Source organism: Pseudomonas putida NBRC 14164, from assembly GCF_000412675.1.
GTDB classification, from domain to species: domain Bacteria; phylum Pseudomonadota; class Gammaproteobacteria; order Pseudomonadales; family Pseudomonadaceae; genus Aquipseudomonas; species Aquipseudomonas putida.
The window spans coordinates 228,002-284,716 of sequence record NC_021505.1 but is presented as its reverse complement, the minus strand read 5'-3'; the positions used below and the strand labels follow the sequence as shown (position 1 = coordinate 284,716).

The 56,715-nt window shown below is 63.5% G+C and carries 49 protein-coding genes and 1 tRNA gene (2 of these 50 only partly in view); 26 read left to right on the top strand and 24 right to left on the bottom strand.

Annotated features, from left to right (window positions below; all coding sequences use genetic code 11):
• The 3 genes in view from PP4_RS01230 to PP4_RS01220 are tightly spaced (at most 1 nt apart) and all read left to right on the top strand, a layout consistent with a single transcriptional unit that may run on beyond the window.
• Positions 1–540, top strand: the 3' portion of a protein-coding gene (locus tag PP4_RS01230; protein WP_016497532.1) for a MetQ/NlpA family ABC transporter substrate-binding protein. Its footprint begins 261 nt before the window's first position; only the last 540 of its 801 coding nucleotides appear in the window; the start codon falls outside the window, past its left edge; it ends in the stop codon at positions 538–540.
• A gap of 1 nt (position 541) precedes the next feature.
• Complete coding sequence (locus tag PP4_RS01225) at positions 542–1,651, top strand: methionine ABC transporter ATP-binding protein (protein WP_016497531.1); 1,110 nt, start codon at positions 542–544, stop codon at positions 1,649–1,651.
• A complete protein-coding gene (locus PP4_RS01220) occupies positions 1,641–2,285 on the top strand; it encodes a methionine ABC transporter permease (protein WP_008096606.1) in 645 nt (214 codons plus the stop codon). The genes PP4_RS01225 and PP4_RS01220 overlap by 11 nt, the downstream gene beginning before the upstream one ends.
• A gap of 27 nt (positions 2,286–2,312) precedes the next feature.
• Here PP4_RS01220 and dibA read toward each other — a convergent pair whose 3' ends face one another.
• Complete coding sequence (gene dibA / locus PP4_RS01215; RefSeq protein ID WP_016497530.1) at positions 2,313–4,208, bottom strand: phosphodiesterase DibA; 1,896 nt, start codon at positions 4,206–4,208, stop codon at positions 2,313–2,315.
• Between dibA and PP4_RS29245 the strand changes: the two genes are divergently transcribed.
• The 3 genes from PP4_RS29245 to PP4_RS01200 all read left to right on the top strand — a co-directional run bounded on the left by PP4_RS29245 (position 4,207) and on the right by PP4_RS01200 (position 6,761).
• Positions 4,207–4,410, top strand: a complete 204-nt coding sequence (locus PP4_RS29245; protein ID WP_016497529.1) for a hypothetical protein — start codon at positions 4,207–4,209, stop codon at positions 4,408–4,410. The two genes, dibA and PP4_RS29245, sit on opposite strands and share 2 nt — an antisense overlap.
• A gap of 38 nt (positions 4,411–4,448) precedes the next feature.
• Complete coding sequence (gene desA / locus PP4_RS01205; protein WP_016497528.1) at positions 4,449–5,633, top strand: delta-9 fatty acid desaturase DesA; 1,185 nt, start codon at positions 4,449–4,451, stop codon at positions 5,631–5,633.
• A gap of 99 nt (positions 5,634–5,732) precedes the next feature.
• Positions 5,733–6,761: a GGDEF domain-containing protein gene (locus tag PP4_RS01200; protein WP_016497527.1), complete on the top strand. Its 1,029-nt coding sequence runs from the start codon at positions 5,733–5,735 to the stop codon at positions 6,759–6,761.
• Between the two features lie 142 nt (positions 6,762–6,903).
• On the opposite strand, the gene PP4_RS01195 is transcribed toward PP4_RS01200, so the two are convergent.
• The 5 genes from PP4_RS01195 to PP4_RS01175 form a co-directional block, all read right to left on the bottom strand.
• Positions 6,904–8,163: a response regulator gene (locus PP4_RS01195; protein WP_016497526.1), complete on the bottom strand. Its 1,260-nt coding sequence runs from the start codon at positions 8,161–8,163 to the stop codon at positions 6,904–6,906.
• 138 nt (positions 8,164–8,301) lie between these two features.
• Entirely contained in the window at positions 8,302–9,579 is a 1,278-nt protein-coding gene (gene gabT / locus PP4_RS01190; protein ID WP_016497525.1) for a 4-aminobutyrate--2-oxoglutarate transaminase, read from the bottom strand.
• Between the two features lie 182 nt (positions 9,580–9,761).
• Complete coding sequence (gabD, locus tag PP4_RS01185) at positions 9,762–11,204, bottom strand: NADP-dependent succinate-semialdehyde dehydrogenase (protein WP_016484375.1); 1,443 nt, start codon at positions 11,202–11,204, stop codon at positions 9,762–9,764.
• Between the two features lie 338 nt (positions 11,205–11,542).
• Positions 11,543–13,219 carry an aryl-sulfate sulfotransferase gene (locus PP4_RS01180; RefSeq protein ID WP_016497524.1) on the bottom strand — a complete coding sequence of 559 codons (1,677 nt, stop codon included), beginning with the start codon at positions 13,217–13,219 and terminating at the stop codon, positions 11,543–11,545.
• 17 nt (positions 13,220–13,236) lie between these two features.
• Positions 13,237–15,573 (bottom strand): TonB-dependent receptor, encoded by a 2,337-nt coding sequence (locus PP4_RS01175; protein WP_016497523.1) that lies wholly within the window; start codon positions 15,571–15,573, stop codon positions 13,237–13,239.
• Positions 15,574–15,765: 192 nt separating this feature from the next.
• Here PP4_RS01175 and PP4_RS01170 point away from each other — a divergent pair, with 192 nt between their 5' ends.
• Positions 15,766–16,680, top strand: a complete 915-nt coding sequence (locus PP4_RS01170) for a LysR family transcriptional regulator (RefSeq protein WP_016497522.1) — start codon at positions 15,766–15,768, stop codon at positions 16,678–16,680.
• Positions 16,681–16,820: 140 nt separating this feature from the next.
• On the opposite strand, the gene PP4_RS01165 is transcribed toward PP4_RS01170, so the two are convergent.
• Positions 16,821–17,726 (bottom strand): TauD/TfdA dioxygenase family protein, encoded by a 906-nt coding sequence (locus PP4_RS01165; protein ID WP_016497521.1) that lies wholly within the window; start codon positions 17,724–17,726, stop codon positions 16,821–16,823.
• Positions 17,727–17,765: 39 nt separating this feature from the next.
• Positions 17,766–18,803: an ABC transporter substrate-binding protein gene (locus tag PP4_RS01160; RefSeq protein ID WP_016497520.1), complete on the bottom strand. Its 1,038-nt coding sequence runs from the start codon at positions 18,801–18,803 to the stop codon at positions 17,766–17,768.
• A 297-nt stretch (positions 18,804–19,100) separates the two neighbouring features.
• Here PP4_RS01160 and PP4_RS01155 point away from each other — a divergent pair, with 297 nt between their 5' ends.
• Positions 19,101–20,705, top strand: coding sequence for an ABC transporter permease (locus tag PP4_RS01155; protein WP_256352756.1), 1,605 nt, complete (start codon positions 19,101–19,103; stop codon positions 20,703–20,705).
• The gene (locus PP4_RS01150; RefSeq protein WP_016497518.1) at positions 20,702–21,565 is read left to right on the top strand and encodes an ABC transporter ATP-binding protein; all 864 of its coding nucleotides are present in this window, start codon (positions 20,702–20,704) and stop codon (positions 21,563–21,565) included. The genes PP4_RS01155 and PP4_RS01150 overlap by 4 nt, the downstream gene beginning before the upstream one ends.
• Here the strand turns inward: PP4_RS01150 and PP4_RS01145 are convergent.
• From PP4_RS01145 to PP4_RS01110, 8 genes are all read right to left on the bottom strand, one after another.
• Positions 21,539–21,862 carry a DUF971 domain-containing protein gene (locus PP4_RS01145; RefSeq protein WP_016497517.1) on the bottom strand — a complete coding sequence of 108 codons (324 nt, stop codon included), beginning with the start codon at positions 21,860–21,862 and terminating at the stop codon, positions 21,539–21,541. The two genes, PP4_RS01150 and PP4_RS01145, sit on opposite strands and share 27 nt — an antisense overlap.
• The gene (locus tag PP4_RS01140) at positions 21,859–22,827 is read right to left on the bottom strand and encodes a HEAT repeat domain-containing protein (protein ID WP_016497516.1); all 969 of its coding nucleotides are present in this window, start codon (positions 22,825–22,827) and stop codon (positions 21,859–21,861) included. The genes PP4_RS01145 and PP4_RS01140 overlap by 4 nt, the downstream gene beginning before the upstream one ends.
• Positions 22,824–23,675 (bottom strand): ABC transporter ATP-binding protein, encoded by an 852-nt coding sequence (locus PP4_RS01135; protein ID WP_016497515.1) that lies wholly within the window; start codon positions 23,673–23,675, stop codon positions 22,824–22,826. Before PP4_RS01135 ends, PP4_RS01140 begins: the two co-directional genes overlap by 4 nt.
• The gene (locus PP4_RS01130) at positions 23,675–24,457 is read right to left on the bottom strand and encodes an ABC transporter permease (protein ID WP_016497514.1); all 783 of its coding nucleotides are present in this window, start codon (positions 24,455–24,457) and stop codon (positions 23,675–23,677) included. The genes PP4_RS01135 and PP4_RS01130 overlap by 1 nt, the downstream gene beginning before the upstream one ends.
• Before the next feature lie 15 nt (positions 24,458–24,472).
• Complete coding sequence (locus tag PP4_RS01125) at positions 24,473–25,879, bottom strand: ABC transporter substrate-binding protein (protein ID WP_016497513.1); 1,407 nt, start codon at positions 25,877–25,879, stop codon at positions 24,473–24,475.
• 119 nt (positions 25,880–25,998) lie between these two features.
• Positions 25,999–26,244 (bottom strand): 4Fe-4S dicluster domain-containing protein, encoded by a 246-nt coding sequence (locus tag PP4_RS01120; RefSeq protein WP_008096634.1) that lies wholly within the window; start codon positions 26,242–26,244, stop codon positions 25,999–26,001.
• A 162-nt stretch (positions 26,245–26,406) separates the two neighbouring features.
• The gene (locus tag PP4_RS01115; protein ID WP_016497512.1) at positions 26,407–28,131 is read right to left on the bottom strand and encodes a fumarate reductase/succinate dehydrogenase flavoprotein subunit; all 1,725 of its coding nucleotides are present in this window, start codon (positions 28,129–28,131) and stop codon (positions 26,407–26,409) included.
• Positions 28,128–28,877 carry a GntR family transcriptional regulator gene (locus tag PP4_RS01110; RefSeq protein WP_016497511.1) on the bottom strand — a complete coding sequence of 250 codons (750 nt, stop codon included), beginning with the start codon at positions 28,875–28,877 and terminating at the stop codon, positions 28,128–28,130. Before PP4_RS01110 ends, PP4_RS01115 begins: the two co-directional genes overlap by 4 nt.
• Positions 28,878–29,091: 214 nt before the next feature.
• Between PP4_RS01110 and PP4_RS01105 the strand changes: the two genes are divergently transcribed.
• A tRNA-Arg gene (locus PP4_RS01105) sits at positions 29,092–29,168 on the top strand.
• 40 nt (positions 29,169–29,208) lie between these two features.
• On the opposite strand, the gene PP4_RS01100 is transcribed toward PP4_RS01105, so the two are convergent.
• On the bottom strand, positions 29,209–30,114 hold the full coding sequence (locus PP4_RS01100) for a hypothetical protein (RefSeq protein WP_016497510.1): 906 nt from the start codon (positions 30,112–30,114) through the stop codon (positions 29,209–29,211).
• 210 nt (positions 30,115–30,324) lie between these two features.
• On the opposite strand from PP4_RS01100, the gene PP4_RS01095 reads away from it, so the two are divergent.
• The 13 genes from PP4_RS01095 to PP4_RS01035 all read left to right on the top strand — a co-directional run bounded on the left by PP4_RS01095 (position 30,325) and on the right by PP4_RS01035 (position 48,519).
• Entirely contained in the window at positions 30,325–31,845 is a 1,521-nt protein-coding gene (locus tag PP4_RS01095; protein WP_041167481.1) for an SrfA family protein, read from the top strand.
• Positions 31,846–31,865: 20 nt separating this feature from the next.
• Positions 31,866–34,943 carry a virulence factor SrfB gene (locus tag PP4_RS01090; RefSeq protein ID WP_016497508.1) on the top strand — a complete coding sequence of 1,026 codons (3,078 nt, stop codon included), beginning with the start codon at positions 31,866–31,868 and terminating at the stop codon, positions 34,941–34,943.
• Entirely contained in the window at positions 34,940–37,651 is a 2,712-nt protein-coding gene (locus tag PP4_RS01085) for a virulence factor SrfC family protein (protein WP_016497507.1), read from the top strand. The genes PP4_RS01090 and PP4_RS01085 overlap by 4 nt, the downstream gene beginning before the upstream one ends.
• Before the next feature lie 5 nt (positions 37,652–37,656).
• A complete protein-coding gene (locus PP4_RS01080) occupies positions 37,657–38,697 on the top strand; it encodes a hypothetical protein (protein WP_016497506.1) in 1,041 nt (346 codons plus the stop codon).
• A complete protein-coding gene (locus tag PP4_RS01075) occupies positions 38,694–40,646 on the top strand; it encodes a vWA domain-containing protein (protein WP_016497505.1) in 1,953 nt (650 codons plus the stop codon). The genes PP4_RS01080 and PP4_RS01075 overlap by 4 nt, the downstream gene beginning before the upstream one ends.
• A gap of 6 nt (positions 40,647–40,652) precedes the next feature.
• Positions 40,653–41,351 (top strand): ABC transporter ATP-binding protein, encoded by a 699-nt coding sequence (locus PP4_RS01070; protein WP_016497504.1) that lies wholly within the window; start codon positions 40,653–40,655, stop codon positions 41,349–41,351.
• Positions 41,335–42,558, top strand: coding sequence for an ABC transporter permease (locus PP4_RS01065; protein WP_016497503.1), 1,224 nt, complete (start codon positions 41,335–41,337; stop codon positions 42,556–42,558). The genes PP4_RS01070 and PP4_RS01065 overlap by 17 nt, the downstream gene beginning before the upstream one ends.
• On the top strand, positions 42,548–44,098 hold the full coding sequence (locus PP4_RS01060) for a formylglycine-generating enzyme family protein (RefSeq protein WP_016497502.1): 1,551 nt from the start codon (positions 42,548–42,550) through the stop codon (positions 44,096–44,098). Before PP4_RS01065 ends, PP4_RS01060 begins: the two co-directional genes overlap by 11 nt.
• Positions 44,099–44,121: 23 nt before the next feature.
• Positions 44,122–44,856: a hypothetical protein gene (locus PP4_RS01055; protein WP_016497501.1), complete on the top strand. Its 735-nt coding sequence runs from the start codon at positions 44,122–44,124 to the stop codon at positions 44,854–44,856.
• A 13-nt stretch (positions 44,857–44,869) separates the two neighbouring features.
• Complete coding sequence (locus PP4_RS01050) at positions 44,870–45,373, top strand: hypothetical protein (RefSeq protein WP_016497500.1); 504 nt, start codon at positions 44,870–44,872, stop codon at positions 45,371–45,373.
• A gap of 46 nt (positions 45,374–45,419) precedes the next feature.
• Entirely contained in the window at positions 45,420–46,655 is a 1,236-nt protein-coding gene (locus tag PP4_RS01045) for a vWA domain-containing protein (protein ID WP_016497499.1), read from the top strand.
• Between the two features lie 8 nt (positions 46,656–46,663).
• The gene (locus PP4_RS01040) at positions 46,664–47,956 is read left to right on the top strand and encodes a vWA domain-containing protein (RefSeq protein WP_016497498.1); all 1,293 of its coding nucleotides are present in this window, start codon (positions 46,664–46,666) and stop codon (positions 47,954–47,956) included.
• 125 nt (positions 47,957–48,081) lie between these two features.
• A complete protein-coding gene (locus PP4_RS01035; RefSeq protein WP_016497497.1) occupies positions 48,082–48,519 on the top strand; it encodes a CBS domain-containing protein in 438 nt (145 codons plus the stop codon).
• 6 nt (positions 48,520–48,525) lie between these two features.
• Here PP4_RS01035 and PP4_RS01030 read toward each other — a convergent pair whose 3' ends face one another.
• The 3 genes from PP4_RS01030 to PP4_RS01020 form a co-directional block, all read right to left on the bottom strand.
• Positions 48,526–49,164 carry a hypothetical protein gene (locus tag PP4_RS01030; protein WP_016497496.1) on the bottom strand — a complete coding sequence of 213 codons (639 nt, stop codon included), beginning with the start codon at positions 49,162–49,164 and terminating at the stop codon, positions 48,526–48,528.
• Positions 49,165–49,233: 69 nt separating this feature from the next.
• Positions 49,234–49,476, bottom strand: coding sequence for a DUF2789 domain-containing protein (locus PP4_RS01025; RefSeq protein WP_016497495.1), 243 nt, complete (start codon positions 49,474–49,476; stop codon positions 49,234–49,236).
• Positions 49,477–49,537: 61 nt separating this feature from the next.
• Complete coding sequence (locus PP4_RS01020) at positions 49,538–49,996, bottom strand: aminoacyl-tRNA deacylase (RefSeq protein ID WP_016484356.1); 459 nt, start codon at positions 49,994–49,996, stop codon at positions 49,538–49,540.
• 98 nt (positions 49,997–50,094) lie between these two features.
• Here PP4_RS01020 and PP4_RS01015 point away from each other — a divergent pair, with 98 nt between their 5' ends.
• Together PP4_RS01015 and PP4_RS01010 are read left to right on the top strand one after the other, a co-directional pair.
• A complete protein-coding gene (locus tag PP4_RS01015; RefSeq protein WP_016497494.1) occupies positions 50,095–51,441 on the top strand; it encodes an NfeD family protein in 1,347 nt (448 codons plus the stop codon).
• A gap of 2 nt (positions 51,442–51,443) precedes the next feature.
• Positions 51,444–52,196, top strand: coding sequence for a slipin family protein (locus PP4_RS01010; protein WP_016497493.1), 753 nt, complete (start codon positions 51,444–51,446; stop codon positions 52,194–52,196).
• 31 nt (positions 52,197–52,227) lie between these two features.
• Here PP4_RS01010 and PP4_RS01005 read toward each other — a convergent pair whose 3' ends face one another.
• The 3 genes from PP4_RS01005 to PP4_RS00995 all read right to left on the bottom strand — a co-directional run bounded on the left by PP4_RS01005 (position 52,228) and on the right by PP4_RS00995 (position 55,558).
• On the bottom strand, positions 52,228–52,860 hold the full coding sequence (locus tag PP4_RS01005; RefSeq protein ID WP_016497492.1) for a LysE family transporter: 633 nt from the start codon (positions 52,858–52,860) through the stop codon (positions 52,228–52,230).
• A gap of 200 nt (positions 52,861–53,060) precedes the next feature.
• Positions 53,061–53,648, bottom strand: coding sequence for a mechanosensitive ion channel family protein (locus tag PP4_RS01000; protein ID WP_016497491.1), 588 nt, complete (start codon positions 53,646–53,648; stop codon positions 53,061–53,063).
• Positions 53,648–55,558 carry an ATP-binding cassette domain-containing protein gene (locus PP4_RS00995; protein WP_016497490.1) on the bottom strand — a complete coding sequence of 637 codons (1,911 nt, stop codon included), beginning with the start codon at positions 55,556–55,558 and terminating at the stop codon, positions 53,648–53,650. Before PP4_RS00995 ends, PP4_RS01000 begins: the two co-directional genes overlap by 1 nt.
• 50 nt (positions 55,559–55,608) lie before the next feature.
• On the opposite strand from PP4_RS00995, the gene PP4_RS00990 reads away from it, so the two are divergent.
• Positions 55,609–56,091 (top strand): TIGR02444 family protein, encoded by a 483-nt coding sequence (locus PP4_RS00990; protein ID WP_016497489.1) that lies wholly within the window; start codon positions 55,609–55,611, stop codon positions 56,089–56,091.
• On the opposite strand, the gene PP4_RS00985 is transcribed toward PP4_RS00990, so the two are convergent.
• Positions 56,067–56,715: the 3' portion of an AlgP family protein gene (locus PP4_RS00985; RefSeq protein WP_016497488.1), read on the bottom strand. It continues 536 nt past the right edge of the window; 649 of the gene's 1,185 nt are visible here — the last part of the coding sequence; its start codon lies beyond the right edge, outside the window; it ends in the stop codon at positions 56,067–56,069. The two genes, PP4_RS00990 and PP4_RS00985, sit on opposite strands and share 25 nt — an antisense overlap.

Genomic DNA, 56,715 nt, shown 5'->3' with positions numbered 1-56,715 from the left:
GCCAAGGCTGCTGCGGGCTTCAACCTGGTGCCTTACGCCTCGGGCATCATCAACAACGTTGGCCTGTACTCGAAAAAGTACAAAAGCTTCGCCGAGCTGCCTGAGGGCGCCAGCGTCGCCATCGCCAACGACCCGATCAACAGCGGCCGTGGCCTGCAACTGCTGGCCAAGGCCGGGCTGATCACCCTGAAGCCAGGCGTTGGCTACAAGGCCACCGAAGACGACATCGTCGCCAACCCGAAAAAGCTGAGAATCCTTCAGGTCGAGGCGGTTCAGCTGGTACGCGCCTACGACGACGCCGACCTGGTGCAGGGCTACCCGGCCTACATCCGCCTGGCCAACACCTTCGATGCCACCTCGGCATTGCTGTTCGACGGCCTGGAAAACAAGGAATACGTGATCCAGTTCGTCATCCGCCCGCAAAGCAAGGACGACCCACGGCTGGCCAGGTTCGTCGATATCTACCAGCACTCGCCGGTGGTGCGTGCAGCATTGGACAAAGCCCACGGCAAGCTCTACCAAGCCGGCTGGGAAGGCTGACATGAGCCAGGCCAGCGCGCTCAGGGCGCCTACACCACAACCATTGCCGCCAACGGTCAAGGAACAGGCCCTGCGCCCGGAAGTCAATGAAGCCCATGTGCGCTTCATCGGCCTGGGCAAGACCTACCCTGGCCAGACGCAACCGGCCTTGCAAGGCATCGACCTGAACATCCGCCATGGCGAGATCTTCGGCATCATCGGCCGCAGCGGTGCCGGCAAGTCTTCCCTGCTGCGCACCATCAACCGCCTGGAGCAACCCAGCCAGGGCCGGGTACTGATCGACCAGGTGGACATCGCGCCCTTCGACGAGGACCACCTGGTCGCGCTGCGCCGGCGCATCGGCATGATCTTCCAGCACTTCAACCTGATGTCGGCCAAGACTGTGTGGCAGAACGTCGAGCTGCCGTTGAAAGTGGCCGGCGTGGCCAAGGCCGAGCGCCAACGCAAGGTGCGCGAGCTCCTGGAGCTGGTCGGCTTGCAGGAGAAACACCACGTGTACCCGGCGCAACTGTCCGGCGGGCAGAAACAGCGCGTGGGCATTGCCCGGGCGCTGGTGCACGACCCCGAGATTCTGCTGTGCGACGAGGCCACCTCGGCGCTGGACCCGGAAACCACCGCTTCGATCCTTGAGTTGCTGCGCGACATCAACCAGCGCCTGGGCCTGACCATCGTGCTGATCACCCACGAAATGGCGGTGATCCGCGATATCTGCCACCGGGTGGTCGTGCTGGAGCGCGGCGAAGTGGTCGAGCAGGGCGAAGTCTGGCGGGTGTTCGGCGCACCACGCCATGAGGTCACCCGCACCCTGCTTGCACCGTTGCAGGCCAGGTTGCCTGCCGCGCTGCAAGCCAGCTTGCGGGCGAGCCCGGTTAGCCGCGACGGCGCTTTGGTACTGAAACTGACCTTGCTCGGCGAACCCGAGCTGTCTGCCCTGTTCAACGACCTGGGCGGCCGCGTGCGCCTTCTGCAGGGCGGCGTGGAAACCATTGGCGAGCATGCCTTGGGGCAACTGATCCTGTCGGTGCAACACTCGCCGCACGATACCCATCAACTGCTGGAACGTGCCCGCCGCTGGGCCGAGGACGTGGAGGTACTGGGCCATGTGGTTTGATCGCCTGCTGGAAGGCTTGCTCGATACCTTGCTGATGGTCGGCGTGTCGTCGCTGATCGCCCTGCTGGTGGGGGTGCCGATGGCGGTGCTGCTGGTCACCAGCGACAAGGGCGGAATCTTCGAGGCACCGCTGCTGAACCGGGTGCTGGGCGCCTTCGTCAACCTGTTCCGTTCGATCCCGTTCCTGATCCTGATGGTCGCGCTGATCCCCTTCACCCGCCTGGTGGTAGGCACCACCTACGGCGTGTGGGCGGCGGTGGTGCCGCTGACCATTGCCGCCACGCCGTTTTTTGCGCGGATTGCCGAGGTCAGCCTGCGCGAAGTCGACCATGGTTTGGTGGAAGCCGCACAGGCCATGGGCTGCCGGCGCTGGCACATCGTCTGGCACGTGCTGTTGCCCGAGGCGCTGCCGGGCATCGTCGGGGGTTTCACCATTACCCTGGTGACCCTGATCAACTCCTCGGCCATGGCCGGGGCAATCGGTGCCGGCGGCTTGGGGGATATCGCCTACCGGTATGGCTACCAGCGCTTTGACAGCCAGATCATGCTGACCGTGATTGCCATGCTGGTGGCGTTGGTGGCGTTGATCCAGCTGGGTGGGGACCGCCTGGCGAAGGGCCTGAACAAGCGATAGACGGGGCCGCAAAGCGGCCCCAGGGTCTCAATCCCAGCGAAGATCTTCAGCCGGCACCGGCCGCCCGAACCAGTACCCCTGCCCCAGCTGACACTGCTCCAGCAGCAGGAAGCTGGCCTGCTCCGCCTGCTCGATGCCCTCGGCATGCACCTGCATGCCCATGCTGCGTGCCAGGGCAATGATTACCCGCACGATCGCGATGTCATCCTCATCCAGAGGCAACCCGGCCACGAAGCCCTGATCGATCTTCAGCTTCTGCACCGGCAAACGCTTGAGCCGCAGCAACGACGAACACCCGGTGCCAAAGTCGTCGATGGCCAGGGTCACCCCCAGCTCGCGTAGACGATGCAGTTGCTCCAGCGCCACTTCCGGGTCTTCCATCACCGCGCTTTCGGTCACTTCCAATTCCAGCAGGGCCGGAGCCAGGCCAGTCTCGTGCAGCACCTCGGCCACCTGCCGGTACAGTTCATGCTGGCCAAACAGGCGGCTGGAAATGTTCACTGCCACAAACGCCAGCTGCCGGCCTTCGGCCTGCCACTGCACCATTTGCCGACAGGCCTGGCGCAGCACCCAGGTGTCAATTTCGGCAATCAGCCCGGTGCGCTCGGCAATCGGGATGAACTCCCCCGGCGGCACCAGGCCCCGCTGGGGGTGCTGCCAGCGTACCAGTGTCTCGACCCCTACCTGTCGGCCTGTCGCCAGGTCATGTACCGGCTGGAAGTAGGCCCGCAGCTCATTCTGCTCCAGTGCCCGGCGCAGCTCACCGGCGGTCTCGACCCGGTGCTGGGCGTGAGCGGTCAGCTCTTCGGTGTACAGCGCATAGCAGGCACGCCCGTTGCTTTTGGCCTTGTACAACGCCGCATCGGCATTACGCAGCAACTGCTCGGCGCTCAAGGCGTCGCTGGGGAACAGGCTGATACCGACGCTGGCACTGATGAACAGGCGATTATCCTCGAACACGAACGGCTCGCGCATGCGTTCGATAATGCACTGCGCCAGCTTGCCCGCCTGGCCGACCTGCTGGCAGTTCTCGGCCAGCACACCGAACTCGTCGCCACCCAGGCGTGCCAGGGTTACGCCATTGCCCAGCACCTCGCCCAGGCGCTCGCCCACCAGCTTCAGCAACTGGTCACCGATGGTGTGGCCCAGGCCGTCGTTGATACTCTGGAAATGGTCCAGGTCCAACAGCAGCAGGGCACAACCGCGCTTGTTGGCCTGGGCGGCCGCCAGGGCCTGCTCGACCCGGTCGGTGAACAGCAGGCGGTTGGGCAGGCCGGTCAGCGGATCGTGGTGCGCCAGGTAGGCCAGCTCCTGTTCCGAATGCTTGATCGCACTGATGTCACTGAACACCGCTACGTAATGGCTCAGCTCACCGTCGTCATCGCGGATGGCGCAGATGGTCTGCCATTGCGGGTAGATTTCGCCGCTTTTGCGCCGGTTCCAGATTTCGCCGCTCCATTCGCCCTGCTCGGCCAGGGTGGCAAAGATCTGCTGGTAGAACGCCTGGCCGTGGCGGCCCGATTTGAACTTGCTCGGGCGATGGCCGATCACCTCGTCCTGCTGGTAGCCGGTGATGCGCATGAAGGCACGGTTTACGTGCACGATCAGGCCTTGGCGGTCGGTAACCAGTACGCCTTCGAGGGTACTGTCGAACACCGCAGCGGCCATTCGCAGCCGCTCGCGGTCCTCGCAGCGCAAGCGCGCACCGACACCGATGAAGTTCAGCAGCCGCACGCGCGACACATAGATCAGCACGGCACTGAACAACACCCACAGCACCACGTTGATCTGCCGCCCCACGGTCAGTGCCAGGGGGTCGTCAGTCATGCCGTGCAGCATCACCTCGGCGAGCGCCAGCCAGAGGATCGAGAGCACCACATACAGCGCAGCCATGCGCAAGGCGTCGCGAACGGAAACAGACATGTCGGGTGGGATTGCCCATCAGAAAAGAATGGCGATTATAAAGGTTCTGCTGCTCTGTGGGAGCGGGCATGCCCGCGAAGACGGCAACTCGGCGCATGGCACCGGCGTTGCCGGTGTTCGCGGGCACGCCCGCTCCCACATGGATGGCCTGAAATATCGCGTCGTCAGCTTTGACTGGTTTTATTTCCCTGCCAAGGGATAATCACCCCCTCCTCCTGCATTCCGAGGGTTTTTACACCTATGTGGTACTACGGCCTGCTCGACTTGTCGGCCTGGCAACTGGTCGGCATCACCTTGTTGATGACCCACGTGACCATCGTCAGCGTCACGGTCTACCTGCATCGCTACTCCGCGCACCGGGCCCTGGAGCTCAATGGCGCGCTCAAGCACTTCTTCCGCTTCTGGCTGTGGCTGACCACGGCGCAGAACACCCGCGAATGGACCGCCATCCACCGCAAGCACCACGCCAAGTGCGAAACCCCCGACGACCCGCACAGCCCGGTGCACAAGGGCCTGGGAACGGTGCTGCGCAAGGGCGCCGAACTCTACCGCGAAGAGGCACGCAACCCCGAAACCCTGCGCATCTACGGCAAGAACTGCCCGGATGACTGGATCGAGCGCAACCTCTACTCGCGCTACAAGCTGGGTGGCATCGCCTTGATGGCCGTGATCGACCTGCTGCTGTTTGGTACCATCGGCATCACCATCTGGGCGGTGCAGATGATGTGGATCCCGTTCTGGGCTGCCGGCGTGGTCAATGGCCTGGGCCACGCGCTCGGCTATCGCAACTTCGAATGCCGCGACGCTGCCACCAACCTGGTGCCGTGGGGCATCGTCATCGGCGGCGAAGAGCTGCACAACAACCACCACACCTACCCCAACTCGGCCAAGCTTTCAGTCAAGCGCTGGGAGTTCGACATGGGCTGGGCCTGGATACGCCTGTTCTGCCTGTTGCGCCTGGCCAAGGTGCAGCGCGTGGCGCCGATTGCCCACCGTGTGGCGGGCAAGGCCAGCCTGGACATGGACACTGCCATGGCCATCCTCAACAACCGCTTCCAGATCATGGCCCAGTACCGCAAGCTGGTGATCGGCCCGCTGGTGAAACAGGAACTGGCCCGCGTCGATGCGTCGGTGCGTCACCACTTCCGCCGTGCCAAACGCCTGCTCTCGCGCGAAACCAGCTTGCTGGAAGACCGCCACCATGTGCGTATCGAGTCAATGCTTGCCCATAGCCAGGCGCTGAAGACCATTTACGAAAAGCGCCTGGCCCTGCAGCAGATCTGGGCGCGCACCAGCGCCAACGGCCACGACATGCTGTCTGCCATGAAGGACTGGATACACGAGGCCGAAACCAGCGGCATCCACGCCCTGCGCGACTTCGCGGCGCAGCTCAAGACCTACTCCCTGCGCCCCACCGGCGCCTGACCGCCGTTGATCGGCACGCCCCATTGCGGTGCGTGCCGTTCGGAACTTAGCCACCTCGACGCCACTCAAATCTGGCACATCGCCCGCGTGGCGGGCCGGATGCTGGCCGCACGCTTTTACGTCGAGACCCGCTTCGTGCACATGGCCAAGAACATTCCAACAATATTGCCCGGCACCTCACCTCCCGAAGCCGCCCAGACTTTACTGGCGCTACTCCACGCCCAAGGCGAGGTTGCCCGCCTGAGTGAGCGCGACCAGCTGTTCAGCTCATTGCTCGACAGCGTCAATGCGGTGCTCTGGGCCTTCGATTGGGAAACCCGCCAGGTGCTGTACGTCAGCCCCGCCTACGAGCGCATCTTCGGCCGCCCGGTGAGCCTGGTGCTGGCCGACTACAACGAATGGCGCGACAGCATCTACCCCGACGACCTGGAGTTCGCCGAGCGCAGCCTGGCCCAGGTGCTGATCAAGGGCGCGGTGGAAGACCGCGAATACCGTATTCTCAATGCCGACGGCCAAGTGCGCTGGCTGAGCGACAAGTGCTACATCAACCAGCAGCGCGAGGACGACCGGGTGATCATCGTCGGCATTGCCGAAGACATCACCGAGAAAAAGCAGCTTGAAAGCGAGTTGCAACGCCTGGCCACCACCGACGTGCTGACCCAGAGCAGCAACCGCCGGCACTTCTTCGAATGCGCCCAGCAGGCCTTCGACACTGCCCGCGAAGACGGTACGCCGCTGGCCTTCCTGTTGCTGGATATCGATGATTTCAAGGTCATCAACGACAGCTATGGCCACCAGGAAGGTGACCAGGTGCTGCAACGCATCGCCGACAGCGGCAAGGCCGTGCTACGCCGTGGCGACCTGTTCGGGCGCATTGGCGGTGAGGAGTTTGCCGCGATATTCCCGGGTTGCGATGCGCAGATGGCGGAACAGGTTGCCGATCGCCTGCAGCGGGAAATCCAGCGCTTAAGCTTCAACCACGGCGAACAGACATACGGGGTGACAGTGAGCCAAGGGCTGACCGGGCTGACCGAGGAAGATGTGGCACTGGACAGCCTGTATGCCCGGGCCGATGCGGCGATGTACCAGGCCAAGCGGCAGGGCAAGAACCAGATCGTCCGCGGCTGACCCCTCCCCCGCAGATAAGGGTATGGCTGGGGCTGCTTTGCAGCCCTTCGCGGGCTTGCCCGCTCCCACAGGTCCGGCTGGAATACGCTGCGCCTGTGGGAGCGGGCAAGCCCGCGAAGGGCCGCAGAGCGGCCCCAACATCTCAGCTGGGCACTTCAGCCTCCGCCGCAGGCGGCTCTTCCCGGGGCTTCACCTCAGGGTTATCCACCTTGCGCAGCCGTTTCAGCTCCGGCAGGCCCAGCTTCAGCAAGCGCGCGGTCTTGCCACTGGCCACTTTCTCCAGCCCCTGCTCGGCCGGCAGCCGCGATAGCTGCCCGGCCAGGTTCATCGCCAGGATCTCCCGCGAATACACGCCACCGCCCAGCTGGTAGATCGCCGCGATCAACTCGCGCAATGCCAGCGGCAAGCGCCAGCGCGTGCGTAGCGCCGAACCGAACGCCGCACCAAACTCATCCAGCGATTGCTGCACGTTGCGTTCGTCCAGCTCGCCCCCGGCCAACCGCCACTCTTGCAGGCAGCGCAACACCGCCAGGTCGCCCAGGCAATGCAGCAACCCCGCGCAATAGCAGCGCCCTTCGTCCAGCTCGAGCATGCGCGCCAAGGTACGGCCATATTCGGCCGTATGCAGGGAAAGGTCCCAGTAGCCGGCTGCGTGCTGCGCCAGCAACGGGTCGCTGAGCCGTGCACTGCGCTTGAGGGTCATGCCCAGAATCAGGTTCATGCTCTGGGTACTGCCAAGCTTGTTCAGGGCCTGCAGCAACGTTTGCACCGGTGCTTCACGGTGCAGCGCGGCGCTGTTGGCAGCCGCGATCAACACGGCGGTAACCTGAGGGTCGCTACGCACTTCCTCTTCGAGCACCTTCAGGTTCAGGCCCTGAGGGTTGAGCGCCCGCTTTATCGCCACCTGCACATCGGCCAACAGCGGCCCGCCATCGGCGGTAGCACGGCGCTGCTCCAGGTATGCGGGTAGGCTGGCACCTGCCTGCAAGGCCGGCACCGGGCAGGCGATTTCTTCGCCAACGGCCACCAACAACTCTTCCAGGCGCTTGCGCAGGTTGTCCAGGTTCAGTGGTTTGCTCAGGTAGGCGGTGGGGTGCAGGGGCAACACCTCGTGCACACTGGCGCTGTCGCTGCGGTTGCTCATGAGGATGAACGGCAACCCCGGCCCTTTGGCGCGCACCTTGCGCAACAGGTCCAGGCCATCGACACCGGCCAGCTCGCGGGCGGCGATAATCAGGTCTGGCTTGCTGGACAGTGCGCTGAGTGCCTGCGCACCATCGGCGCATACCTGCAGGCGGGCATCGCAGCGCACGCTGAGCAGCATCTCGCTGAGCATGTCACGCACCCAAGGGTCGCCTTCGACAATCAGTACGCTGGGTGGGGTGGGGTCTACAGCGCTCATCGCCAACTACTCCTGAATAGCCTGACACACATTCCGTCGCAGCTTCCAAAGCAAATCCTCCGCTAACCATAGCGCCCCATGGCTTTTCTGGGCACAAAAAAAACCCGCCGAAGCGGGTTTTTTCAGAAGCACATCACATCAAGCGAGTTCAGCGAAGCACTCTTCGATGATGGCCAGGCCTTTGTCCAGCAGTGCGTCTTCGGCAGTCAGCGGTACCAGGATACGCAGAACGTTGCCGTAGGTGCCGCAGGACAGCAGGATCAGACCCTTGTCGCGTGCCTTGGCGACAACCTGGCCAACAGCAGCAGCGTTCGGGGTGTGAGTGCCTTTCTCGAAGACTTCAACAGCAATCATCGAGCCCAGACCACGGACGTCGCCGATGATCGGGTACTTCTTCTGGATTTCGCGCAGGCCAGTGGTCAGGCGCTCACCTACAGCCTTGCTGCGGTCCAGCAGTTTTTCTTCCTCGAACACTTCGATCACAGCCAGGGCCGCAGCGCACGCGATCGGCGAACCGGCGTAGGTGCCGCCCAGGCCGCCCGGCGCGATGGCGTCCATGTACTCGGCCTTGCCGCACACACCGGCCAGCGGGAAGCCGCCAGCGATGGATTTGGCGAAGGTGGTCAGGTCAGGCGCAACGCCCATCTGTTCCATGGCGAAGAAGGTACCGGTACGGCCAGCGCCAGTCTGTACTTCGTCGGCGATCAGCAGGATGCCGTGCTGGTCGCACAGGGCGCGCAGGCGCTTCATCAGCTCTTTCGGCGCTGGCAGGAAGCCGCCTTCGCCTTGTACTGGCTCGAGGATGATCGCAGCGATGTCTTTAGGCTCGGCGTCGTTCTTGAAGATACGCTCGACCGAAGCGATTGCTTCGTCAACGCTCACACCGTGCAGCTCGTTCGGGAACAGCGCACGGAACACGCCGCCTGGCATCAGGCCCATGCCAGCGGAGTACGGAACGACCTTGCCGGTCAGGCCCAGGGTCATCATGGTACGGCCGTGGTAAGCGCCGGTGAAGGCGATGACGCCAGCACGGCCAGTGGCGGCACGGGCGATCTTGACGGCGTTTTCAACGGCTTCGGAGCCGGTGGTGACCAGCAGGGTCTTCTTGTCGAAGTCACCTGGTACCAGCTTGTTGATCTTTTCGCACAGCTCTACGTAGGGTTCGTAGGCCAGCACCTGGAAGCAGGTGTGGCTGACTTTGGTCAGCTGCTCTTGCACGGCTGCAACCACTTTCGGGTGCAGGTGGCCGGTGTTCAGTACTGCGATGCCGCCGGCGAAGTCGATCAGTTCGCGGCCTTCAACGTCGATCACGGTCGAGTTCTTCGCGGTGTCGACGAAGATCGGGTGGATCTGGCCAACGCCACGTGGGACGGCAGCTACACGACGTTGCATCAAGGATTCGTTGGTCTTGCTCATAATGCCCTCATTGCGCCGACAGGAATGGCGCTTTTATTCGGGGGTGGCTGGGAGTGCTCGCGCACAGTATTCGTTGATCGACTGCCGTAAACGCCCTGGCCACCAGGTACTGCGATGTAAAAAAGGCCAGCGAGACGTCGCTCTCGCGCCCCGCTGGCAGAGGTAAAGCCTTTACCGTGCTATCAGACGCTGATGCACAGGTATTTGATTTCGAGGTAGTCCTCGATACCGTATTTGGAACCTTCGCGGCCCAGGCCCGAAGCCTTGATGCCACCGAACGGTGCCACTTCGTTGGAAATCAGGCCGGTGTTGATACCCACCATGCCGTATTCCAGGGCTTCGGCAACACGGAACACACGGCTCATGTCGCGGGCGTAGAAGTACGAAGCCAGGCCGAACTCGGTGTCGTTGGACATGGCGATGACTTCGGCTTCGTCTTTGAAGCGGAACAGCGGCGCCAGTGGGCCGAAGGTTTCTTCCTTGGCGACAGCAGCAGTCTTCGGTACGTCAACCAGGATGGTCGGCTCGAAGAAGTTGCCTTCGATCAGCTTGCCACCGGACAGCACCTTGGCGCCTTTGGAGACGGCGTCTTCGATGTGTTCCTGAACCTTGGCGACAGCTTTACCGTCGATCAGCGGGCCAGTGGTGGTGCCGTCTTCCAGGCCGTTACCGATCTTCAGCTTGGCAACTGCAGCGGCCAGCTTCTGGGCGAACGCGTCGTAGACACCGTCCTGCACGTAGATACGGTTGGCACAGACGCAGGTCTGGCCATTGTTACGGTACTTGGAGATGATCGCGCCCTCGACCGCCTTGTCCAGGTCGGCGTCGTCGAACACGATGAACGGGGCGTTGCCACCCAGCTCCAGGGAAACCTTCTTGATGTCCTTGGCGCATTCCTGCATCAGCTGGCGACCGATTTCAGTCGAACCGGTGAAGGACAGCTTGCGTACCAGGGAGTTGCCGGTCAGTTCGCCGCCAACTTCGCCAGCGCTGCCGGTAACGACGCTCAGCACGCCAGCCGGGATACCGGCACGGTGTGCCAGCTCGACCAGGGCCAGGGCGGAGTAAGGGGTTTGCGATGCAGGCTTGAGCACCATGGTGCAGCCAGCGGCCAGGGCCGGGCCGGCTTTACGGGTGATCATGGCAGCCGGGAAGTTCCACGGGGTAATGGCCGCGGTAACGCCGATTGGCTGCTTGATGACGATCAGGCGCTTGTCTGGCTGGTGGCCCGGGATGGTGTCACCGTAGACACGCTTGGCTTCTTCGGCGAACCACTCGATGAACGAGGCGGCGTAGGCGATTTCGCCCTTGGCTTCGGCCAGTGGCTTGCCTTGTTCGGTGGTCATCAGGCGAGCCAGGTCGTCCTGGTTCTCGATCATCAGTTCGAACCAGCGACGCAGCTTGGCCGAACGCTCTTTGGCGGTCAGTGCACGCCAGGCCGGCAGGGCCTTGTCGGCGGCTTCGATGGCGCGGCGAGTTTCCGCGGTGCCCATCTTCGGCACGGTACCGATGACTTCACCGGTGGCCGGGTTGGTCACCTTGATGGTCTGGCCGTTGTCCGCATCCAGCCACTCACCATTGATATAGGCTTGCTGGCGGAACAACTGAGCGTCTTTGAGCTGCATGTCGGCTTCCCGAATTGTTGATTGTTGAAAAGCGCCCAAGGCAGGGCATCGAGCGTTTGAAATCTCAAACGAATGCTAAGCGGCTGCTGGGGTGTTGGACAATAGGCTGTTCGAAAAAAAGAACGAATGGTTGAACAGCCGGGCGGAAAATTCATCTTTTGGGTAGTGGCAACCGGCCTCTTCGCGGGCACGCCCGCTGCCACAGGTACTGCACCGAATTCGAGACCGATGGGGTACCTGTGGGAGCGGGCGCGCCCGCGAAAGGGCCAGTACAGGTTAGACGAATGAACTGAAAGAAATGTGAAGGGAGGACCGACGGCCCTCCCAAAGGGGATGGATCAGAATGCCTTGGCCAGGTCGATCACCAGTGCCCGGTAGCCGACACTGCCCGGCTGCCGACTGTGCACCTTCAGCTCCACCAGCACCTCCTGGGTCCCGCGTCGCACCTCGTTGAGCACGGTGGTGGTCAGTTTCTCGGGGGTGAGGAAGTTCACCGAAGCCGAGTAAATGAACTGGGTGTCGGTCTCTGGCCGGTAGGCCACCACCGAGGTCACCGGGCTGTACCACTCGTCGCCGCGCTCCTTGCCATACTCCCATACCTGCTCGACCGTGCCCTTGGCTTCGTCGATGCGGTACTCCACCGCCCGGCTGTAGTTGCCGGCAAGCTTGGTCGGCGCAAAGTCGCGCCCCCAGCCGTTGTCGAACACGGTCAGCGTGCCTTTGCCAGTCAGCCAGGCGGTGTGCTGGGTCCACGACCAGTCGAAGTTTTCGCTCGCAACCGGCGTCAGCACTTTGTCGCGCAGGCGCTCAGGCCAGCCTTGGGGCGAGGCAAGAATCCACTTCACCTGCTTGTCACGACCAATCTTCACCACGCCCTGATGCCGTGCTGAAACGATGATGCTGTCGTCATCTGCGTCGTAATCGATGGCATTGACGTGTGCCCAGTTGCGCCCGGTACCCACCCCTGGGGTGTCACCAAAGGGCAGGTTACCCTCGGCCAGCTCGTTAGCCAGGCGGTCGTCCTGCTTCTGCACCCCTTCGGGCAACTGGATCGCTGCCTTGCCGAGGGTTTCCAGCAAATCGCCGCGGTACGGGTCGAGGATCTGGTTGAGGTCCCAGAAGTCCAGTACATCCCCGGCTTCGCTGACCTCGATGATGTGGTCGCGAATCGAACGCACACGCTTGCCGTCGGGGCGGCGGTAGTCGCTGGTGCCCACCCGCAGCAGGTAGGTGCCGTTGGCGGTTTCGCGGATTTCGTGGGAAAAGTCGGCGAATTTGTCGGGCAGGCTGCGCTGCCAGATGCGCCGGCCCAGCAGGTCGTACTTGGAGTAGGTCTGGCCCTGGCCCCAGATCAGCTTGCCGTCGCGGGTCTGCTGGAAGCCCATGGTGCCGCCCAGGCCGTCGCGGCGGTTGGAGTCGTGGATCTGCTCGATGTCCAGGTACCAGCGCACATCGCCATTGCTGTCGGCAATCCAGTTGTTGCCCACCTGGTCCCATTCCGCTGCGCCACCCAGGGCATTCCACTTGAAGGCGCGCCCCCCCGGGATGTCACCTTGCAGGTGGTTGAACAGGTACAGGCGCTTTTCAAAGCCTGGCGCCACCTTGACCGGCTGCACTTCTGGCAACGCGGCGGTCTGCCTGGCCACCACCGGCAGGCGCACGGCCGGGGCGTAGATCTGGTACTGCTCGCGAATGCGCTCGCCGTCGAGCTTGTAGGTCACCTCGACCTGGTTGACGTAGTCCGGGTACAGCCCGAATACCGGGATGCCGCCGTAGGTCCACAACGAACGGTCAGACACGTCATAGACAATGTCCACACCGCGCTCGCCACGCCCCTGCACACGCACATGCGCATCACTCAGGCTGCGCCCACCGTCGCGGATGATCGCGGTCAGCGGCGCAAGGCGGTACGGGTTGACCACTACGTCCCCGAGCAGCGCTTGGTCGCGCTCCGGGACTTTCGCAGTAAGGCAGGCGCCTTCAGGCAGTGCAGGGGTTTCGGTCTTGGCATTCATGGCAAAGCTCCTTGTGCTCAGAAGTCGTAACGGGCGGTGGCGCCGAAGGTGCGCGGGGTGCCGAGCACGCCGGCATAGCCACCGTTGGCGGAGTTCCACAGGCTGGTGAAGTAGGTTTTGTCGCCGGCGTTTTTCACCCACAGCGACAGGTCGACCACGCCATCGCCCTGGTCCAGGCGCACACCGGCGGAAAGGTTGACCAGCGCATAGCTGGGGATCTGGCCGAAATCGGAATCGTCGATGGTGCCCACGGCCTTCGAGCGGAAGGCGTAGCTGGCAGTGACGTAGGGCTCGACGTGCTGGGTGGCCTGCCACTTGTACTGGGTGTTGAGGTTGGCAATGTACTTGGAGGCGCCGACCACCTGGTGGCCGGACAGGTCGCAGGTGGCGGTGGCATTGGCCAGGCTCACCTCAGGCGGGCATGGGGCATCCTTGTACTCGGTGTAACGCACGTCGTTCCAAGAGCCGTTGAAGTTGACCGTGAGGCCACGGATCGGCAGCGCCGTGGCTTCGAACTCCAGGCCACGCGAGCGCACGCTGCCGGCGTTGGCCAGGTACTGCACGCGGTTGATCTGGTCGTAGACGTTGGCCTGGTAGCCGTGTACTTCGGCCCAGAACAGGTTGCTGTTGAGTTGCAGGCGGCCGTCGAACAGCGTGCTTTTCAGGCCCAGTTCGGCGTTGTTGACCCGCTCGGTTCCCACCAGCAGCGAATCGGTGCCCAGCCGTGGTGCAGCGCCGACGGTAAGGTTGACGCCACCCGACTTTTCGCCGTGGGTCAGGGTGGCGTAGCCCAGCAGTTGTTCGTTGAAGCGGTAGCTCAGCCCCAACAGGCCGGAAGGGCTGAAGCTGTACTGGTTGAGGTCGCCCGAATCGTAGGCTCCTATCCGGGCCTGGCGCGCGGTGGCAGCGGCCCCGGTTACTGCAGCACCACCTTCAGGCGCATCGCGGGTCACCCACGCGCTCTTCTCTTCATAGGTACCGCGGATGCCAGCGGTGAAGTCCAGGCGGTCGGTGACATGCCAGGTGCCCTGGGCGAACAGCGCATAGCTGTCGGTATCGATGTGCCCGTCGCCGATGGTGTTGACGTTGTTCAGCGCACCGGCCGGGGTGAGGTTCCAGACATCCGCCTGCGGCCCGTAGTAAGTGAAGGATTTGTTGTCCAGGTCCTGCTTGAAGTAATAGGCACCCAGCACGTAGTCGAAGGCGCCACCGGTAGGCGAAGCCAGGCGGATTTCCTGCGAGTACTGCTTGTCGCGTACCGATACCCCGGCGCTGTAGAACACCGGCACGTCCAGGCCATCGTCGTTGCGCGGGGTAAAGTCCCACCAGCGGTAGGCAGTGATCGAGGTCAGGGTGAAGTCGTTGGGCAAATTCCAGTTGGCTTCCACCGAGGTGCCGCCCTGGAACACCGTCACCTGCTGGTCGGCGTCGAAATTGACCTTGCGGTCCTTGCCCGACACCAGCGTCGCGCCCGCCTGAGCGGCCAGGCTTTCGTAGCGGTTGACGCCATTGATGGTGGGGCCGGTGCTGTACAGGCTGAGGATGCCGTTATTGGAGTCTTCTTCGTTGTATTCGCCAATCCAGCGCAGGTTGAAGGTGTCGCTGGGCTTGAACAGCAGCTGGGTGCGAAAACCCTGGCGCTTGCCGCCGTTGAGGTCGTCACCGTTGTGGATGTTCTTCACATAGCCGTCGTCTTCGGTGCGGTAAGCACTAATGCGTCCGGCCAAGGTCTCGCTGATCGGCCCCGAAAAGCTGCCCTGGGTTTGCAGATAGCCGTCTTCGCCAATCGACTGCTGGATGCTGCCTTCGCGGTGGAAGGTGGGCTTGCGCGTGTTGATGTTGAGCACGCCGGCCGTGGTGTTCTTGCCGAACAGCGTGCCCTGCGGGCCGCGCAACACTTCCAGCTGCTCCACATCCAGCAGGTCGAAAACCGCCATGCCCGGGCGGCCGAGGTAGACGTTGTCCAGGTAGATGCCGACGCTGCCTTCCAGGCCATCGCTGGCCGGGTTGTTGCCCAGGCCACGGATCGAGATGCTCGACTGGCGTGCATGCACGTAGGCGACGTTGGTGCTGGGCACCAGCTGTTGCAAATCCTGCACGCGGTAGATGCGCTGGGTTTCCAGGGTTTCGCTGTCGAGCACGCTGATGGGCGTGGGCACGCTTTGCGCGGTTTCTTCGCGGCGGCGGGCATTGACGGTGACGGTGCCGAGCTTGGCTTCCTGCTCTACCGCCGGGGTGGCGCTGACCGGCTCTTCGGCGAAGCTGCCAGATGACACCGCCAGCAACACGCCGGCGGCCAAGGGTTGCAAGGTGAAACGCGACGCGCGCGCAGGCCAACTGGAAAGTCCGGACATGCAAATGCTCCTTGAGGCGTGGGCCCTGGCGAGCATTTCCGTTGGCGGAACCGAATCGCGATCAGTCGGGCTTATATTCTTTTAAGTAATATAAATATTTGCAATTCATATTTAGTGGAATAAGTAACACCCTTTATAAGGGGACTCACCCTTGTCAGCAATTGCATTTGACCGAAGGTTTTAATGTAAAAAATGCATATCGATCTGCGTCAGTTGCGTCACTACATCGCCCTTGTCGAGCACCGCAGTTTCGTGGCCGCTGCGGCGGCCGTGAACCTGTCGCAATCGGCCTTCAGCCGCAGCATCCAGACCCTGGAGCACAACATCGGCTGCCGGCTGGTGGACCGCGCGAGCAAAGAGCTGGCGCCGACCCGCCAGGGCTTGCTGGTGCTGGAGCATTCGCGGCGGCTGGTGCACGGGGCGCACAATCTGGTCAACGAAATCCACCAGTTCAATGGCGCCACCACCGGGGTGGTACGCTTCGGCTCCGGCCCTGCGCCAGCCGGCGGCCTTGTGCCGCGCGCGGTGGCCCGCTTCGTGGCCGAGTACCCGGCGGCGCGCACCTGCTTTCAGGTGGACAACTGGCAGGCGCTGAACCGCAAGCTGGTGGCCGAGGAGATCGAGTTCTTTGTTGCCGACACCCGCCAGTTCGAGTCCGACCCGGACTACCAGGTGCACAAGCTGACACCACAGCGCTGGCACTTCTGCTGCCGCGCCGGGCACCCGCTGACCGAGCAGGAGGCCGTGCAGGCGCGCGACCTGTTCGACTACCCGATGGCCACCACCTTCCGCCCGCCGAACATCCGCAAGATCCTCAGCGACCTCAGCGGGCGGCAAGACTTCCTGCCGGCGGTAGAGTGCGAGCACGGGTATGCGCTACTGAATGTGGTGATGCACTCGGACACCATCGGCATTGCCTGCAATGCCAACTTGCGGCCGTATCAACGCGAGGGCGGGTTGGTGCAGTTGAAGCTGGCAGACCTGACGCCCGAGCAGGAAGAGGCGTGCCATACCCGCTATGGAGTGGTGAGCCGGGTGGGGTATGGTTTGTCGCCGTTGGCGCAGGGGCTGGTCAGGCAGTTGATTGCCTGTGATACCGGGTTGTGACGGGCGGGGGCTTCGCCCCCGAATCGCCGGCAAGCCAGCTCCCACAAGATCACCGCTGCCTTCTGCCCTGTGAGTTACCTGTGAGGTACCTGTGGGAGCTGGCTTGCCGGCGAAAGGGCCGCAAAGCGGCCCCGGCAATATCAGCCTTTACGCGTAGTCCGGCTCAGTTGCCCATTCACACCCACCGGCACCTCCCCCGCCAATGTCACACGCCGCACCACACGCGGCTGGGTGCCGTAATCATCCACCGCATAATGCTGCGTCGCGCGGTTATCCCAGATCGCCACGTCTCCCGCCTGCCAGCGCCAGCGCACGGTGTTTTCCAGGCGCGTCACATGCCCTTGCAGCACAGCGAACAGGTGCTGCGAATCCGCCAGCGAATACCCCTTGATGCGCTTCACGAAATGCCCCAGTTGCAGCGCCCGCTCACCACTGATCGGGTGCACACGCACTACCGGGTGCTCGGTCTCGTAAACGGTCGATGTGAACACCTTGCGATAACGCTCCAGCTTGGCCGGGTCGACATCCGGCTTGATGCTGGCGTAGTCGTATTCGTTGCTGTGCACCGCCCACAGCTTGTCGGCCAGCTCGCGCAGCGGCTCGGGCAGTTCCTGATAAGCCGCGGCGGTGTTGGCCCAGACGGTGTCGCCACCCGAAGCCGGCGCTACCACGCTGCGCAGTATCGAAGCCTTGGGGTAGGCGTCGACGAAGGTCACGTCGGTGTGCCAGGAGTTGGCCCGCTGGCCTTCGGCGCCATCAAGTTGCAGCAGGTAGCTGGTGCCATCCACCACCGGTACGGTGGGGTGGGCGACCGGCTCGCCGAGCAGTTTGGCAAAGCCTTCCTGGCTCTGGTCATCCAGGTGGGTCTGGTCGCGGAAGAAGATCACCTTGTGCTGTACCAGTGCAGCCTGGATAGCCTCGATGGTGGCTGCATCGAGGTCGGCGGACAGTTGCACACCGCGGATTTCGGCGCCGATACGGCCGGCAACCGGGTGAATGTCGAGTTCGAGAGGCTGTGGCGCGGTGGCCAGGGCGGCATTGCTCATGGTCGTGGTCCTTGCGGTCATTGTCGGGTTTTTGAAGGTTTATCGGGCGGCCTGCACGGCCTGTTCCTGTTTCAGCGCAGCATCGAGGAAGCGCGGTTCGATCCAGTCGGCTACCTGGAAGCCGCGGCGGATCAGGCGTTCCTTGGCCGCCAGGTCTACGCCCTGCTGCAGCTGGCCGACGAAGCCAGCGTCCAGGCGTGGGTCGAAGTAGTGGGCGAGGTCTTCCTTGGCCAGGTCATCGCTGAGGATGCTGCGCGGCCAGTTGGCGTTGCTGGCCACCAGGTCGATGTAGGCCGCGCGGTTGTGTTCATCCCGCAGCCAGGTACTGGCCTGCTCCTGAGCGTTGACCAGGCGCTGGACCAGCTCGGGGTACTTGCGAATGAAATCGCCGGTGCCCAGTAGCACCGCCTGGGTGCTGCCGGCGCCTTCGAGATCCCGCGAGTTGACCGGCAGTTCGACCAGCCCGCGCTCACGTAGCGACAGCAGGTTGGACAGCCCCCAGGTGGCGTCAATCTGCTTGGCGGCCAGTGCGGCATTGGCGGCGTTGAAGTCCAGGTTGATGACCTTCAGCTCGCGCTCGGTCAGCCCTTGGCTTGCCAGAGCGCTGGCGAACGACAGCTGGTTGGCCGTGCCGCGGAACACCGCCACGCGCTTGCCCTTGAGGTCATGCAGGGTCTTGATGCCAGAGCCGGGCACCACGCCCAGGTAGCTTTTGACCCCACGCACGCCTGCCGACAGCACGCGGGTGTCCAGGCCATTGGCCTTGCCGACGATCGCGGCCAGGTCGCCCAGGTAGGCGAAGTCGGCTTGGCCGTTGGCCAGTGCCTCGTTCACCACGGGCCCGGCGCCTTTGAAAAAATGCCAGTCGATGCGGATGCCGTCCTTGGCAAATTCCTTCTCCAGCAGCTGCTGGTCACGCAGCACATCGACCACGCCACCGGCGCTGGGCTTGCTGCCGGCGCTAAGGTCCGGCACGGCGATGCGAATGCTGTCTGGCTTGGCGGGTTCAGCCGCGTGGGCACCGAGGCTGAAGGCCAGCCCAAGGGCGGTGATCAGGTGGCGCAATGGGGTTTTCATGGCAAGGCTCCTTGGCAGGCTGCCACCGGCGAAGGCCGGCGCTTTGGCCAGAAGCTAGGCAGGTCTGGTTAGAACCTACAAAGATCAAAACTTCATTTTTTAGTAACTGAAAGACATAAACCAAGCGGCATGCGGGCCTGCGGGGAGCTTGCGGAAAACGCATGGAAAATATGAGGAAAACGCAACGGCGAGGGGCTTCCGTATGCAGGGAACGCATGCTCTTATCTCTTGAAATTCACTTAATTGTTTTTTTAATTCCATAAGTGAATAACCTAACAACGCTTCGAGAGATGGCCGATGAATGGAGTTCTGAGCAGGAATCGGGGGGGGCCGCTACGCGACCCATTCGCGGCGCAAGGCCGCTCCTACAGGGGTCGCATCTTCTCTGGGGAGCGGGTGCTACCCTGGTTGCTGCCTGTGCTGATTGCGCTGCTGTGGATTGTTGCGAGTCGGCAGCACTGGATGAGCGAGCAGATCCTGCCGGCACCGGCGCTGGTGTGGCAGAGCGCGCTGGAGTTTGGTTCCGGGGAGCTGTGGGGGCACCTGTGGATAAGCCTGCAACGGTTGTTCTGGGGGCTGGCGGCGGGCATTGCCAGCGGCTTGCTGCTGGGGGTTTGGCTCGGTGCTTCGCGCCGGGCGCAGACGCTGGTACTGCCGACCTTCGTAGCGCTGGCCCAGATCCCTACCCTGGCCTGGATTCCGTTGTTCATGTTGTTCTTCGGCATCGGCGAGTTGCTCAAGCTGGTGGTGCTGGTAAAAGCCGTGGTGGTGCCGGTTACCTTGCACACGTTGGTGGGTGTGCGCGATGCCCAGCCAAAACTGCGTGAGGCCGCTGCGGCGCTGCGCCTGCCCCGGCACCTGCTGTTCCTGCGCCTGTTACTGCCGGCCGCCCTGCCGGCCTTCCTCACCGGCGTGCGCCTGGCGCTGGCCACCGGTTGGACCTCGCTGCTGGCGGTCGAGTTGCTGGCCTCCAGCGAGGGGATCGGTTACCTGATGGTGTGGGGCCGCCAACTGTTCATGCTCGACCTGGTGATGCTGTGCATTCTGGTGATCGGCCTGGTCGGCGCCGTGCTGGAGCGCAGCTTCTCAGCCCTGGAAAAACGCCTGCTGTACTGGCCGCAACCAGCCACTGGCGAGCAGCAGCGCGGGCCTGTGCCCCGCGGCTGGCAAAGCCTGTTGCTGCCCCTGGGGCTATTGGCGCTGTGGCAGGCCAGTAACAGCTTTGGCTGGGTTGACCCGAACATCCTCACCTCGCCACTTGAGGTACTGCGCACGCTGTTGGTCGGCCTGGCCGATGGGTCGTTGCCGCAGGCCTTGTTGCTGAGCCTGGAACGTACCCTGAGCGGCCTGCTGCTGGGCGGCGCCGCAGGCTTGCTGGCCGGATTGCTGCTGGGGCTTTCCAGTGCGGCCGAACGCGTCTTCGGGCCAAGCCTGTCGGCCTTGCGCCAAGTGGCGCTGTTCGCCTGGGTGCCTTTGCTCACTGCGTGGTTCGGCCTGGGTGAAGGGGCCAAGCTTGTGTTCGTTGGCCTGGCCGCATTCTTCCCGCTGCTGATCGCTACCCAGCGCGGTATCGCCAGCCTCTCGCCGCAACTGGGCGAAGCGGCCCGCACCCTGCGCCTGAACCTGTGGCAACGCCTGCGCCTGCTGGTACTGCCCGGCGCGGCCCCGGCGATTTTCGCCGGCCTGCGCCTGTCGCTGATCTACGCCTGGCTGGGCACCATCGGCGCCGAATACTTCATGCCGTCGGACGGCGGCATCGCCAGCCTGATGATCGGCGCCCAGCAACTGTTCCGCATGGACCAGGTGATGGCCGCCATGGTCCTGATCGGCCTGGTCGGCGCCCTGCTCGGCACCCTTGGACAACGCCTCGAATCGCGCGCCACGCGCTGGAGAACCGCATGAACGCATTCAACACCTCGCACCTGCAGGCGGCCAACCAGCCCGACACCACCCCGCCGCTGGTCAGCTTCGAGGGGGTCGGCAAGGTGTTCAGCGTGGACGGCCAGCCGCTGGAGGCTATCCGCAACTTCAACCTGTCGATCAACGAGGGCGAGTTCATTGCCATCGTCGGGGCTTCCGGTTGCGGCAAGTCCACCCTGCTACGCCTGTTGGTGGGGCTGGATACCGAATACAGCGGCAGCATCCGCGTCGATGGCCGCGCCGTCAGCGGCATTGATGGCGAACGCGGCATCGTGTTCCAGGAGCACCGGCTGTTTCCGTGGTTGAACGTGGAACAGAACATTGCCCTGGGGCTGGTCAACGAGTCGCTGACCCAGGGTGAACGTGCCCGGCGTGTGCATGAATTCGTGCAACTGGTGGGGCTGGTCGGCTTCGAGTCGGCTTATCCGCACCAGCTGTCGGGCGGCATGGCGCAGCGCGTGGCCATTGCCCGTGGCCTTGTAGCCAGCCCGCGTATCCTGCTGCTAGACGAGCCGTTCGGCGCCCTGGATGCCCTGACCCGCCAGCAACTGCAGGACGAGCTGCTGGCCATTCGCGAACGGGCAGGTATCACAACCTTGCTGGTGACCCACGATGCCGAGGAGGCGACGTACCTGGCTGATCGGGTTGTGGTGCTGGAGCCACGTCCGGGCAGGATCAAATCGGTGGTCGAGATAGACCTGCCGCATCCACGATTGCGCACCGGTGTTGCACTGCATGGGCTGCGCGAGAAGGTGCTGCACCAGATCACGGGGGATGGCGGCTACCTGCCACCGCCGGTGCGACGGGTCGAAGGGCTAAGGCCGGAGCTGATTGCATTGTGAATGACCGGCGACAATTTCAGTGCTGACCAGGTCACGCAAGTAAGCCCAGGGGTAGATCCCGCGCTCATGCCCATCGCTGAACACCAGCTGCACCCCATACCCTTGTGACTCGATTTGCACCACGCGCACATCGTCGCGCACCAGGCTGATCGCACCCGACAGCCGCGCCGCACGGCATTGTGAGCAAGGGCAGGCACCACGCAACCGGGTATGGCTGAGGCTGTGCTCGCAGTCTTCCCATTGCAGTACCAACTGCCCTGGCCCGCGCAGGTTGCGAATGGCTTGCGGGGCGTTCATCGGGCAGCCCCGCGCAGTTGCGCCAGGGCAATCCGCACCGCCTTGCGCACCTCGGGGTCGCTGTCGGCCTCGGCGGCCTGCAGCACCGGCAAGGCACGCGCCTGGCCCAGCTCGCCCAGCGCCAGCGCCGCCTCCTTGCGCAGGTTGGCGATGCCATGGCCAAGCAAGCCGCCAAGCGCGTCCAGTGCAGCGGCGTAGCGCAGCCGACCCAGGGAGCGCGCTGCCCGCAGGCGTACCTGCCAGAAGTCATCGGCAAGGGCATCCACCAACGCCGGGCCTGCTTGGCCCTGACCGACTTTGCCTAACGTGGTGGCGGCTTCCTCGCGCACTTGCCAGGCCTGGTCAGTCAATGCCGCCACCAACGCAGGCAACACCGAGTTGTCGCGGGCAAGGCCCAGCGCGCCGATGGCCGCGCGGCGCACCTCGGTGTCCGGCTCGGCCTCGGCGAGCGCTGCCAGCGCCAGCAACGCCGGCTGGTGCTTGAGCCAGCCAAGAATGCCCACTGCCTCACGCCGCACGGCGGCGTCGTCATCGGCCAGCGCCAGCAGCGCAGGGTCGGCGGCATCCTCCAGGCGCAGCTCGCGCAAGGCTCGCAGGGCACTGGCGCGGACGAAGGCATCGGCGTGTTTGACCCATGGCAGGATCAGCTGGCCGGCCTCAAGGCTCTTGAGTTCGCTGAGGCTCTGTGCGGCTGCCAGGCGTACAGGCTCGGCGGCATCGGCCAGCGCAGCGCACAGGGCTTGCACAACTTCGGGTTCTTCCCAGGCCTCAAGCAGGCGCGCGGCCTCGGCACGCACCTCGTCGGCGGCGTCCACCAGCAGGGCATCGGTGAGCCAAGGCAAGCCATCCGGGTCTTCCAGGTCGGCCAGCTCGATCAGGGCGATTCGGCGCACGCCAGCGTCTGTGGCATCAAGACGGGGCAACAGGGCAACAATTTCGGGGTTGGCGGTCGTTCGGTCAGTCATAGCGCGATCCGTAGCGGTGGGTGGTCAGTGTCCGGCAGGCCCAGCGGGGTCAGGCGCGGCAGTTCGCGGCCTTCCTCGTGGCGCAGCAACGCCAGGCAGTGACGCTTGAGGTGAGTGAATTCAGGGCTGGTCAGCAGGCTGGCGCGGCGCGGGCGCGCAAAGTCCAGGCGCAGGTCTTCGATGAAGCGACCGGGGCGCGGGCTCATCACCAGGATGCGATCGGCGAGGAACAGCGCTTCGTCGATATCGTGGGTGACGAAGACTACGGTGGTTCGGATGCTGGCCCAGATATCCAGCAACAGCTCCTGCATCCGAGCACGGGTTTGCGCGTCCAGTGCGCCGAAAGGTTCGTCCATCAGCAAGAGCCGTGGGCGGTTGATCAGCACCCTGGCAATTTCGGCCCGCTGCTGCATACCGCCGGACAGCTGGTTGGGCCAGCGCCCGGCAAAGTCGGCCAGCCCCACCAGTTGCAGCATTTCGCGAGCCTGCCGGTGACGTTCGGCGCGGCCCAGGCCCTGCATCTTCAGGCCGAAGGCCACGTTGTCGAGCACGCTACGCCAGGGCAGCAAGGTGTGGTGCTGGAACACCATGCCACGCTGCGGTGACGGCCCGGCAACGGGCTGGCTGTCCACGTTCAGCTGGCCGCTGCTGGGCACCAGGTGGCCGGCCAGGGCGCCGAGCAACGTCGACTTGCCACAACCGGAGGGGCCGAGGATGCAAACGAATTCGCCCGGCTCCACGGCAAAGTCCAGCCGCTGCACCGCCTCGAACGCTTCGCTGCCCTGCCCCAGGCGAATCGACAGGCCACGACCATCGATACGCCCCTGCGCCTGTTGATAACTGTTCATCAACTGGCCCTCCGCGTGCGGTACCACGGCGTGGCCAACGCCCCCAGGCGCTTGACCAGGGCGCTGCTGCCCATGCCCAGCACGCCGATCAGCAGCATGCCGACAATGATGTCCGGGTAGTTTTGCAAGGTGTAGGACTCCCAGGTGTAGTAGCCGATGCCGAACTGCCCGGAAATCATCTCGGCAGTGACCAGGCAGAACCATGACGTACCCATGCCGATGGCAAGGCCCGTGACGATGCTCGGCAACGCCCCAGGCAACACCACTTCGCGCAGGATCGCCCAGCGCCCGGCACCGAGGCTGCGCGCCGATGCCACCAGGCGCGGGTCGACGGCCTCGACGCCATGCACGGTGTTGAGCAGGATGGGGAACAACGCACCGGTGAAGGTGATGAACACCATCGACAGTTCCGACGACGGGAACATCAGGATTGCCAGCGGGATCCACGCCACCGCCGGAATCGGCCGCAGCACCTCCAGCGGCGGCAGCAGGGTATCTTCAGCCCATTTCAAGCGGCCGATCAGCAACCCCAGGGCCACGCCAACCAGTGCCGCAGTGGCATAACCGGCAAATACCCGCGACAGGCTGCTGCCCAGGTGCGCCAGCAGGGTGCTGGAGGTCAGCAACTGCCAGGCAGCGTCCAGCACCGCCCTGGGTGTGGGGACATAGGTGAACGTCAGCAAACCAAGGTCCAGTTTCACGTTTGCCGCCACCTGCCAGAACAGCAGGCAGGCCAGCAGCGACGCCAGGCGCAGCGGCCAGCGCTTGAGGTTGCGGGTCATGTCGGTGCCTCCCGGTCAGCGCTGGGCGACCAGCTTCTGGTTGGCGCTGACGAAGTCCAGCGCCTCGCCACCATGGGCCTTGGCATACTGCTCGGCCTGGTCCTTGAGCAGGAACGCCGCCAGTTCGCCTTTACCGTTGCGCACGAACCAGGCCTGGTTTGCCAGCAACTTGATGCCGCTGTCGGCGGCCTGGGCGTAGATGGCGCGGATGTCCTTGCCCTCCTGCTCCAGCTGGGCCAAGGCACCAAGGGCGGCCTCCGGCGAAGCGTAGTGGCGGACCTTGTCTTCACCGCGCACCCAGATCTGCGCCAGGCGGCTGAAGTCGGTGATCGGTTTGCCGGTCAGCGCGTCATTGGCCTTGAGTGGCTGCGCGTCGTAGTCTTTCAGCGCCTTGTCGTAGTCCAGGCCAGCCTCTTTGAAGGCGGCACGGATGTACTGGTCGTCGATGAACCTGTCGGTGTCCAGGCCACGGTCGGTCTTTTTCAGCAGCTTGAGCGTATCGATGGATGTAGCCACTGCCTGGCGGTATTCAGGCTTCCACGTCAGGTCGCGGGTCTGCAGGCCGAGCGGGCCGTGGAACAGGTAATTGACCTCGGCTTCGATACCCGTGACCTTCTCGATCAACTCGCTGTACTTCTCAGGCTGCGCAGCGATCAGGCGGTCGGCTTCAAGGCTGGCGCGCAAGTAGGCGGTGACCACTTCCGGGTACTTCTTCGCGTAGTCGGCATCGACCAGGGCACCATGGAAGGTCGGTGCGTTGGCCTGGGCGCCATCGTAGATCTTGCGGGCGAAGCCGCGGTTAGGGAACAACTCGGCGAACGGCACGAAGTCGGCGTGGGCTTCGATGCGGTTGCTGCGCAGGGCGGAGCCGGCGATTTCCGGCGCCTGGGCGATGATTCGCACATCTTTCTGCGGGTCCCAGCCCTGAGCGGCGACGGCGCGCAACAGCATGCCGTGGGCAGTGGAGGCGAACGGCACGGAAATGGTCTTGCCCTTGAGCTCCGCCAGCGACTGCACGCTGGAGGCGGCGGGCACGACGATGCCGTTGCCACTGCCATGCACGCTGCCCGACAGCACACTGATGAACAGGCTGCGCTTGCCGGCATCCAGATGGGCAACGCCGTTGAACGACCCCGGGAAGTCGGCCATGGCGCCGAAGTCGAGCTTGCCGGCGACCATTTCGTTGGTCAGCGGCGCACCGCTGGTGAAGTTCTTCCACTCGACCTGGTAGGTAGCGTCCTTGTACTTGCCGTCGTGCGGCAGGTACTTGTCCAGCAGGCCCAGCTCACGGATCAGCAGGCCACCGGTGGCGCAGTTGATGGTGGTGTCCTGGGTGCCGATGGCGATGCGGATGTTTTCGGCACTGGCGCTCAGGCCAGTGAGCGCCAGCGCGAGGCCGGCCACGGTTGCAACAAGGCGCATGGGTGTTTCCCCTCGAATCGTTATAAGAGTTGGGGTCGTCTCCGCCGCCCGGCTTGGGTGGTGGGAAACGAGGGGCACAGCAGGAGGGCGTCCGGTGGTTCGCCGGATGGCAGGATGAATCAGCGCAGCAGGTACGGGATGTCGACCTTCACCGCACCGGTGGGGCAGTCCTTCTCGCAGGGCATGCAGTACCAGCATTCGTCGAAAGCCATGTAGGCCTTCTGCGTGGCCGGGTTGATCGCCAGCAGGTCCATGGGGCAGACCTCGACACACACGGTGCAGCCTTTTTCGGCGATGCATTTGTCTTCGTCGATGGTGACCGGGGCGCTGCTGCGGAAGAAGATTTCTTGCGGCTGGTAGGCCATTTCACGGAGTCCTTGGGGCCTGTGGCCCTCGTTCTGTTTTTTGCAGAGGCTGATGGCCTCATCGCCGGCAAGCCAGCTCCCACAGGAGGGTGCAGACTTCACCGCCGATGCAGTACCTGTGGGAGCTGGCTTGCCGGCGATTGGGCTGCAAAGCAGCCCCATTCAGGCTGCATCAGCCTTCACTCGCAACCGGTCATAGGCGGTCTGTTCATCGGCATCCAGGGCGATCAGGTAGGGTTCGACGGCCTTCCTGAAACTGGTCATTTCACCGTGCTCGCCCTTTTTCAGGTGGCAATGGCAGAACCACTCGCTATCGTTGCGCTCAGGGAAGTCCACCCGGTGGTGGTACAGGCCCCAGCGGCTTTCCTCGCGGAACAACGAGGCCCGCGCCGCCATCTCGGCGCAATCGCGAATCACCGACACTTCCATCGCACGCATCAGTTCATGAGGGTTGCTGGCCTTCATCTGCTCCAGATCACGCTCGATCTCGGCAAAGCGCGCCAGGCCGATTTGCATCTTCTTGGTCACCTTCGGCGGCTGCAGGTAGTCGTTGACCATGCGCCTGAGCTTGTACTCGACCTGGGCTGGCGGCAGGCCATGCTCACGCTGCAGCGGGGCAAACACCCGCGCGCGCTCGCGCTCGACTTGCTCGGCATCGACCTCGGCGAGTTCGCGCCCGGCCACGTAATGCGCGGCGTTCACACCGGCAAACCAGCCATAGGTAAAGGCGCCGAGCATGTAGTTGTGCGGGACCGCAGCCATGTCGCCAGCGGCATAAAGCCCTTTGACGCTGGTCTCGGCCTTTTCATTGACCCACACCCCCGACGCCGAATGCCCGGAGCAGAAACCGATCTCGGAGATATGCATCTCGACCATGTGCTGGCGGTAGTCGGTGCCACGCCCGGCGTGAAACTGGCCACGGCTGGGGCGCTCGTTGCTGTGCAGGATCTCTTCGATGTTCTGGATGGTCTCTTCGGCCAAGTGGTCCAGTTTGAGGAACACCGGGCCATTGCCGCCTTCGAGCTCCTGGTGGAACTCCCACATCATCTGGCCGCTCCAGTAGTCGCACTCGATGAAGCGCTCGCCCTTGCTGTTGGCGGTGTATCCACCCAGCGGGCCGGTGACGTAGGCACAGGCCGGGCCGTTGTAGTCCTTGATCAGCGGGTTGATCTGGAAGCACTCGAGGTTGGCCAGCTCGGCGCCCGCATGGTAGGCCATGGCGTAGCCGTCACCGGCGTTGGTCGGGTTCTCGTAGGTGCCCATCAAATAGCCTGACGACGGCAGGCCCAGGCGCCCGGCTGCGCCGCAGGCAAGGATTACCGCCTTGGCCCGCACCACCCGAAACTCGCCGCTGCGGCAATCGAAGCCCAGCACACCCGCCGCGGCGCCTTCGCCATCAAGCAGCACACGGGTGCAGACCATGCGGTTGCTGATCTCTACCCGGGCACGCTTGAGCTGGCGGTACAACACCTTCTTGATGTCGTGGCCTTCGGGCATGGGCAGCACGTAGGCGCCCATGTGGTGAACTTTCTTCACCGCGTAGTCGCCGGTTTCGTCCTTCTCGAACTTCACGCCCCAGCGGTCGAGTTGCTCGATGGTTTCAAAGCTGTGGGTTGCGTAGGCATGCACGGTGGCCTGGTTGACGATGCCGTCATTGGCCACGGTGATTTCCTTGGTGTACTGCTCGGGGGTGGCGTGGCCGGGGATGATGGCGTTGTTCAAGCCGTCCATGCCCATACTGATGGCACCGCTGCGCTTGACGTTGGCCTTGTCCAGCAGCAGCACGCGCAGGCTTTTGTCCTGCTCCTTGGCCTTGATCGCCGCCATCGGCCCGGCCGTGCCCCCACCGATGATGATGATGTCGTAGTCCTGGGTATGGATGCTCATGCCTTGCCCCCTTTCTGGCGATCAATGCGCAGGCGGTACTGGAAGGCATCGCCGCGGTAGTAAAGGTGTTCGAAGTCCAGCGGCGTGCCGTCGGCAGCATGGGTCAGGCGCTCGATGCGCATGATCGGCGAGCCTTCTTCAACATCCAGGGCCTGGGTCAGGTCGCTGTCGGCCAGTACCGCATCGATGGCCAGGTCGGCGTGGCCAAGAGCGATGGCGCAGTCGTTTTCCAGCAGCAGGAAGATGTCGCGGGTGACCAGGTCGGCCTTCTCCAGTTTTTCGCCGACAGCCTTGGGCAGCCAGGTAAGCTCCAGTGATACCGGCTCGCGGTTGATCAGGCGCACCCGGCGGATCTCGGTGACCAGGCTACCCTCCTCGACCTGCAGCCGGGCGGCAACCAATGCGTTGGCCGGCACATGGCGGAAGCTGCGCAGGCGGTTGATCACTTCGTAGCCCATCTGCGTCATCGACTCGCCCAGGCCCTGCAAGGTACTGACGTTCTGGAACGCCTTGGGCTTGGCGACGAACGTGCCTTTGCCGTGGATCTTGAAGATCAGCCCTTCCTTCTGCAGGTCGCCCAGCGCTTGGCGCACGGTGATGCGGCTGACATCGAAGGCCTTGCCCAGTTCGCTTTCCGAGGGCATGCGGCTATGCGGTGGATAAGTGCCGTCGAGGATGCGCTCGCGCAGCAGTTCCTTGAGCTGGGTATAGAGCGGTACCGGGGACAGGGGGAGCAGTTCGGCCATGGGATCTCTTCGCTGATCGATGACTTGTTATAACAAGTTGTGACCAGAGGATAGAGGGCATAAGAAGGGTGTGGGAAATATTGATATCGCATATGGATAGATAAATTTGCGCAGGCCGGTGGCCCGCAAAAGCCGCCTGCGCAAAAAGAGGAAAAAGGCCACAGATCAAGGCGATGGACGTCAACGACACAGATGGGTATCATGCGTGCGCGTTGCACTCGTAGCTCAGCTGGATAGAGTACTGCCCTCCGAAGGCAGGGGTCGTGGGTTCGAATCCCGCCGAGTGCGCCATATCAAAAAAGCCCTGGGAGATCTCCCGGGGCTTTTTCGTTTATTCCGCGTGCCCTTCTATCAACTGGCCGGCACGCCTGTCACCGTGCAACGCCATGTACCTGGCCAGTTCGCCCAGACGCTTGTCCAGCGCCTGCAGCAGCCTGTCGCGCGTACCGTTCACTTCGTTGGCGTTGAAAATGCCGGGCTCTTTCAAGTAAAGCTGGAACTGCTGGTTGATCTGCCTCGGCGAGAGGGTCACGAAGTTCTGCCCGGCGTTATGGTTGTACAGCGCCACCATCTGCCCCATGTCCTGATTGGCGTTGCGCACAAACGCCATGCTCACATACTGCCCAGGGCGCAGGCGCACACCATTGTTGTTCAGCTGGAAACACGCCTCGGTGCCATTCTCCAGGCGCACCCAGAACTCGTGCTCCTGAACATTGTGCGCAGTGACCTGCATGGTCGATGAGCTGCTACCGGTATGACCCGTGCCCTGCCACATGTGGCCACCGGTGGAGCGGTGCGAGTGGTAGGCGTCCAGGTGCGTCTGGTTGCGCTTTTCGCTTTCCAGCACCTCGCCGTTACGCACGAAAAACATCAACTGCCGCTCAAAATGGTTGAACGGCTCCTCGACGAAATTGACGTCTTCCGGGGTCAGGGTGATGTCATACATGGTGCGGATCATTTCCGCGCGCGCCGCCTTGTCGCGTTTGGCCTGCTCTTGCAGCTGGGCACGACGCTGCTTGGCATCGTCAATCGCCTTCAGGGCCTGGGCCTTGAGCAACGGCGTTTTCTCTTGCGCGTAGCCTGCGGCCTTGTCACTGGCTTCCTTGATCAAGGGCGCGGCTTTCTGCCCGGCCTCCACCGCCAGGTCCTTGGCCTTTTCCAACGCCTGGGCGGCCTTGGCGGCCAGCTCCGGGTTGGCATCGTAGGCCTTTTTCTTCAGGTCATCCCAAAGGCTCATGCTCTTCGTGCTCCATTCGTCGATGATGAGTTGCCGATGCCGTTGATCGGACCAGGCGGAGTGTAACCGGATAAAACGTCCTTTGACGTCAAAAAGCCATCCATATGAATTGACGAAAAAAGCACTTTGCCATTAGTGTGGCTCGGTTTTTCGGTATTGTTTAATGGATACCGAATGGATTCGGCTAATAGACTAGGTAGGTCTACAAGGATGCGCGGAGTATTACTACGCAGCGGTAGAAGTGAGCACTTCACCGCATTGGGCGAGACTGGCCAACCCGTCTATCGCGCTGCTTTGCAGATTCGCGAAGCGATTCGGCGCAAGTACCCGGAGCACCCGGAGCTGATCGAACACCTGGCCATCCCGCAGAGCGATGAGCAGGGCCGCACCATCGATTGGTACAGCGACCGCCCAGGCGATGTAATCCCCTGGAGCAGCGCCACCGAGGAAGAACGCGCGCCAGCACGTGCGCAGCTCGAGGTGTTGCAAACCAAGATCAACGCCCTGAGCAACACCTTGCTTGGCCTGGACGCCAACGGCCAACCCTCGGCAACGGCCAGAAAGGCCGCCGAAGGTGATAACGCGGTGTTCGGCAAGCTGCTGACCTGTGTCGTGCCCTTCCCTGACGAAAACTTCGTCTACCTGGTCGATGGCCGCCCTGTACTGACCTTCTGGGGCTTCATCCATGCCGGTGCCGAGCGCAGCCGACAGCCCCTGCACTGCCTGTATCCGCGCACCGCACCCATCGCCGAAGCCGTAGCCACGCCGCCGGTTCCCCCAGCCGCGCCGATTGCGCCGGCAGCAGCAGCGGTAGCGCCAGCCGCTGCCGTCGCGCGCCTGCCGTGGTGGCGCAACTGGCGCTGGCTGCTGCCCTTGCTGTTGCTGCTGGCGCTGCTGCTCCTGCTGTTGTTCGGGCTGCGCGGCTGCATCCCTGGGGTAAACCTTTCCGGTCCAGGCATCCCGGACTTTGGCCGCGATACCTCTGCATCAAACAACTACCAAGCCCAAGTGCCTACACAATCGTCGGGCATTGCTGGCGCTGCGAACGGTGCAACGGGTGTAGCTGGCCCGGACGTGGCGGTGAGCACCGGCAACCCGGCGAGCCTGCCGGGCGGCGCAGCCGATGCAGGCGGTGCCGCGCCACAAGGCGATAGCCAAGCGCCGTCGGACAATGCCGACACCCCTGCGCAGGGCAAGCCAGAAACACCGCCAGCGCCGGAGCAACCTCCAGCGCCAGAGCCAGAGCAAGCATCCGACACACCACCGCCAGGCGGGCCCGAGGCATCAACGCCAGGGAACACGCCCCCTGCGCCACCACAGCTGGCCGATGAGCAAGCGCAAACCAGCGCTCAGCCGCCGCAACCTGATGACTTGAGCATTCCGCCAGATGCGGCCGACGGCAACGCGGACTTCCTCAACGGCAACTGGGCGGGTGCAGGCATTCAAGAAGCCGGCACTGGCAAACCCCTGCGCCTGAAGTACGACTTCCAGAACGGCAAGGGCCAGGCCACGGTCACCCGCCCGGACAACGTGCAGTGCCATGCGCCAGTTGCCGCAGCCATGCAAGACGGCCTGTTGTCGATCAACAGTTCCGGCCAGGCCGCCTGCGCCGATGGCAGTAGCTATGACCTGCCGCAAGTGGGTTGCAAAGCCAACGCCAACGGCGCTGCCGATTGCAACGCCAACTACGGTGCCAAAGGCTTCGACATTCAAATGAAAAAAGCCGGCTAATCACACGAGAAACGCAGAAGATGTTGCCCGAAATCACCCAGTTCGAAGAAACGGTCACGCTGGTCAGCGATACCGGAATTCAATTCATGGATTTCGCCCTGCGTCTCGGCCCGGATGGCGAGCAGACCGGCAAATTCGTCCAGCTCAACAACGGCATGGTGCCGACACGCCTGCTGTGGTCCAAGGAGTACAAGGACTTCTACGAGCCCGAGCCAGACAAAGTGGTGCAGGTAGAGTTCGACACCAGCGAAGAGAGCCACTTCCGCCTGCCCATGGAAGACAGCCTGAAGCTGCTGGACGGGGTCTGGTTGCCGATCCCGGTCCTGCGTTTCACGCCGCCTTATCGCTTTGACGAAGGCCCGAACAACTGGGCGCGCATGCGCCTGGTCAAGCTCGCGGAGCCCGATGTCGACGGCAACACCCACCGCCTCACCCTCGGCTTCGACAGCCGCACCATGCCAGTGGTTACCGGCGCACCGTACCTGGCGCCCAACGAAGACGACGTACGCTCCGGCGTGGCGTTCAAGCTGGCGTGCAGTGCCCGCGAATATGGCTGGTTCCTGACGCACACATGGATCCGCGACTGGCTGGTGGAGGTGTACACCGAAGCGCGTGCCGAGTGGACGCGCGAACGCCTGGATCGTGACCTGCAGGGCAACCGCCACCTTGGCCACTATCTGAACCTGCTGAGCCTGTTGCGCCGCCCGGTCCCGGCCGAACAGAGCAACGAAAAGCCAAAGGTCGAGATCCCGGAAATCAAGGTGATCGCCAACGAGGCCAATGGCATCGTCAAGCCGATCCCGGTGGACCTGGTGCTGGACGTCGGCAACTCGCGCACCTGCGGCATCCTCATTGAGGACCATGGCCAGGCGGGTTCGGGCATGCGCCACAACTACGTACTGGCACTGCGCGACCTGAGCGAGCCGGAAAAAGTCTACAACCAGGCTTTCGAGAGCCGGGTCGAGTTCACCCACGCCGCCTTCGGCAAAGACCACCTGTCGATCAAGAGCGGCCGCCACAATGCCTTCCAGTGGCCGACCATCGCCCGTGTCGGCGGTGAAGCCAGCCGCCTGGCCAGCCGCAACCGCGGCACCGAAGGCTCGACCGGCCTCTCCAGCCCCAAACGCTACCTGTGGGATGAAAAGGCCTACGGCCATGGCTGGCGCTTCAACACCGCCTACGTCAAGACCGACAAGGAGCCAATGGCCGTCGCCGCGCCGTTCGCCAACCTGATCAACGACCGTGGCCAGCCGCTGTACCTCAAGCCCTTCGACATGCCGGTCTTCAACCCGCGCTATTCGCGCAGCAACCTGATGACCTTCATGCTGGCCGAAGTGGTGACCCAGGCGCTGACCCAGATCAACAGCCCGGCCCAGCGCTCGCGCCAGGGCCATGCGCGGGTGCCGCGCCTGCTCAACAGCATTACCCTGACCGTTCCACCAGGCATGCCCCAGGCCGAGCGCAGCCTGCTCAGCAACCGCCTGTACGAGGCGATTGGCCTGGTCTGGAAGAGCCTGGGCTGGCACCAGGACGAGAGCAACCCGTTCAAAGGCAAGGACGTCGCGACCCGCACCCCGTTCCCCAGCGTGCGTGTGGAGTGGGACGAAGCCAGCTGCGGCCAGCTGGTCTACCTGTACAACGAGGTCAACGAGAACTTTGCCGGTCACCCGGAGGAGTTCTTTGCCACGCTGGCCCGCCCGGACAAGCTAGAGCATGAACAGATCACCCTGGCGACCATCGACATCGGCGGCGGCACCACGGACCTGGTGATTACCGATTACCGCCTGGATCGGGGCACCGGCGGTGGCGCCGGCGCCAACGCGCACATCGTGCCGAACCAGCGCTTCCGTGACGGCTTCAAGATTGCGGGCGATGACATCCTGCTGGATGTGATCCAGGAGTTCATCCTGCCCTCCTTCGCCAGCGCGCTGCGCAATGCCGGCGTGCCGGCACCGGATGCGCTGATGTCGAGCCTGTGCGGGAACGGCGGAGCCACCGTCCAGGAACGCCTGCTGCGCCAGCAGTTGAACCTGCAAGTGTTCGTGCCGCTGGGCCTCGCACTGCTGAAGGCCTACGAGCAGTTCGACCCGGCCCTGCCACCCGCCGCGGTCGAGCAAACCTGGCAGCAGGCGCTGGGTGAAGCCGTTGTCAGCGACAAGGTGCTGGCGTACGTCAACGCTGCCGTGCGCCGCGAAGTGGGCCGCGATGGCACGCTTGACCTGCTGCAGACGCCGATCACCTTCGACCTCGAACAGGTGCACGCCGCGTTCATCGGCGGCCAGATCAACGTCACCAGAGCACTTGCCGAACTGTGCGAAGTGGTCGCCAAGTACCCTTGCGACATGCTGCTGCTGACGGGGCGGCCATCGCGCCTGCCAGGCATTCAGGCGTTCATCCGCCAGCGCCTGCCGCTGCCGCCCGGGCGCATTCTGCCGATGCAGAACTACCGCACCGGCGGCTGGTACCCGTTCCATCGCAACGGCCTGATCGACGACCCGAAGAGCACCGCATCGGTGGGCGCGATGATCTGCCTGCTGTGCTCCAACCACAGTGTGCCGAACTTCTATTTCCGCACCGCCGCGCTGAAGCCTTACTCGATCATCAAGCACTTTGGCCAGATCGACGCTGCCGGCACCATCAAGTATCACGACGTGCTCTACCACGACCTGAAGTCTGATAAAGGCCTGATCGAACTGCCCATCGTCGGCGAAGGCGATGAGCGTGGTACGCCTTGGCTGGAGATGCGCGGCGACCTGCACCTGGGTTACCGCCAACTGGCCACCGAGCGCTGGTCGGCCTCACCGCTTTACACCCTGCGTTTCACCCCCTCGGGCAAGGCAGCGTTCTCCAGGGCGATTGGCAAGAATGGCGAAGCGCCGGTATTGCGCATACGCCTTGAAGTCGAGCAGTTCGAACAGGAAGAACGCGACCAGGGACTGATCAGCGACAAGCTGGTCATCCAGAAGCTGGAATCGAACATCCAGGATGCCGACTTCGACTTCGACCGGGATCTTGAACTCTCACTCAACACCATGCCAACCATGAGCTTGAGTGACAGCGACTATTGGCTCGACAGCGGGAACGTCAAAGGAAAATGAGCGACCTTACGCCAAAGCAACAGCAGTTGATGGGTGCCTGGGGCGCCATTCACAAAGGCGCCGGCGAGGCGCTGGAATGGATCGAGCAGGTGCGTGGCAATGCCGCCAGTGTCGAGGCCGAGGCCGATGGCCTGGGCCTGCGCCTACGGCGCGCGCGCAACAAGGCGAAAAACCTCCAACGCAGTGCCGGCAACCCGATGACCGTGGGCTTTTTCGGCCTTTCGCAAGCGGGCAAGTCCTACCTTATTTCCGCGCTTGCTTCCGATGACCACGGCAAGCTGGAGAGTGACTTTGGTGGCCAAGTGTTGGATTTCATCCGGCATGTCAACCCACCGGGCGGCGGCGGTGAGGCCACCGGCGTGGTCACGCGTTTCAGCCACATCGCCAAGCCATGCCTGGACGTCAACTACCCAGTCGAAATCACGCTGTTCAGAGAGATCGAACTCGTAAAGATTCTGTGCAACTCGTGGTTCGAAGACTTCGACCTTGAGCGAGTGGACCACAGCTACAGAGAGCAAGATATTCAGACTGCGCTCAGTGAATTTGAAGGCCAGGACGCAGGCCAGGTACAACCTGGGGTTAGCAGCGATGATGTGGTTGCGCTGTGGGACTACCTGAAAAGCAACTATGAAAAGTCCACACGCGTCCTTGACGACCAGTACTGGCCACGTGCAGTAAAAATCGCGCCGCGCCTTGCGCTACGCGAGCGCGCGAAATTGTTCTCTGTACTGTGGGGTGGGCAGGCGCCCATCACCGACTTGTATTTACTGCTGGCCGGTGTTCTGCAGAAGCTGGACCATGTCGAAACGCTACATGCGCCCATCAGCGTGTTCAAGCAGGAAAATATCAGCGTTACGGCAACGCCTTACAACATCATGGGTGTAGACCTGCTCAGCCGCCTGGGCACTAGACACGACGTGCAAGTCAATGTTCTGCCGGGCAGAGACGGCAAGGTACATACCAGCGTCAGTATCTCCGTAGCGCAGCTGGCGGCACTGGCGGTAGAAGTGAACTTCTGCTTGCGGACCAAGCCAACTGCCTCGGTCGCCCATGGCGTCGACATTCTCGACTTCCCCGGCTACCGGACTCGCAATAAATACTTGTCGGTTGATGAGGCGGCCTTGAAAGAGTCCGCTGACGAAGTCCATCCGTACTGGAACCTGATCCTGCGCGGCAAGGTTGCCTATCTTTTCGAGCGTTACAGCGAAGCGCAAGAGATGAATGCTCTGGTCATCTGCACAAGCAGCGTGAAGCAGAGCGATGTCATCAGTGTTGGCCCGGTGTTGACCCGCTGGATCCACAATACCCAGGGCGCAACCCCGAAAGAGCGGGGCCAGCGCGCGCCAGGCCTGATCTGGGCCCTGACCATGTGTGACGGTTGGGCCAACCTCGAACTTGGCAAAGATGACGCGCACAAGTTCAAGGCCGCCGAGCGGCTGATGAAAATCACCATTATCGAGCGCTTTGGCAGCCAGGAGTGGATGAAGGAATGGTCCATCGGCAAGCCGTTCGACAATACCTACATGGTCCGCAAGCCACGCCTGAAAGAAACCGCGTTCATCGAGCGTGACGAGCAAGACCAGGAGCTGCGCGTGATCGAGCGCTACGTCGACGATATCAAACAGCTCCGACAATACGTTGTCGACCTGCCGGCGGCCAACCGCCATATAGCCAATACCGGTGCCGCCTTCGATGCCATGATGACGTTGAACGATGGCGGGATCAGCCGTTTCAGCACCAGCTTCTCGTCGATCAATGACCTGGACTTCAAGCTGGCGCGTATCGAAGAGCAGCTGGAACAGTGCCGCACCGACCTGCTGGAGCACGGCCTGAACACCTGGCGCGAGGAAGACTTCGAGCAACTGCTGAACAAGAAGCGTGAAAAAACCCAGTACCTGCTCGACAACCTGGGCGCCGACCCGGACGCGATCAGCGAACTGATCCATGCCTTGCAGGTGCCTGTCGAACAGCTGCGTGAACTGTACCTGGGCGGTGTGTACGACATCGACGGCATTGACGGCGAGGCCGGCGAAGAGCCAGAACCCGCCGTCAGGGCCCCGGCCAACAAGGCCCCGGCACTCAACTTCGGCAACGTGTTCGGCAACACTGCCTCGGCAACGCCAGCAGTTGCCCCCAAGCCTGTGGCCAAGCGCCTCAACTCCGAGCAACGCTTTGTACGCGCGGCGCTGAAGGCGTGGATCAAGCATATGCGCGAGCTGGGTACGCAACCGCTGCGCCTGAGCAGCCTGCGCATGAGCCGCGAAGTGGTCGAGGCCTTGGTCGAGGAACTGGTCAGTGCAGTGCGCCGACCGGCCTTCATCGAACAACTGGATGCCGCCGTCATGCGCCGGATTTTCAACGGCGTGCGCCGTGACCAGATAGTCCAGCGCCAGGTCCTGACCGTGCAACTGGCCATGCGGGACTTCCTGTCCTGGTTCGACCTGCTGGGCAAACCTGTCAGCGAGCGCCCGACCGCCCTGCTGGGTGAGAGCCAACCCGTATTTGGCGCCTACCAGACCTTTGCCCAGGGCGAATTGCCAGTGCTCCCGAAAGAGCCGTCCAACCAGGAGCAGAGCTTCCAGATCGACTGGCTGTCGAGCCTGGCCTGGCTGACCCAGGAAAACGCCAAAAGTGGCGCGGACCCGGAAATCACCACCGAGCAGCGACGCCAGTTGGCGGTGCTGCTGAACACCTTTCAAGCGAGTTGATTGCAATGGGTATCAGAGTTGATGTGCTGCCACTGGACGTGAACACACCAGGCCAAGGCCTGTTGCGGATCACCGGCTGGGAAGGCACCAGCGAAGGGCTGCAATGCTCTCTGCAAAGTAGCCAGTCCCACGAGTTTCTTCATGATGGCGGGCACTGGGCCAAAGTGGCTCACTGGTTCCGCCTGGATGGCATGAATGCTGTCGCAGGCGCCCCGGCCATCGAAACGCGGATCGGCCCCAACCTGATCAACCCATTGCTGCAAGCCAGCGGTACCGCCACCTTCCGCATCGAGGTCAGCAACCCGCAGACCGGGCGCAGCGACCTTGGCATGGTGCGTATCAACAGCGCCATCATCGCGTCTGTCGAGTCTGGGCCAGCGCTGGAGAAATCGCCGCCCCCGGCACCCTTGCCCAGCGCGACGGTGATTGTCGAGCCACCTGCGGTGACCACCTTTGAGCCTGTTCCGGTAGTGACGGCAGAGCCCGTGCCCGAGGCCGCGCCAGCCCCCCAGCCAGCACCTGTGGCACCGCCGCCGAAGGCGCCTGCCAAGCAAGGCCAGAAGTGGCTGCTGCCCCTGTTGGCCCTGATCCTGCTGGCGCTTGCCGCCGGGGGCGGTTGGTGGTGGTTCAACCGCAGCGCAGGCGAAGCAACTGCAGCCGTGCCGCCTGAAGACAAGCCCGTCGCACAGGCCGACGCGGCCAAACCTTGTTCGCTGGGAAGCATGCAAGGCCAGACGTCACTGGCGTTCCTGCAGTCGTGCATCCAGAGCAAACCGGACAGCGCCGCACTGCTTGAAGTGATCAGTTTGGCCAAGGCCAACGACCAGTGCGATGTGGCCCAGCGCCTGTATGCCAATCGCGCCAATGCCGGTGACATCCAGATCGCCACGGCCTACGCTCACGAATACGACCCCAAGTACCACCAGCCAAGCAACTGCTTCAAGGCCCCGGAAGCCGCCACCGCAGCCTCCTGGTACGAGACCATCCTCAGCTTCGATGAAAACAACGCCGAAGCCAAGCAGCGCTACGAGGAGCTCAAGCCATGAAGATGCGTAGCATTGGCGCCGCGCTGCTGGCCTTGTCGCTCAGCCCTGCCCTGCAGGCGGCCGACAAGCCCCTGCTGCAGGACGGCAAGAAAACCCTGTTCCAGCGCGTGTTGACCACGCCAGGCTGCAAGCTGAGCGATAATGCCGGGGCTGCCCCTGGCGCCGCACAACCCACCTTCAGCCGCTTCTACGTGTACGAACGCGCCCAGGCTGACGCCCGCGAGTGGCTGCGGGTCGGCCCTGACACCCAGGGCAAGAGCATCGGCTGGCTGCCTGCCGATTGCACCGTCGAATGGAAAATGCAGCTGACCCTGGCGTTTACCAACCCCGCCAACCGTGATCGGCTGATGTTCTTCAAGGAACGCAACCAGCTCGAAGGCATTCTCAACGCCCCCGACCCGGTCAGCCATGTGGCCCCGCTACGCGCCAAGCTCAAGCACGGCACCGAGGCGCCCGGCGTGCTGGCCGAAGAGCCCGAATACTTCGTCGACCTGCAGAAAAACTTCTACCTGCTGCCCGTGCTCAGCGGCGAAGAAGTGATGACCGAGGAAGGCTTCCGCACGCGCATCCTCAATGTGGCTTCGGTCAGCAAGGCCGACAGTGCCGCAGCCGCCACACCAGCACCTGCCCAGGGCGCTGCCAACCAGCAGTTGAAGGCGTTCAGCGCGGCCGTGGTGTTCGTCATCGACTCGACCATTTCGATGGACCCGTACATCGATCGCACCCGCGAGGCGATCAAGCGCGTGTACGGGCAGATCGAGAAGGAAAACCTCGGCAAGCAGGTCAAGTTCGGGCTGGTCGCCTACCGCTCCAGCACCAAGGCCGTGCCGGGCCTGGAATACGTCAGCAAGATGTACGCCGACCCCAACACGGTGAAGGACGGTGCCGACTTCATGGCCAAGGTGGCGGACCTGAAGCAGGCCAAGGTGTCCAGCAGCGAGTTCAACGAAGATGCCTACGCCGGTGTCATGTCTGCCGTCGACCAGATCGACTGGAGCCAGTTTGGCGCACGCTATGTGGTGCTGATCACCGATGCCGGCGCCATTGACGGGGGTGACAAGCTGTCGAGCACCGGCCTTGGCGCCGAACAGGTCAAGATCGAAGCCAGCAACCCTGGCGTGGCCCTGTACACCCTGCACCTGAAAACCCCCAGTGGCGCCAAGAACCACAGCTCCGCTGAAGCGCAGTACCGCACCCTGTCGAACTACCCGGGCACCAACACCTCGCTGTACTACCCGGTCAATGCCGGCGATGTGGAGGCCTTTGGCCGCAAGGTCGACGGCCTGGCTGCAGCCATCACCCAGCAAGTGCGGGCGGCCTACATGGGCGAGGCGGCCATCGGCAGCGCAAACAATGCCAAGGCCGACCCTGCCGAGAAGAAAATGCTCGAGGATGCCGCACTGATCGGCCACGCCATGCAGCTGGCCTACTTGGGCAAGGCCAACGGTACCCAGGCGCCGCCGGTGTTCCAGGCCTGGATCAGCGACCGCGACCTGATCAAACAGAACGTGCCGACCACCGATGTGCGCGTCCTGCTGACCAAGGCCCAACTCAGCGACCTGAGCGATGTACTCAAGCAGATCCTGGATGCCGCCAACGAAGGCATGATTTCGCCAGACGAAATGTTCACCCGCCTGCGCTCGGTTGCCGCGACCATGGGTGCCGACCCGAACCAGCTGAAGCAAGGCTCGACCACTCGCGTGGCAGACCTGGGCGTGCTTGGCGAGTACCTGCAAGACCTGCCCTACCAGAGCGAAGTGCTGAACCTGGACGAAGAAACCTGGAAGGGCTGGGATGGCCTGGCCCAGGAGAAATTCATCCGCAGCCTGAGCACCAAGCTGCGCCATTACCAACGCTACAACGCCGATGTCGACCGCTGGGTTGCCCTGGCGCCGGGCAGTGACAGCCGCGACAACGTCTACCCGGTACCGCTGGAAATGATGCCCTGACCCCATATGCTCGATATCAAGGGACTACTAGTCGTTCGAGGCGAAGGATCGCAGGCTCACCGGGTACGGCTGGACGCCTTGTGCCTGCAACCCGGCGAAGTGCGTGCCATCACGGGCGAGAGCGGCTGCGGCAAGAGCACACTGCTGGAAGCCATTGGCCTGCTGCTCAAGCCTGAGCAACTGACGCACTACAGGCTTGGCCCGCAACGCCAGGACGTGGCCAGCCTGCTGGCCAGCGACCAGCAGCCAGCGTTGGCGGCATTGCGTTCGCGCGAGCTTGGCTTTGTGCTGCAGAACGGCGGGCTACTGCCTTTTCTCAGTGTGCGCGACAACATCCTGCTGCCACGCCGCCTGCTCGGCCTGCCACCTGCCAGCACGGCGGTGGACAAGGCTGTCGAGGCACTGCGCCTGGCACCGCTGCTGGGCAAATTGCCCCAGGCGCTGTCCATCGGCGAGCGTCAGCGGGTGGCCTGCGTGCGTGCCATCGCCCATGAACCCCGGGTGCTGTTGGCCGACGAGCCCACCGCCGCGCTCGACCCGCACAATGCAGAGCGGCTGTTCGAACTGCTGCTGCAGCTGGTGGCTGAGCTAGGGCTGAGCGCCTTGATCGTGTCCCACGACTGGGCTCTGGTCGAACGCTTCGGCCTGCCGCGCCTGGGTGCCATCAACGGTCAAGGGGAAACACGCTTTGAACCCATGGCATAAGCGCCTGCTGCTGCTGGCCCGGTTATCCCTGGCCGATCTCTGGCACGACCGTAACGTTTCCTTGTGCATGGCGGCCTCGCTGGTCGCTGTCATTGCCCCGCTGTTGTTGCTGTTCGGCCTCAAGCACGGGGTGGTCAGCCAACTGCAACAGGAACTGCTCAGCGACCCCCGAAACCTTGAGGTCAAGATGCTCAGCAGCGGCCATTTCGACCAAGCCTGGCTGCAACGGTTGCAGGCACGCCCGGAGGTGGGCTTCGCCATCGGCCAGACCCGCTCGCTGAACACCCAGGCCGACCTGCTAGGTGCACACGGCCGCTTCGCCGACAACGTCGAGGTCATCCCTACCCGGGCCGGCGATCCCTTATTGGCAACAGACCTGAGTGAGCTGGCGCCCGACCAGGTGATTCTCAGCGAACGAGCCGCCGAACGGCTCGACGCCAAGGCCGGTGACACCCTGCGCTTGCGCGTTGCCCGGCGCCTGAACGAAGTCAACGAGCGTGGCGAGCGCACGTTGCAGGTGCGTGCCATCGTCAGCTCGGTGCGCTTCGCCCGCCCTGCAGCCTTCGTCAGCCCCGAGCTGCTGATGGAGCTGGAACACTATCGCGACGGTTATCTGGTCGCCAGCCTCGGGGCAAGCAGTGGCCAGGCCCTTGATGCCCTGAACGTCGGCTACGCCCGGGCCCGGGTCTATGCGCGGGACATCGACAGCGTGGCACCGCTGGAGCGTTGGCTTAACGAACAGCGCATCGAAACCGCCAGCCGCCTGGCAGAAATAAACAGCGTCAAGGCAATCAACCACGTGCTCGGGCTGATTTTCAGCGTTATTGCCGGGGCCGCCCTGATCGGCTGCATCGCCTCGCTGGTCGGCGCCTTCCTGGCCAACATCGATCGCAAGCGCCGGCACCTGGCCGTGCTGCGCCTGCTGGGCTTCAGCAGCCCCGCGGTATCGGCCTACGTGGTGCTTCAAGCACTCGTGCTGAGCCTGGTGGGCTACCTGGGCGGCCTTGGCAGCTACTACCTCGGCAGCCTGCTGTTCGACCGGTTGCTGGTCAGCAGCCAGGCAACCGGCGCCTTCATTTGTCACATCACCGTATGGCATGGCCTGGTCGCCCTGCTGCTGGCCTTCCTGGTCGCCGGCCTGGTCGCCCTGATCGGCGCCTTGCGTGCCATACGCATACAACCTGCGGAGAGCCTGCGTGAACTCTAAAGCCTACAGCCGCCTGCTTCTGGCGCCACTTGCTCTCGGCTTTGCGCTGCAAGCCACAGCGGCGACCTGGGAAGAGAAATACTACAACCCCATGGCCGACGCCGATGACGTGGTGCTGCCCATGCCGTGTGACGGCGCCATGGTGTTTCGCAAGGTGATGATCCCGGTGGCTGGCCCGCTGGACGACTACCCCATCAACATCGGCCAGGACAGCGCCGAGTGGGGCTATGTCGAGCAAACCCGCCCGGCGTTCATTGCCGGCAGTTTCACCAGTGCCAAAGGTGAGAAGTCGCGCTACTACCTGCTGGCCAAATACGAGATGAGCCAGCTGCAGTACAAGGCGTTGATGGACGAAACCTGCCCGACCGCCTCCAACAAGCAGCGCCTGCCGATTGTATCGGTGTCGTGGCTGGACGCCCTGCAGGCTGCCGACAAGTACAACCGCTGGTTGCGTGCCAATGCACCCGACAAGCTGCCCCGCGAAGATGGCGCCCAAGGCTTCTTGCGCCTGCCAACCGAGGTGGAGTGGGAGTTCGCCGCGCGTGGCGGTTTGCAAGTCAGCACGGCCGAGTTCCGCGATGGCCGCTACCCCATGCCCGAAGGCCTGAATGCCTACGAGTGGTTCGCCGGCGCGCAGTCCGCCAACGGCCAGTTGCAACTGAGCGGGCTGCTCAAGCCCAACCCGCTGGGCCTGCATGACATGCTCGGCAATGCCAGCGAGATGATGTTCGAGCCGTTCCGCCTGAACAAGCTCGACCGCCAGCACGGCCAGGCCGGTGGCTATGTGGTGCGCGGTGGCAACTACCTGACCAGCGAAAGCGACCTGCGCACCTCGCTGCGCCAGGAAGAGCCGTACTACAACGCCGAGGGTGCAGTGGCCAAGAAAACCAACGGCCTGCGCCTGGCCATGGTTTCCCCGACCCTCACCTCGCGCGACCGGGTAAAAAACATCGAGAAGAGCTGGAGCAACCTGGGCAGCGATCAACCAGCTGCCGAAAGCAAGCAGAAAGGCACCGTCAAGGCGCTGGAAGAGCTTGCTTCCAACGTGGAAGACGAAGCCCTGAAGAACCAGCTCAAGACCGTCGAGAACCAACTGCGCGCCAGCAACCAGCAGCAGCAGGAAGCCCGAGACCAGGCGATTCGCGCCAGCCTCAACCTTGGCGCCTTCCTGTGCACCAAGATGCTCGACGACGGCCAGTACCTGGACTTTTTGCAGAAAAACTACGCCAGCAACTGCAAGGCCGGTGAAGAAGACCCGACCTGTGGCGTGCGCAAGGTCAAGCTCGAAGAGCAGCAGGAGCGCCTGCACAAGCTCAGCCGCTACTACGCCAGCTCCCTGGTGGAGTCGGGTTCGCTGTACGGCAAGGACCTGCTCGAAGCCCAGGTTCCAGTGCTGGACGGCTCGTTCAAAGCCAACAAGAACCTCAAGGACCTGTCGCCCTATCTGCGTACCCACTGGGCCAACCAGATGTCGTTCCTCAAGACACAGAAGATTGATGCCAACGCATGGCTGAACAGCTGCAAGACCGTCGCACACTGACCCAAGGACATCCAGGAGCCACCATGAACTTCCCTACATCCACCCGTATCAACCCTTGGTTGGGTCTGCTGATGGCTGCTTGCCTGGCCGTTACCGGTTGTGCCAATACCGGTAGCTCGATGACCGGTAGCCAGGGCACTGTCGATCCGCGCCTGACCAGCGGCAACGATGCCAAGTTCTTTACCACATCGGGCTTCCAGGCCTGTGCCATCGCGGCCAGCGCTGGCATTCTTGCCTGCATGCTGTCCAACTCCGGCAATAAGGCAGCCTGCTCGATCATCGCCGGTGTCGGCGCGTGCGGTGTGGCCATGGGCGCCAACTACTACCTTGATCAGCGCCGGGCGAAATATGCCGATACCACCGAGCGCCTGAACGCGATGACTACCGAAGTGCAGGGTGAAACCGCCAAGGTCGCACAGCGCAGCGATACGCTGCAACGCGTCATCAACGACGACAAGCAACAAATTGCCAGCATCCAGCAGAGCATGAAAGCCAAGACCCTGGACAAGGCCAAGGCCCAGCAGGATATCGCCAACATCGACCAGAACATCGGGTTGATGCGCAAGGACCTGACCAACATGAAAAAACGCGTTACCGAATACCAGCAGGTGGCCAAGCTTGAACGTGATGGCGGCGCCAGCCAGGCCGAAGTGCAAAAGGTCGAAGCCGAGATCACCAAGATGAACACCAAGGTCGCCTCGCTGCAGCAGGAGGTCGATGGCCTCTACAGCCAGCGTTCGGCAATCACCCTGGGCTGAAGGAGTGCACGCCATGTTTCTACGTAACTGCCTGTGCCTGGCACTGCTGGCCAGCCTTGCCGGTTGTGCGACCACTGCCTCCCAGTGCAATGCCTCCGACAGCAGCGCCAGCCTGATCGGCAAGCTCAACTGCGATTACGGCGGAGGTTATGCCGAGGGTGTACGCAACAGCGAACAGGAGCTGCTCAGCGCCAAGGAGCAGAACCGCCAGTTCAACGAAGTGTACGCACAACTGAGTGCACTGCAGGCCTCGACCCGCCAGGACCTGCAAAGCCAGCAACGGCAGCAGGCCAGCCTGGAAAAATCGTTGAACGACCTGCTCGGCACGCTCAAGGCGCGCCATGGCAACAAGAGCGATGTGCAAAAGCAGATCGCCGGCCTGGAGCAGCAGCTCAAGGCTAACCAGGCCGCACCCTCGCAAAATGCCAGCAACGCCCAGATCGAAGCCCGCAAGCAGAAGCTCGCGGCCCTTCAACAACAGGTCAGCCGCCTTCAGCTGAGCCTGGGTTACGAGTAAAACCTCATCGGCAGCTTCGGCTGCCGAATCTTCTCAGGATATCCACATGCAGCGGGTCACCCGCGACACCAGCCCCGCCAAGGACGACCTGCGGGTGCTCGAACAGGCCATGGCGATCATCGTCAGGCATTTTCCGCCGAGCATCGCTCATCTGTTTGCCACCCCACGCAACGGCAAGGATGGCCTGCGCGAATGGTGGTCGGAACTGCAAGGCCAACCGCACCGATACCATGACCTCGGCGCCGAGCAACAGGCCGCGTTGCTGCGCCTCTACGACGAGCGCCAGGAAGCCGTACACCAGCTGGTAAGCAAACTGGAAAGCCTGGGCCAGGCCAATGATGCTGCGCTGCTGCGCAAGCTCATCGGGCCTGCCGACCTGAACAACCTGTACAGCATCAACGGCCAACCGCTGGTCGTGCGCTGGGCGGAACCTGCCCCGGTCAAGCCGTCGCCCGCACCGCTGCCGCCACGACCCGCGCCCGTGGTACGTCGGCGCTGGGTATGGCTGCCATGGTTCTTGTTGCCACTGCTCGGCCTGCTGTTGCTGGCCCTGGCCTTGTGGTTCGGCTGGCCCTACCTGCAGCATTGGCTTGGCAACCGCCCCGCCACGCCCTTCGCCTGCGTGAAAGACAGCCGCATACAGCCGCCCGAATTTTCCGTGGTGCTCGACACCTCGGGCTCGATGCTACTCAACGTCGCCACCACCCTTGAAGACGAACAATGGTTCTTCCAGCACATCAATGACGACCCGAACATCGATCAGCAGCGTGTCGCGCAACTTACCCGCGCCCCGGTGCGTATGGACGTGGCCAAGAGCAGCCTGACCCACCTGATCAACGACCTGCACCCGGCGGTGGATATGCGCGTGGTGACCTTCGATGGCTGCCGCGCGCCGCTGGACCACGGCGTGTTCACCCTGGCCCAGCGCCCGGCATTGATCAAAGGTATTCAGGCACTGGTACCCAATGATGGCACCGCCCTGGCGGCCAGCCTTGATGTGGCGGCCAAAACAATGAACGGTCGCGACCGCGATGGGGTGATCCTGATGTTCATCGACGGTGCCGACGGCTGTGAACAGGACGTGTGTGCAGTGGCGCAGCGGATTGCCCGCGAGCAGCCGAGGTTGCGCGTCAATCTGGTCGACATCAGCAACAGCAATTTGGCCAGCTGTGTCGCCGAGAGTACGGGTGGGAGCATCTATTCCGCCAGCGATGCCGGGCAGGTTGCCGCTGCCATCAAGCTTGCCAGCCAGGAAGTCTCCAGCACAGCCGATTGCGACTAGGACAAGACATGCAAAGGGTAAACCGCGACACCCACGCCAGCCAGGATGCTGCCAGCGCGCTTGAACTCAGGGTGGCGTTGATCCGCCAGCACTTTCCGCCGGGCATCGCTCACCTGTACGCGATACCCCGGCAGGGCCGCGACGGTGTGCTGGAATGGTGGTCTGAACTGGAGGGGCAACCGCATCTGTATGCCACCCTCGGCCGAGAGCAGCAGGCTGCCTTGCTCAAGCGCTATGAAGAGCGCCAGGCAGCCGTCAGCCAATTGGCCGATGAGCTGCAACGGCGCGGCCAGGCGCCCGCAGCCGAAGCGTTGCGCACACTGATCGGCCGACCCGACCTTGCCAACCTGTACAGCATCAACGACGAACCCCTGGTGATTCGCTGGGGGCAGCCGGCACCTGTCGCTGCGCCGCCCGTGGTGTCGCCACCTCCGGCACCGCGACAGCCCGCGCCGGCCAAGCCAAAACCCGCACCAACCCCCAAGCCCACCCGGACACGAACCGTGGTGATGACCGAACGCCGCCGCCTGCGCCTGTGGCCCTGGCTGCTGTTTGGCCTGTTACTGCTCCTGCTCTACTGGCTGTACAGCAGCTGGCCTGTGCTGTACCAGCGCTGGCAGGGCTATACGCAGACTGCAATCTGTACCCCGGGGGGTGCCTTCCAGGCGTCGGAGTTTGCGGTGGTGCTGGACACCTCGGGCTCCATGGACCAGCGCATCAGGGTGAAAAAGGAAGATGACCCTTGGTACATCGGCCTGCTGGCCCGCATTCCTTACGTTGACGAACTGCTGGCCAACAACCAGCCGCAACGGCTCACCCGCATGGACGTGGCGAAAAGCTCGCTGACCGCAGTGATCGGCGACCTGGACAAGGCCGTGGACATGCGCCTGGTCACCTTCGACGGCTGCCGCAGCCCGGTGGACCACGGGGTCTTTGGCCCTGGCCAGCGCGAAGACCTGGTCAAGCGGGTGGCCGACCTGAACGCACGTGGCGGGACGGGGCTGGGTATCAGCCTGCAAGCAGCCGCCAGCAAGATGAACGGCCGTGACCGGGATGGCGTGATCGTGATGTTCGTGGATGGCCGGGACAGTTGCGGTACCAGTGTGTGCAGCGTGTCGGAACAGATCGCCAAGAACCAGCCGCGCCTGCGCATCAACGTGGTCAACATCAGCGCCAGCACCGGCTCCAACTGCGCAGCCAGCAATACCGGCGGGCGGGTGTATACCGCCAACGATGCCGCTGCTGTGGCCGCGGCACTCAAGGAAGCGAGCCAGGAGGTGGCCGCGACCGGTTGCCCGTAGGCGCAATGACGGCTGATGACGTTTTTCAATCGACTCCATGCCGTTTCCTGCATTGCCGTGCAGAGCGCCGTGCCGGATGCTTTAGTTACTCCGAGACAGCGCTTTTTTCACCCGCAGAGGCCCGTATGAAGACCGTCGAACAACTCCTCAAGACCAAGTCCCAGCACCAGACCGTTTACACCATCGGCCCGGATGACTCGGTGCTCGACGCCCTGAAAGTGCTGGCGGAGAAAAACGTCGGTGCGTTGCCCGTGGTCGAGGGCGACCAGGTGGTGGGTATCGTCAGTGAACGGGACTATGCGCGCAAACTGGTCCTCAAGGGCCGCTCTTCCGCCGCCACCCCGGTGCGCGAAATCATGAGCGCACCCGTGGTCACTGTGGAGCCCAAGCGGAAGCTCGATTTCTGCATGAACCTGATGACCGACCGTCACCTGCGTCACCTGCCGGTGGTCGACAACGGCAAGCTGCTCGGCCTGCTGTCGATCGGCGACCTGGTCAAGGAAACCATCACCGAACAGGCCAGCCTGATTCAGCAGCTGGAGCAGTACATCCGCGGCGAATGACGCCCCTCAATGGTAGGCGCGCTCCAGCTCGTCCAGTTGATGGTCGAAGCTGCGCAGGCGCGCCGACCAGGTGTACACCAGCACCTCCAGGTCACGGTTGAGCACGGCAGTATTGCCATTGCCACTGCAGGTGGGCTCGCCCAGGTCCAGCTGGTAGCGTTCACGGGCCATGGCCTGGGCTACGCTGGACAGGTCGCGGGCATTGGCCAGCCAATGGTGATGGTGGTCATGGATTTCACGGTCCAGTGCCCGGCACTGGCGCTTCAGCGCATCCAGGCTCTGCTCCAGCGGCGTGCCCTTGAGCTCGCCCATGACTTCTTCGAACGTGCGCCCCGAATGCCAGTAGCTGCCCCAGAAATAGCGGTCGAATACCGTCTCGACGCGGCGTAGCGCCACCTTGGTGTTCCAGATGGTGAGCAACGTTCGTCCCTGAATCACTTCGCGCTTGTTCAGGTGCAACTGTTGCCAGGCGATCCAGGTCAGCGCCACCAATACCACCGCCACCGTGACAGCGGCAGCCGCATACAGGAAGTGCACAGCCTGGTTCATCTGTTGCGTTTGCCTGATGCCATAGAAGTAACTGGCCGTCAGGGTGCCCAGGATCGTCACGGAGCACCAGAAACCTGGTGCATAGGGATCTTTCATCGCGCTATCCCCTTATTGTTTTCCTGAGCATAGCAACGGCCAATCACTCGTCAGGTGCCGCTCGGCGCTTTATTTTCGGGGGCGGCGCAACGCTTCGTTAAGTTGGTCGAACGGCACGGCCCAATCGGAATCTTCAATGATGCTTTCCTTGAGAAAAGCACGCTGGGAGTCGGTCCAGAACGGCGCATCCACCAGCTTTATCTCGTTCTTCAGCGGAGAATGGCTGGTGATGAACTGATCGATACTCTCGGGATCGTCGGGCAAGCCCAACTGTTTGAACAAGTCGGCAAAGGGATGGGTCGGCGCTTCCATGGTTCCTCCTGAGCGCCAGGCAGGCCGTCCACGACGCCCGTCTGGCATGGGTGTGAAAACATCAGCACAGCTCGCGCACTTCGGCGTGCGGCACCAATTTCATGTACTGCTCCATGCTCATGTGGATCAGGTGATCGTGGTCACCCGCCTCCAGATAGACATCGCCTTGGCGAGTAAGACTCGGATCAAGCAGCATTTTTATCTGGTAGGCGTCGCCAAGGGCCGGTACGGCGCCGCGCTCGCAGTCGCCGAACAGGCTCGGCAGGCCGCTTTCGCGGGTCAGTTGCCAGGCCCCGGACATGCGCACCTTGGTCATGTCCAGATGCCGGTTGGCCGGTAGCACGGCCATGATGTAGTTGCCATGCCGGTCATCGAGCATCACCGACTTGGCGACCCGCTCGGCGGGCACGCCGGCCGTACGGGCCGACTCCAGGCTGGTGGCCGAGTGTGGATGGGGAATGATGTCGTAGTCGCAGTTGGCCTTGTCCAGGCGGGCCTGCAGGGTCTTTGCCATACGCATGATGCACCTCCGGTTTCGCCCCCCAATCTCCAATTTTAGGCCGGCTGGAGCCAGCCAGGGCTAAACTTGTGTAATAGGGTCAAACGAGGTGACGACAGGTGATCGCCCGCTGCTGGCGCTGGCTGTTGCTGCTGTTGCTGCTTGGCATCACGCCAGGTGGCCAGGCAGCGCCCGCTGCAGTGTGGGTGCTGGGCATCGATGATGCCATCGGCCCGGCCAGCGCCGACTACCTGGTACGCAGCCTCGACCAGGCCCAGGCCCAGGGCGCGCAACTGGTGGTGATCCGCCTGGACACCCCAGGTGGCCTGGACAGCGCCATGCGCCAGATGATCAAGGCGATTCTCGCCAGCCCCGTGCCGGTTGCCACCTACGTGGCTCCAAGCGGTGCCCGCGCTGCCAGCGCCGGCACCTATATTCTCTACGCCAGCCATGTTGCCGCGATGGCCCCCGGGACCAACCTGGGGGCCGCCACGCCCGTACAGATTGGCGGCCCCCCAGGTGCGCCCAAGGACGACAAGGCCAAAGGCAGCGATGATGAAACCTTGTCCCGCAAGCAGGTCAACGATGCCGCTGCGTACATCCGCGGCCTGGCGCAGCTGCGCGGGCGCAATGCCGATTGGGCGGAGAAGGCCGTGCGCGAGGCTGTCAGCCTCCCTGCCAGCGAAGCCTTGCGGCTGAATGTGATCGACCAGGTAGCTGACGACCTGCCTGCCCTGCTGCGCAAACTCGACGGCAAAACGCTGGAGGCCGCCGGCCAGCCACACCAGTTGCAGACAGCCGGCGCCAGCCTGGTAGAGCACCTGCCGGATTGGCGCACCCGGGTACTGGCGGTCATCACCAACCCCAGCGTGGCGCTGATCCTGATCATGGTCGGCGTGTACGGCCTGTTGTTTGAATTCATGAGCCCCGGCTCTACCGTGGGAGGCGTGGTCGGCGGCATCTGCCTGCTATTGGCACTGTACGCCCTGCAGCTGTTACCGGTGAGCTTCGCCGGGGTGGCGCTGATCTTGCTGGGCATCGCTTTCATGATCGCCGAAGCCTTCCTGCCCAGTTTCGGCGTGGTCGGGTTTGGCGGCATCGTTGCCTTTGTGGTCGGCGCGCTGATCCTGATCGACACTGACGCACCCGGCTTCGGCATCCCGCTGGCCTTGATCGGCACCCTGGCAGTGCTCTCGGCGCTGTTTATCGGCGGGGTGCTGGGCATGGCCCTCAAGGCACGACAACGCGCGCTGGTCAGCGGTGACGCCGGCCTGGTCGGCAGCCTGGTCACCGTCACCCAAGTGATGGCAGGCAACCCGTTCCGTGGCGTGGTACTGGCCCAGGGCGAGCAATGGCAAGTGCAGTGCGCAACGCCGCTGCAAGCTGGCCAGAACGTGCGGGTGACCGCGCGCCATGGCGTGATGCTGGACGTGAGCGCCGCCGCGCCTGCGGCGCAAGGAGACTAACCATGTTCATGCAACTGGGTTTTGGTGCCGTGCTGATCGTGCTGGCAATGCTGTTGCTGTCGGCGTTTCGCATCCTGCGCGAATACGAACGCGGCGTGGTGTTCCAGCTGGGGCGCTTCTGGCAGGTGAAGGGGCCGGGGCTGATCCTGTTGATCCCGGTGATCCAGCAAATGGTGCGGGTAGACCTGCGCACCGTGGTGCTGGATGTGCCACCACAGGATGTAATCACCCGCGACAACGTTTCGGTCAAGGTCAACGCGGTGCTCTACTTCCGCGTGCTCGACCCGCAAAAGGCGATCATCCAGGTCGAGGACTTTCTGGTAGCCACCAGCCAGTTGGCCCAGACCACGCTGCGTGCGGTGCTGGGCAAGCACGAACTGGATGAGCTGCTGGCAGAACGTGAGCAACTGAACGCGGACATTCGCCAGGTGCTGGACGCGCAAACCGATGCCTGGGGCATCAAGGTGGCCAACGTCGAGATCAAGCATGTCGACCTCAACGAATCGATGATCCGCGCCATCGCCCGGCAGGCCGAGGCCGAACGCGAACGGCGGGCCAAGGTGATCCATGCCGAGGGGGAATTGCAGGCGTCGGAGAAGCTGATGCAGGCTGCGCAGATGCTGGGCAAGGAGCCTGGGGCGATGCAGTTGCGCTATATGCAGACGCTGGGGGCGATTGCGGGGGACAGGACCTCGACCATTGTCTTCCCGATGCCGGTGGACTTGCTGACGGGGCTGGTAGACAAGCAGAAATAGAGTTGGGGCCAGACCAGGCCCCGGCGGTCTGTCAGAGAGGCGCGCGACGCAGGGTAGCGAGGAAGGTCGCCGCCCCAATGAACAACCCGGCAAACGTCCGGTTCAAGCGTTTCTGCTGCTTGGGTGTACGCAGCAGGCGCAACACCCGCGAGGCCAAACCGGTGTAGCCCGCCATCACCAGCATGTCCACGGTGATCATGGTCACGGTGATTGCCACATACTGCGGCAACAGCGGTGCATGCGGGTTGATGAACTGCGGCAGTACCGCCAGCATGAACACCAGTGCCTTGGGGTTGCTGACGTTGACCAGAAAGCCGCGGAACACCAGGCTCAGCGGTTTGCCGATAGGGCGCACGCTGGACTCATCGGACATGTCCATCGGCAAGGCGCGCCATTGCTTGTAGGCCAGGTATACGAGGTAGGCAACGCCGAACCATTTGATGACCTGGAAGGCGGTGGCCGAGGCGGCCAGGATGGCGCCGACGCCGGCGGCAATAATGGCGATTTGCACAATCAGGCCCAGTTGCAGGCCCAGGGCGTTCCAGTAACCACGCCAGAAGCCGTATTGCAGGCCGCTGGACATCGAGGCGATCGCCCCGGCACCGGGTGACAGGCTGATCACCCAACAGGCGGCAAAGAAGCCCAACCATACTTCCATCGACATCACACACCTCGCTCGAACACTTGTTGCAAAAGGTTAAGCTAAGGTTTTGGTGAAAAAATAACCAGGGATTTCTGATGGATTTTCTATCGCCTGTACCGGCCTCTTAGCGGGCGCGCCCGCTCCCACAAGTACTGTGCAGTTTTCAGACCCTGTGGGATACCTGTGGGAGCGGGCATGCCCGCGAAGGGGCCAATACAGCTTCAGTCAGCTTCGGCAGCTGTTTCTTTGTGCAGGGCCTGTACCTCGGCCCCGCGCCAGCGCCGGACCGACTTCTGGAAGAACTGGCTATTGGGCACCTGCACCAGCGCCCCGCCCGCTTCGGGCATTTCCAGCAGGGTGGTAAACAGCAGGTTGATCGCGATCACCCGGCCTTTCACGCCCGGCTTGTCCAGGGTATCGACCAGTTCGACCACATCACCAATGCGAAACGGCCCGACCGTGAAGATGAGCACCGCGCACAGCAGGTTGGACAGCACGCTCCACATGGCGAAGAAGGCCACCGCCGCCACCGCGACAAAGCCGGACAGCGCCGTCCACAGCACGGTCGCCGAAACGCCCAGGCGCTCCAGCACGAACAGCAGTGCGCTGCCCATGATCAGCCAGCGCAGGCCGCCACGCACCGGTACCAGCAGCTCTGGTGGCAGCGGGTAACGCTGGCCCAGGCGGCTCAACCCGCGAGCAACGATGCGCTGCAGTACGAAGGCCGCCACCAGGATCAACAGAATCTGCAAGCCCAGCCAGAAGGTGTCCATCCATTGCCCTGGCAGCAGCGAACGCAGTTCCTCCATCAGGACAGCGCCTCGAGCTCGGCCTGCATGCTTTCGAGGGTTTCCAGCGCTTCCATCCAGGCTTCTTCCAGCTCGCCTTCGCGTTGCTTGAGCTTGGTCTGGCGCGCCAGCAGGTCACGCAACTCGTCCTTGCGCGCCGCTTCGTAGAGGCCACCGTCACCCAGCGCGGTCTCGATCTCGGCCAGTTGCACGTGCACCTGGTTGAGCTCGGTTTCCAGCTTGTCGGCCGCCTTCTTGTGCGGGGCCAGTTGCTGGCGCAAGGCTGCGGCAGCCTGGCGCTGGGCTTTCTTGTCGGTCTTGTCCGGGTTGACCGGGGCCGTACTGGCCGGCGCGCTGCGCTGGCGGTACTCGACCAGCCAACGGCTGTAGTCGTCCAGGTCTCCGTCGAAGGTTTCGACCTTGCCATCGGCCACCAGCAGGAAGTCGTCGGTCGTGCTCTTGAGCAGGTGACGGTCGTGCGACACCACCACCACGGCACCGGCAAACTCCTGCAACGCCATGGTCAGCGCCAGGCGCATTTCCAGGTCCAGGTGGTTGGTTGGTTCGTCGAGCAGCAGCAGGTTCGGCCGTTCCCAGGCAATCAGCGCCAGCGCCAGGCGGGCCTTTTCGCCACCGGAGAAATTCACCACCGGCTCGTCAGTGCGGGCGCCATGGAAGTCGAAGCCACCGAGGAAGTCGCGCAGGGTCTGCTCGCGCTCGGTGGGGGCAATACGCTGCAGGTGCAGCAGCGGGCTGGCCTTGTCGTCCAGCGAGTCCAGCTGGTGCTGGGCAAAGTAGCCAACCGCCAGGTTCTCGCCACGGACCAGGCGGCCCGACAAAGGCTCCAGCTCACCCGCAAGGTTCTTGATGAGGGTCGACTTGCCGGCGCCGTTGGGCCCGAGCAGGCCAATGCGCGCACCCGGGGTGAGCTGCAGCTTGACCTTGTCGAGGATGGCCTTGTCGCCATAGCCCAGGCGGCCTTCGGACAGGCTCAGCAACGGGCTGGAGATTTTCTGCGACTCGCGGAAGACGAAGTCGAACGGCGAGTCGACATGCGCAGCCGACAGCTCCTCCATGCGCTCCAGGGCCTTGATCCGGCTTTGTGCCTGGCGGGCCTTGGTGGCCTGGGCCTTGAAGCGGGCGATGTACTTTTCCATGTGCGCGCGCTGTGCCTGCTGCTTCTCGTAGGCTTGCTGCTGCTGCGCCAGGCGTTCGGCACGGGTGCGCTCGAAGGCGGAGTAGCCGCCCTTGTACAGGTTCAGCTTGCGGTGCTCGACGTGCAGCACATGGTCGACCACGGCGTCGAGGAAGTCACGGTCGTGGGAAATCAGCAACAATGTGCCGGGGTAGCCCTTGAGCCAGTCTTCCAGCCACAGGATGGCGTCGAGGTCCAGGTGGTTGGTGGGCTCGTCGAGCAGCAGCAGGTCGGACGGGCACATCAGCGCCTGAGCCAGGTTCAGGCGCATCCGCCAGCCACCGGAGAAGTCGCCGACGCGGCGGTCCATCTGCTCGTTGGTGAAGCCCAGGCCCGCCAGCAATTTGCGCGCACGGGCGTCGGCGGTATAGCCGTCGGCGCCTTCCAGCTCACTGTGCAGGCGCGCCAGGGCGGTGCCATCGTGGGTCTGCTCGGCCGCAGCCAGTTCGGCCTGGACCTTGCGCAGGCGAAGATCGCCGTCGAGCACATAGTCCACGGCCAGGCGGTCGAGGGTGTCGACCTCTTGGCGCATGTGGGCGATGCGCCAGTCGCCGGGCAGCTGGCAATCGCCACCATCGGGCGACAGCTCACCGCGCAGCAAGGCGAACAGGCTGGATTTCCCGGCGCCGTTGGCGCCGATCAGGCCGGCTTTGTGACCGGCGTGCAGGGTCATGTCGGCGCCGTCTAGCAAGCGCTGCGGACCACGCTGTAAAGTGAGGTTGGTTAGTCTGATCATGATGGTCGCGGAGTCTACCAGCTTCCTCGGCCCATAGCGCGAGTGGAACCATGCACACCGACCTGTGGAATTACGCCTTGGCCCTGTATGCCAGGCCCGGCGTGGAAGCGGCCTGCCTTGAACTCCAGGCGCAGGGTGGCGATGTCTGCCTGCTGCTGTGCGCCACCTGGCTGCAGGCACGTGGCGTGGCCCTGCTGGACGCGCGCGCGCAAGCCCTGCACGACATTGCCGAGCCCTGGCAGCGGGAAGTGGTCGGCCCGTTACGCAGCCTGCGCCAGCAATGGCGAGAGTCAGCGTCGGGTGATACGCAACTGGCGGCGTTGCGTGAGCAGCTGAAGGGGCTGGAATTACAGGCAGAAAAAGCGCTGCTCGCGCGTATGCAGGAATGCTCGCGACAGTGGCCCGCGGACTCCCTTGAGCCCACGGACGACTGGCTGGCCCGGCTGGCGCCGGAGCCTGCCCGACACCACGACGCGCTGGATCTGTTGCGCGTCGCGGCGGCTGCGCTTCAGGACGCCGAAGACGGTGCCTGAGCCGGGGTGCTGGCAGGTGCCGACGGTGCTGCCGAAGCGGCCGGGGTGGCCGAGTTGGTTGCTGCGGCCGGGGTGCTGACGGCTGGCGTAGCAGGTTTGGCGTCGGCTGGCTTGCTGGCAACAGGCTTGGCGGCAGATGGCTTGGCGGCCGGACGTGCAGGAGCCTTGGCGGCAGCAGGCTTGGCCGCTGGTTTCGCAGCTGGTTTCGCGGCAGCGGCTTTGGCTGGCGCTGGCTTGGCTGCAGGTTTGGCAGCGGCAGCAGGCTTGGCCGCAGGTTTGGCGGCAGCACTCGCTTTGGCAGCTGGCTTCGCTGCGGGTTTGGCAGCAGCAGCCGCTTTGGCAGCTGGCTTCGCGGCAGGTTTGGCTGCAGCAGTAGTCTTGGCAGCTGGCTTCGCAGCAGGTTTGGCTGCAGCAGTGGCCTTGGCAGCTGGCTTCGCGGCAGGTTTGGCTGCAGCGGTGGCCTTGGCAGCTGGCTTCGCGGCAGGTTTGACTGCAGCAGTAGTCTTGGCAGCTGGCTTGGCGGCAGGTTTGGCAGCAGCAGTAGCCTTGGCAGCCGGTTTAGCGGCTGGCTTGGCAGCCGGTTTAGCGGCTGGCTTGGCAGCCGGTTTAGCGGCTGGCTTGGCA

What these genes read in the sequence shown, in the direction of transcription:
- gabD (WP_016484375.1), bottom strand. Translation starts at nt 11,204, where the DNA reads ATGCAGCTCAAAGACGCTCAGTTGTTCCGCCAGCAAGCCTATATCAAT.
- PP4_RS01165 (WP_016497521.1), bottom strand. Translation starts at nt 17,726, where the DNA reads ATGAGCAATGCCGCCCTGGCCACCGCGCCACAGCCTCTCGAACTCGAC.
- PP4_RS00995 (WP_016497490.1), bottom strand. Translation starts at nt 55,558, where the DNA reads ATGATCAGACTAACCAACCTCACTTTACAGCGTGGTCCGCAGCGCTTG.
- PP4_RS01155 (WP_256352756.1), top strand. Translation starts at nt 19,101, where the DNA reads ATGAATGGAGTTCTGAGCAGGAATCGGGGGGGGCCGCTACGCGACCCA.
- PP4_RS01130 (WP_016497514.1), bottom strand. Translation starts at nt 24,457, where the DNA reads ATGACCCGCAACCTCAAGCGCTGGCCGCTGCGCCTGGCGTCGCTGCTG.
- PP4_RS01135 (WP_016497515.1), bottom strand. Translation starts at nt 23,675, where the DNA reads ATGAACAGTTATCAACAGGCGCAGGGGCGTATCGATGGTCGTGGCCTG.
- PP4_RS01170 (WP_016497522.1), top strand. Translation starts at nt 15,766, where the DNA reads ATGCATATCGATCTGCGTCAGTTGCGTCACTACATCGCCCTTGTCGAG.
- PP4_RS01080 (WP_016497506.1), top strand. Translation starts at nt 37,657, where the DNA reads ATGGGTATCAGAGTTGATGTGCTGCCACTGGACGTGAACACACCAGGC.
- dibA (WP_016497530.1), bottom strand. Translation starts at nt 4,208, where the DNA reads ATGTCTGTTTCCGTTCGCGACGCCTTGCGCATGGCTGCGCTGTATGTG.
- PP4_RS01070 (WP_016497504.1), top strand. Translation starts at nt 40,653, where the DNA reads ATGCTCGATATCAAGGGACTACTAGTCGTTCGAGGCGAAGGATCGCAG.
- PP4_RS01140 (WP_016497516.1), bottom strand. Translation starts at nt 22,827, where the DNA reads ATGACTGACCGAACGACCGCCAACCCCGAAATTGTTGCCCTGTTGCCC.
- PP4_RS01025 (WP_016497495.1), bottom strand. Translation starts at nt 49,476, where the DNA reads ATGGAAGCGCCGACCCATCCCTTTGCCGACTTGTTCAAACAGTTGGGC.
- gabT (WP_016497525.1), bottom strand. Translation starts at nt 9,579, where the DNA reads ATGAGCAAGACCAACGAATCCTTGATGCAACGTCGTGTAGCTGCCGTC.
- PP4_RS01090 (WP_016497508.1), top strand. Translation starts at nt 31,866, where the DNA reads ATGTTGCCCGAAATCACCCAGTTCGAAGAAACGGTCACGCTGGTCAGC.
- PP4_RS01125 (WP_016497513.1), bottom strand. Translation starts at nt 25,879, where the DNA reads ATGCGCCTTGTTGCAACCGTGGCCGGCCTCGCGCTGGCGCTCACTGGC.
- PP4_RS00990 (WP_016497489.1), top strand. Translation starts at nt 55,609, where the DNA reads ATGCACACCGACCTGTGGAATTACGCCTTGGCCCTGTATGCCAGGCCC.
- PP4_RS01110 (WP_016497511.1), bottom strand. Translation starts at nt 28,877, where the DNA reads ATGGCCGAACTGCTCCCCCTGTCCCCGGTACCGCTCTATACCCAGCTC.
- PP4_RS01040 (WP_016497498.1), top strand. Translation starts at nt 46,664, where the DNA reads ATGCAAAGGGTAAACCGCGACACCCACGCCAGCCAGGATGCTGCCAGC.
- PP4_RS01010 (WP_016497493.1), top strand. Translation starts at nt 51,444, where the DNA reads ATGTTCATGCAACTGGGTTTTGGTGCCGTGCTGATCGTGCTGGCAATG.
- PP4_RS01225 (WP_016497531.1), top strand. Translation starts at nt 542, where the DNA reads ATGAGCCAGGCCAGCGCGCTCAGGGCGCCTACACCACAACCATTGCCG.
- PP4_RS01030 (WP_016497496.1), bottom strand. Translation starts at nt 49,164, where the DNA reads ATGAAAGATCCCTATGCACCAGGTTTCTGGTGCTCCGTGACGATCCTG.
- PP4_RS01020 (WP_016484356.1), bottom strand. Translation starts at nt 49,996, where the DNA reads ATGCGTATGGCAAAGACCCTGCAGGCCCGCCTGGACAAGGCCAACTGC.
- PP4_RS01035 (WP_016497497.1), top strand. Translation starts at nt 48,082, where the DNA reads ATGAAGACCGTCGAACAACTCCTCAAGACCAAGTCCCAGCACCAGACC.
- PP4_RS01050 (WP_016497500.1), top strand. Translation starts at nt 44,870, where the DNA reads ATGTTTCTACGTAACTGCCTGTGCCTGGCACTGCTGGCCAGCCTTGCC.
- PP4_RS29245 (WP_016497529.1), top strand. Translation starts at nt 4,207, where the DNA reads ATGTCGGGTGGGATTGCCCATCAGAAAAGAATGGCGATTATAAAGGTT.
- PP4_RS01045 (WP_016497499.1), top strand. Translation starts at nt 45,420, where the DNA reads ATGCAGCGGGTCACCCGCGACACCAGCCCCGCCAAGGACGACCTGCGG.
- PP4_RS01075 (WP_016497505.1), top strand. Translation starts at nt 38,694, where the DNA reads ATGAAGATGCGTAGCATTGGCGCCGCGCTGCTGGCCTTGTCGCTCAGC.
- PP4_RS01100 (WP_016497510.1), bottom strand. Translation starts at nt 30,114, where the DNA reads ATGAGCCTTTGGGATGACCTGAAGAAAAAGGCCTACGATGCCAACCCG.
- PP4_RS01150 (WP_016497518.1), top strand. Translation starts at nt 20,702, where the DNA reads ATGAACGCATTCAACACCTCGCACCTGCAGGCGGCCAACCAGCCCGAC.
- PP4_RS01055 (WP_016497501.1), top strand. Translation starts at nt 44,122, where the DNA reads ATGAACTTCCCTACATCCACCCGTATCAACCCTTGGTTGGGTCTGCTG.
- PP4_RS01160 (WP_016497520.1), bottom strand. Translation starts at nt 18,803, where the DNA reads ATGAAAACCCCATTGCGCCACCTGATCACCGCCCTTGGGCTGGCCTTC.
- desA (WP_016497528.1), top strand. Translation starts at nt 4,449, where the DNA reads ATGTGGTACTACGGCCTGCTCGACTTGTCGGCCTGGCAACTGGTCGGC.
- PP4_RS01120 (WP_008096634.1), bottom strand. Translation starts at nt 26,244, where the DNA reads ATGGCCTACCAGCCGCAAGAAATCTTCTTCCGCAGCAGCGCCCCGGTC.
- PP4_RS01220 (WP_008096606.1), top strand. Translation starts at nt 1,641, where the DNA reads ATGTGGTTTGATCGCCTGCTGGAAGGCTTGCTCGATACCTTGCTGATG.
- PP4_RS01000 (WP_016497491.1), bottom strand. Translation starts at nt 53,648, where the DNA reads ATGGAGGAACTGCGTTCGCTGCTGCCAGGGCAATGGATGGACACCTTC.
- PP4_RS01175 (WP_016497523.1), bottom strand. Translation starts at nt 15,573, where the DNA reads ATGTCCGGACTTTCCAGTTGGCCTGCGCGCGCGTCGCGTTTCACCTTG.
- PP4_RS01115 (WP_016497512.1), bottom strand. Translation starts at nt 28,131, where the DNA reads ATGAGCATCCATACCCAGGACTACGACATCATCATCATCGGTGGGGGC.
- PP4_RS01180 (WP_016497524.1), bottom strand. Translation starts at nt 13,219, where the DNA reads ATGAATGCCAAGACCGAAACCCCTGCACTGCCTGAAGGCGCCTGCCTT.
- PP4_RS01145 (WP_016497517.1), bottom strand. Translation starts at nt 21,862, where the DNA reads ATGAACGCCCCGCAAGCCATTCGCAACCTGCGCGGGCCAGGGCAGTTG.
- PP4_RS01195 (WP_016497526.1), bottom strand. Translation starts at nt 8,163, where the DNA reads ATGAGCGCTGTAGACCCCACCCCACCCAGCGTACTGATTGTCGAAGGC.
- PP4_RS01095 (WP_041167481.1), top strand. Translation starts at nt 30,325, where the DNA reads ATGCGCGGAGTATTACTACGCAGCGGTAGAAGTGAGCACTTCACCGCA.
- PP4_RS01085 (WP_016497507.1), top strand. Translation starts at nt 34,940, where the DNA reads ATGAGCGACCTTACGCCAAAGCAACAGCAGTTGATGGGTGCCTGGGGC.
- PP4_RS01200 (WP_016497527.1), top strand. Translation starts at nt 5,733, where the DNA reads ATGCTGGCCGCACGCTTTTACGTCGAGACCCGCTTCGTGCACATGGCC.
- PP4_RS01005 (WP_016497492.1), bottom strand. Translation starts at nt 52,860, where the DNA reads ATGTCGATGGAAGTATGGTTGGGCTTCTTTGCCGCCTGTTGGGTGATC.